Raw genomic sequence first — 51,535 nt, 5'->3', positions numbered from 1 at the left:
CGCAAGTTGGCGCTATAGTGAATGAGTACGGCATAATCGCGTTTCTAGTTGTTGAGTACAATACTTCGCGGCTCTACGCCTTCCATAACGTTAAGGTTGGCAGAAATCCCAAGGGGTGTCGTTAGCTGTCCTTTTGGTCGTTAACTTCACAGCGACGTCAACGGAGCGTTAAACATTGTGAAACTTGGAGTTAAGAAGATTGTCAACGCTTTGGCTCTTTCCTTTCTCTTCACATCACGGGGTATCTCCCTTAAAGGGGAGTAACGCTCAAGACCTATGCAGAACCCTCGCAGGGAGGGGAGTAGGTCAGACTGTTAGATAGTTTCATAATATTTTAAAAACTATATATATTCTGAAAGTTTAATAAATGCAGGCCGGCATAGCTCCAATGTCTGCTAAAAACGTTCCTTGGTAGAACTCTTGCTCTCCCCTTAGAGAGTTCTCCTCGTCAGTTTAGGTTTTTATATCTCGTTTTAGGGGCAGTCGAGAGGGTCTGAGAACCCCCTCCCACAGAAATTCGTGATTGTCATTACGCCTCTGCCGCACTCATAAACACATCTTGGGCAAGATAAGTGCGAATCCCTGTGTGTTATCGTCGCGTCTCTATAACAGTTGAAACAAAACGGTAAATGGCGAGCTAAAGGAAACTTTACGTAGGCCCCTTAATTGACGTCGTTAAGACGAACGTTAAATTGAAAAATAGCAGTGGGGGGGTCTTAGGGTGTATCCCCCTAACCCCACATGGGCCCGCTGGGATTTGAACCCAGGACCTCTGCCTTGTAAGGGCAGCGTCCTAACCAGGCTAGACGACGGGCCCTCCTTTTATCAACTTCTTCACTGACTACTTTTATTTTTTTCCATCAAGTTCTTTGACACTACGCAGTACATTAAAGCCCCTAACGACGCTACTGGACCAGGGTCTGCCTCTAACCCTGGCAGTTTGACCACCTTCCCTAGGCTCTGCTCTATTTTCGTGAAACCGCTTTCGATCCCAGGGAAAACTATTAGCACGTTCTTGTCAGCGTCGATTCCCTCTACACTAAGCTCCTCGCCAGCGGAACTGCTAACCAAATACACGTAGTCTGGCTTCAAGAGATCTATGGCGTCCTTTAGGTCTGGGAGAACTATGAAGGACTTTCCTGATTTAAACGCAATCTTACTTAGATCCGGTACGCCAGACTGTGCAGCAGTTCCCCCGACCTTTGTTAAAACGAGGTATTTTACGTTGAAAGTGAAGGCTGCCCTTGAGAACTCCATCAGCCTTTGGTAACTAGTGGCGTTGTGGAGACCTATCATCAAGGCCAAAGACGTTCACCCTTATAAAAGAGGCTATAGCAGTAGATAAGGCTACTGGAACTGCTTCCCCTACTTGGTTGTACTGCTCGTCCCTACTCCCTATAAACACGTGGTCGTCAGGGTAGCTCATTAGCCTAGCCTGTTCCCTTACGGTCAGATACCTATCGTGGAAGGGGTGGATGAACCTTGAGTTGCCCAAAACTGTGGGCGCCAAGTCGTAGGGATCAAGCCTTATGCCCACCGGTATTTCGCCTTTATGGCCCCTGAACATGGTTAAGTAGTCCCCGTAGCCTAATTTCGATATCTCTAGCATCTTCCTTTCCGGTATCTCGTGGATCTCGTGGTTTGGCACGTCAAAGTTGCCGTCGAGCCCCTCTAGAGCCTCGGCTACCGTAACCCTTTTACTTGAACGCCTTGGAGTGATCTTAACGTTTGATATGAAGACCCTCAGCCTCCTTGATGGATTCTCGTAATCCTCTGCGTGGAGGAAATTAAAGACCGGCTCGTAGCCGACTCTCCTGAACTCGTGAATTATGGCCTCCCTTAACTCTGCCGTCTCTACTATTGAGGGCACGTTTTCCATTACAAATACCTTTGGCCTAAGTTCTCCCACAAGCCTTATGAACTCTAAAGTGAGGTTTCCCCTTTCGTCTACGTATAACCTATCAATGGGGTTGTTAAGCCTTAAGGAGTTTGCAGCTGTGAAGGGCTCACAAGGCGGACTGCCTATAACAACTTCAGGAGGCTTCCCTACTACGTCTAGGATATCCCTTCCTGAAATTTCCCTTACGTCTCCTTCTATAACAACAGTGTCAGGAAAGTTGAGGGAATACGTCCTTGCCGCTGAGTGGTCTATATCTATAGCGAACGATATCTCGAATCCCTGGTTTCTGAAACCAAGCGAAAAGCCCCCTGCACCGCTAAAGAGGTCAACCACTCTTATTGGCTCCAAGTTTAGTCTCCTTGTTTATTTGCTCCTCAAGTTCTTTTATCTTCCTCTCTAGGACTTCCCTTACCTTCTTACTATCGTAGTACTCAAGCTGGGAACCGCAGCGTGGACACCTAAACTCGTTCTCGAAGGCTTCCTCAAACGTGTACTTAGTCTTATCCTCAGGGCAAATGTAGAAGTCGTTGTTCTGCTCGTACTCCAGCCTCGTCTTGAGCTTAGTTAATATCTCCCTCTTCCTGCTTAGTAAGATGTCGTTTATTTGATCCCTGTTCACCTTCCAGTAATATACGTACCAACCAGTTTCCTTGTCCCTAGAACGCCTGTAGCTAACTAAGCCTTGGTCAGCAAGCGCATATAGTTTCTTTCTAACCTCGTTTACTTTTACTCCGAGCTCGTTGGCGATCTCGTCGTCCGTTATCTCGATTTTCTTATTAAGGAGAAACTGTAAGACGTCCAGTACCTCCTCTCCTAAAAGCTCTTTAGCGAGGTTTACAATTAAGCCGTCAACGTCTGTCAACCCTTATCACCTTCTTTCCGGCCTCCTGAGGGATAATCAGTAATTTTGAGTCCTCAAATAATACATTTAGCTCTTCCCCCTTATATACCCTGTCTAGAAAAATTGCTAATGCAGCCACTTCCGAGTGCGGTTGGTTGCCTATGGCTATGTTGTAGTCAGCTTCCTTGTAGTACCAACCTTCGACCTTTTCTGCTCCTACAATAATTAATAGGTTATCTAAGCCTTCTATTAATTCTCTAGGTATAGAAGATATATTAATACCGTACATAGTTAAGTGAACAACCTTCCCACCCTTTTCCTTCCAAGAGCGCACAAGTTCCTTCGACGACGTAGTGAATTCAACCTTGAAGTCCCTGCCTCCCCAAAGTTCTTTGACCTTGTTTACTGAATCCAGAAGCTTTGGGTCTTCCCCTTCAATAAACACACCCCTGGCTCCGAACGCCCTCGCAACGAGGACAACGTGTGTGGTGACCCTCTTATCCCTTGAAGGTCTGTGCCCGAGCCTTAATACGTATATGTTTTTTACCTCACTAGCCTTAATATCTCCTCCCTCAGTTTATCTATGTTATAGAACTTGGTGGCCGAGGTAACTATAACGTTAACTATGGGGTTATAGAGTTCCTCGCTCAGCTTTGAGATCAGCTCCAGCTTTTCCTCGACCTCCTTAGAAGAGGTAACCTTGTCCACCTTGTTGGCTACGATCACTATGGGCTTACCGGAAACCCCAATCTCCCTTAGTATGGCAAAGGAGGACCTTATCATGTCCACGAGCAATGTGTCTGATAGGGATACGTCAATGACTAGGAGTATCCCGTTGGCGTACTTGATCTCCGAGAGCGTCACGAAAAACGCCTCGATGATTTGCGGAGGGATTCCCCTGATAAAGCCCACCGTGTCCACTAGAAGTACCTTTTTGCCGTCAACCTTTATCGAGTACCTCTTAGGAGACGTGGTAGTGAACATCGAGTTGTCGACTTTCTGCCTCAACCCAGTTAGGGCGTTGAAAATTGAGGTCTTTCCAGCGTTAGTGTAACCTGCAATTGCCACTGTTGGTAGACCGATTCTCTTGGCGTCCTGCAATTGCGTCTCCCTCATCTTCTTTAAGTGTTCCAGCTCCCTTGTTATCCTCGCTATTTTCCTGCGGTAGAGCCTCAGTTCAGCCTCGACTCCGTATACTCCGGCTCCTAGAGGTCCCTGTTGCTCAGTTATCTTTGTCTTCTTGTATAGGTCCTTTACTATAGGTAGTTCATATCTTAACTTGGCCAGCTCTATTTGCAGTTTTGCCTCCTTTGAGCCCGCGTGAAGGGCGAAGATCTCCAACAGCAGTAGGAGCTTGTCTATTACCTTTTTATTTGGCAACTTCTTGCCGAGATTTATGAAGTGCCTTGGCTTAAGCAAGGTAAAAACTATTATGGTTTCTACGTCCTCAGACTCTGCCAGCTTTTCTACTTTATCCTGAGGGATGTAAAACAGGGAGTTGGGGTCCTTAGGAAGTTTGAACACTTCTACTACGTCGTAACCCGCGTTCTCGGCTAGGGTTAAAGCTTCCTCTTTGTACTCATCTGATACAAACAGTACTGCTCTCACTCATTTCCCTCTCTAATGTTTACTACGTCTCCTAAGGTAAGTTCGTACTTGGCCTTGTTAGCGCCTCCCTCTTCACCCTTCTCTTCGACCTTAACCAGCAACTTGATGGATAGAACTCTTTCCAGCTCTCTAGCTTGCTGAATAGTGGGCTTAAGTCTACCCAGTTCAAACCTCTTTATGACGTTCTCCTGGACTTTCAGTTTTTGGGCCAAATCCTTAGTGGTCATGCCTAGGCTCTCCCTTGCCTGTCTAATCAGCTTAGGATAGTCGTCTACTATTTCCCAGACGTCCTCCTTGCTTTCTAGCTTAGGCTGCGCCTTCTGTTGCTTAGGGAGTTGTTGTTTTGGGGAGGTGTAGATAACCTTCTTTGGATCGACGATCTTAGAGTGGCCCTTGATCTTCGCGTAACAGGAGTTGCACACAGTAATGACGCTACCCTCATAACTTACGGTTATCCCCTTGCCCTTTATGGGAGAACCGCACAGCTCGCAGTAATTCTGTACCTCCTTCTGCATCTTCTCACTATATAATAGATAGCAACAAACATTTTTAGCCTATCTCATAAACTGAATATATTGGGTAAGTTTGTCTGGGAACCTTGACTTCTCAAGAGATAATTCTGAATCTGACGAGCAAGTGATAAGGTTACTTGAGGAAAAAATTAAGGCATTGCAAGTAGAGACCGAGAGCCTCAGGAAGGAGCTAAATTATTATAAGTCAGAGCTGGAGAAATTGCTTAGCCCTCCCCTGATAGAGGCAATAGTGCTAGACGTTTTAGAAGATAAGAGAGTGATAGTGAGGAGCACTTCTGGACCCAACTTAGTCGTAAACGTTAGCGATAACGTTAACTTATCCAAGTTAAGGCCTGGGGTCCAAGTTGCCCTAAACCAAAGGGGTTCTACTATAGTGGAGATCTTGCCCAATAGGGAAGATCCTCTAGTCAAGACAATGGAAGTTGAGGAGAGGCCCAACGTGAGGTATAGTGATATAGGAGGGCTATCTAGACAGATCCAGGAACTGAGGGAGGTAATCGAGTTACCTCTCAAGAACCCAGAGTTGTTTAAGGAGCTTGGAATACAGCCACCTAAGGGCGTGTTGCTCTACGGACCACCAGGCACAGGGAAGACGATGCTAGCTAAAGCTGTAGCTGCCGAGAGTAACGCCACATTTATCCACGTAGTAGCGTCAGAGTTTGCCCAGAAGTTCGTCGGAGAGGGTGCAAGGATAGTTAGGGAAGTGTTCGAGTTAGCTAGAAAGAAAGCTCCATCCATAATATTCATAGACGAAATCGACGCCATAGGTGCCAAGAGAGTAGATCTAGGTACGAGCGGGGAGAGGGAGATTCAGAGAACCCTCATGCAACTACTGGCTGAGCTAGACGGTTTTCATCCACTAGATAACGTAAAGATAATTGCAGCTACTAACAGGGTGGACATACTGGATCCAGCATTGTTGAGGCCAGGGAGGTTTGACAGACTTATTGAAATACCATTGCCTGACGTCGGTGCTAGGAAGGAAATATTCAACATATACATAAAGAAAATGAAAGTAAGGCTAGAGGACTTCGACCTAGAGAGAATAGCCAGGATGACTGAAGGGTTTAGCGGAGCTGACATAAGGAACGTGTGCACTGAGGCAGGCTACATAACTATAAGGGAAGGAAGAAGGGAAATAACGTTCTCAGACTTCGTGAGGGCCATAGAGAGACTTCAAGATAAGAATAAGAGGGATTTCCACAAATCGAGAGAAGAGAAGTATGCGTGAGAAGGCGGAGAAGTTTGTTACAAAGCCAGAGAGCTTGATGGACTTTGACTTCATTTACTTAAAGACAATAGCCGAATACCAGTTTGACCCAAATGTTGCAGACTGCCTTTTTCCGGAAAAGTCCCCTTTTTCTGTCCAAAGGTCGCTCAACACTTGGAGGATTAGGAACGTACTAAAAGATAATAGACTTTACCTTGTCCTTAAGGCCCAGGATAACTTGTTTTCCTTAACTGACTTGTCGTCTTCAACTATTAAGGAATGTACAAAGACTCCCGAGTACAGAGTTATCGTCCCTAACGACATAGCAGAGGTAATAAGAAAGGGCGGCAACGTTTTCTCTAAACACGTGATCCAGGCTGATAAGTCCTTGAGGGCTGGGGACTACGTACTGGTGGTGAATGAGGAAGACCGGCTAATAGCCTACGGAAAAATGAAGGTTTCTGGAGAGGAGGCAATAGAATATAAGAAAGGAGTAGCCGTAAATGTTAAGGGGAGAATTAAAAATGAAGATAATACTTAAGGACGTGGACGAGAGCCAGCTTAAGCACGCGTATTACATTACTGGATTTAGAACGCTTGGAGAAGTTGGTTACTTGGCTACCAGACATATTGTACTGCAGAGGAAAATGAAGAGGATAGGCTACATAACGACCAAATACCTTACTGCCGTTACCTTCCTTGACGAGTACGGAATAGTTACTCCTTACGAGCTATTTTACGACGAAGAAAGCCATATAATAGTCCAACTGAATCACGTGTTACCGATTGAGAGGGAATGGAATGCGTACTCGAAGAGGGTAATAGACTGGATCAAGAAGCTAGAGGTAAAGAACGCGATATTTATCGGTGGGTTAGACAAGAACTACAGAACTAGCAACGAGAAGCTCAAGTGGATTAAGACGTCCAAAAGCAACGTGGAACTAGACTATCCAATCTTGGACAAACAGTTAATCATGGTAGGCCCCTTAGCCCTCTATACCGTCTATTCCGAGATATATGACATACCGGCCACCGTAATTTTGCCCTATGCCGATAGGGACAGGATAGATCCGGCAGCCGCTGCAGCCGCAATAGAAGCTGTAAATAAGATCCTTGGCCTTAACATAGACGTAAGCGAGCTTTACGAGGACGCCAAAAGAATAGAAGAGGAAATAAAGAAACAGCTTGAGTACCTTCAAAAGGAATACAGTAAATCGTCGCTAGATAGACATTACATGTGAGAGCCTTGAGCTTTCGCATTCAATGAATTCCACTTTATCGTATTTTTTACTCGCCAGGAACTTCTTGATGATGTTCAACGTCTCTGTGATAACACTCTCGGATACCTCGGAAGGCAACTCGAATTGGGCCAGAGGATAGGACTCCGATATAAGGGCTGGAATTAGACCGTAGAAAGGAATTGTTATGTACACGTCGCTGTCTTGGTAGTGCCTCTGGAGAACGCTTCTTACCTTAGGGTCGTTGATAAAGGGAACCGAAAGGTTGTCTCCACATATTATTATAGCCTTACTGTGCTTCCTAGTCGTCGACTCTAAGAACCTCCTGTGCCTTAACATTTCAGGCCTATACAAGGAGTTCTCGTCGTAAAGGAACATTCCCCTTACTTCACCCTTAACTCTCGGATCGTACTTCTCCAAGTACTCCGCGTACTTTAGCACCCTTCTGAAAGCGGAATAGACGCTTGGGTGAGCGTATGATTTCTCCTGGAGGTATTCAAACAGTCTGTTCTCTCTTATGGCTAGCTTAGTTTCGTTTATTTCCTCAACGATCTTGTACAAGTTATGGATGGCCAAAAGCCTTGTTCTTTCTTTTTTGTCCATTTCCATGAGTTCCTTAGGCGTGTACCTAGAGCAAACTGGACAGCTACATGGGAAGTAATCCATTTCTTCTAGCCTATAGGTTCTACTCCTTGTGATGTATCTGTTGTCTCTAGCGTAAATTATGTAGGAGGCTGAATCAAACGAGTCAACCCCTAAGGCTACGACAAAAGGTATTATCTGGGGGAGACCTCCCCCAAACAAGTGCAGAGGTTTTCCTCTTGAGATAGAAGACCTCACGGCAAATATCATGTCAATAAGCGTCACATAGTCATATTCCTGCATTACCACTGTAGGGCTTCCCAAGGCCAGAAACTTATAAGGGGTTTTGTCGGCAAACTTTGCTGAGTAGGACAATAAGTCTAGAAACCTTCCCCCTTGTATTGGATGAACCCAAACGATATCGCTAGAGGAAGAAATCAACTCTAGAGCCTCTTTTCCCCTCTTTATGGTCTCCTCTACCGTGATCTTGGCATCTTCGTAACTTTCTGTGTTGCCGGTTGGTAAATCTAGGAACACAGCTATATCTGGCTTTATCTTTAACTGATACTCCACGACTTCCCTGTTGGTGATCTCAACACTTCCGTACTGGAGTATCTGATATGCTCCAGAATCCGTCATTATGCTTCCGTCGAAGTTTAGCTCCTTGTGTATGTCGTCGTTGACGAGCTTATTCTTATGCAAGATGTACGAATTTGTTATGAACTGTTTTAGTCCCAGTTTCTTTAAATCTTCTACGCTCAACTCAGGCTTCAGCGGATTCACTACAGGAAAGAAAATTGGGGACTCCAGCCTTTGACTCCTGGTCTCTAAGTTACCTATCCTACCAGCTAGATCCTCGTCCTTTACCTCAAAGTCCCCTATCATTTGTTCTCTTTCCTCTTCTTTGAAACGTAATCGTTATAAATGTCGAAGACCCTTTGGGCTAACGGTCCACTTCCTTCTACTCCAGCCTCCGTTACTTTGATTTTCTCCAGCACAGTCACTACCCCCGCTTCTTCGTATACCTTGACGTCTCCTGGCCTGAGGTTGAGCGATTTTTCCACTAGATCGGCGAACTCTTTAACGTCAAATAATGGAGCGGTCTTAACAAGGATTTCTGTTATATTGTTTCCGTTAAGTATAACCTTAAAGTAACTGTTATTGTCGTTGTCTTTGGCGTTCGCTAAACTAATTATAAATGGATTAAGCTCATACGCTGATAACTGTCCCACATACGTTCTGTTATTATTTAGCCTCACCACAACTGTCTTGTCCAATAACGAATTCATATCCGAGACTATTCTTCTCGTAGCGCTCATAGCTCTGCCCCACTAAATTAATATATATCAACTTAAATAAGGAAATGAAAAAGCTTGCTCGCGGGAAATAACTATAAACTCGAAAAGACCTGTAACATCGCTTCCGTGGAACCAGGAGCACTCAGAGGTATTGACTTAATTAATCTTGAATGCGAGGATTTGAAGGTAAACGTTGACATGATATCGTCGATTAACGTTTTCTCACCAGGGGAGAAAGTAAAACTTGTTATAGCGAAATCAAGACCAGAGTTCACTGAAAGGGACTTCTGCGGTCATGGATACGTGGTGACTGAGAAGAAGCAGTCTAACAAGTACGTTACATTAATATCGATTTTCGGACCTCTGATTAGGATAGAGTCTGAGAACAGCTTCCTCTCAAGCAATAACTTAAGCGTAATGGATCACGTATACGTATGCTTATTAAAAAGCTAAAGTTAAGCTGATATAAATTCTGAGTCTATCTTGTCCCTTGTTATCGTTAATACGTCAATACCGTCTCCTGATGTCACGTCTCTCTCTATCGATGCCCTTAGAGCCCTTATTACAAGTTCCTTACCCTCGCTTACGCTTAAGGTATCTTTGTATTCCGATTCTAGGACTCCTATGGCCACTCTCGCGCCAGAACCTACCGCAGCGTAGACGTCGTCAAGGAGGGAGCCAAGTGGGTCTAGTACGAAGAATTGCGGTGTTCCGTCGTCGATTCCGCCAAACAGTATTTCAGATATGAACGGCATGTACTTATACTGGTACAGTAAAACTGAAAGTAGTTTCGCTGCTGCCTTAGTAGTTATAGGTCTATTATTTGCCAACTCATAATACTTGATCTCTACGTTCATTATCCTCACTATACTTTGGAAGTCCCCAAACAGCCCAGCGCCTGCTATGCCAAATCTTCCCAAGGAGAAGACCTTCTTCGCTGATTTGCTCAGTACATATCCACCATAACTTAGCCTCCTTACAGCACCGAGTATGACTCCATCTTTTAGCTTAATTCCAACTGCAGTTGAGGGAAGCTCCTCCATACTATATCAACACTATAGAAGAGGAGCAGAAGTTATAATATTTGTCTCAAACGGTCTAAAATCTCGCCTATCCCTACAACCTCCTGCTTTCTAGATGATAGGTCTCTAATTGTGACCTTTTGAGAAGATTTTTCGTTAGTGCCAATAATTAACGCAACCTTAACGTTCTGCTCATAATACGCCATAAGCAATTTCCCTAATTGCTGTTCCTTCACGTTGAATAAGGTAGATATCCCCTTCTCCCTCAACAAATTGGTGATAACTAGCGCGTAGTCTATAACTGAATCGTCTAAGGCTATCACTACGACTTGGGGCTGTGACTTTCTCTCGTAATCGAGTACTGCTGAGGTTCTCTCAATACCTAATGCAAAGCCTATTGCGGGAGTCCTTGGACCCCCATAGACTTCAACTAAGCCGTCGTATCTTCCTCCGCCCGCTATGCTGAAGTTCACCTTCGGATGGATAACTTCGAATATCACGCCAGTGTAGTACGCCAATCCCCTCACGAAGCTCAAATCTACGCTGAGTCTCACCCCTAGACTTCCTAGAACTTGGACTATCTTCCTTATCCTTTCTACCTCCTCAGCTAGTCCCTTTATACTAACTGAGCTAATTAGCCCATCTACGTTCTCCATCTTGACCTCTGACCGAATTAGCTTAGTCGCAAAGTCGATTCCGGCACTGTCCTTGACGTGATCCTGCAATATTTGAAGAGCCTCGTCCTTCTTCCCTTTGTCTATCAAGTGTAATAGGTGCTCTTGAAGGTTGTCTTCAATTCCATATTTTCTAAATAACAATCTATATATTCCTATATTGTTAATTTTTATCGAAATCTCGTCGGCTATTCCCAGCTTCTTGTAAAAATTATACAAAAGATCTAGAACCTCCACGTCACTGTATAGGCTGTCAGAGCCGAGGAGTTCTATTCCCGCTTGCCTGAACTCCCTATATCTGCCCTGCTGTGGTTCGTCGTATCTATAGACCCTACCTATGTAATAAAGCCTTACTGGTTTCGGAATGTGTTGCATGCTATTAAGGTATAGCCTGACAATGCTTGGAGTTATTTCAGGCCTTAAGGCCAGTTCCCTGCCAGCCTTGTCCAAGAACACGTACATTGTGTTCCTTATCTCCTCACCGCCCTTTAACGAGAATAGCTCGAATTCCTCTACTATTGGAGTTATTGCTTCGTTGTAACCAGCTAACTCCACGTGAGTCCTAAAAAGCTGTTCTATGTATCTGATCTTCTGTGCTTCCTCGAATACTAGATCCCTCATTCCGCGGGGTGGTTCGGTAGATACCATTAACTAACCCTTAGCTAACTTTGTTTCGTCGATGCTATAATAAGTTATATCTCCGTATTTATCGACAATCGATATGTATACCTCTACGTGTAACGACTTAGCCATAGCTAATATTCTTTCTAGATCTGTCACGTTTATAGGCTGATTCTCAGTTAATACGTAAATCAGAGCCCTATACCCATTTGAGCCTTTATCTTTGAGCCAAATGAAGTTCCCAGAAATTACTGGATTCTTTCCCCTAGACCTAAGGTCCAAATAGACCACAATTTTATCCCAGAGTAACGCGTCATTTCCGTAGTTGCTGGAGATGTAATTACCGATTTCAGAGGCGTCCTTTGGGCTCCCCACGTTCCTTATTATCCCTTCCAATACGTCCTCCATTGTCACTTGCATCACCGGAAACTTTTGGTTAACTCAGCGACTCTTTACACTTCACTATAAACTAGTATATAATATATAAGGAGACTAAAAACTTATGAGATGCCCCTCTTGCGGATCGGCTAACATAGTCTGGACTGAAAGTTCCGTTGTATGTGGGAACTGCGGTCTGGTAATTGACGAGCAAAAATACGACTACTCTCCCCTATCTTTTTCCGAAGAAGTAGTGGACTTAACTGGTACAATGAGGCTATCGGAAAGGGCAAAATACGTGACCACCTATATACGCGACCACATATCAAGCAATGAGTTTAATAGGCGTAAATTCTTGCTGAGGGTCGACGAAGAAGGAAAGCTGGGAGTAATTAGCAGAGAGGGCGTTCTAGCACTAGAGCTCTTAAAAAAGGACCCTACTGCGCACAAAATATACTTAATAATAAATGAAGAAGGTTACCTTTCTGGAGCTAAGATAAAGACTAGAGTGGCAGTGAGTTTCTACTTAAGTGGATATAAGGGCAAAAAGATGAAGGACATCCTACGGAAACTTAACGTAAACGAGAAGCACTTTAGAAGAGTTTTAAGAAAAATACCTCTAGGGGCGAAGATCAGAATAATCGAAAAAGCGGTTGGTGAGAGTTAACAAAAAATTTTTATATAAGCTCTTTCTAAGAGAAAGTGGAAAAGGTGAGTCGAATATGGCCTCAACTTCCACTGCTACAGTTGCAACTACACCTGAAGGAATTCCGGTCATAATTTTAAAAGAGGGTTCAAGTAGGACTTACGGCAAGGAAGCAGTAAGAGTTAACATAGCTGCAGTAAAGGCCGTTGAAGAGGCCTTGAAGAGCACTTATGGACCTAGAGGAATGGACAAGATGTTAGTTGACAGCCTAGGAGACATAACCATAACCAACGACGGTGCAACGATCCTCGACAAGATGGACCTACAACACCCAGCAGCAAAGCTCTTGGTCCAGATAGCTAAGGGTCAGGACGAGGAGACTGCTGATGGAACTAAGACTGCAGTGATTTTCGCAGGAGAGCTGGTTAGAAGGGCAGAGGAACTCCTTTACAAAGAGATTCATCCCACCATTATCATTAGTGGTTACAAGAAAGCAGAGGAAGTAGCCCTTCAGACTATACAGGAAATAGCTCAGCCTGTGTCGATAAACGACACTGATGTTCTAAGGAAAGTCGCAATGACGTCTTTGAGCAGCAAGGCCGTTGCAGGGGCTAGGGAGTACATAGCTGACGTAGTTGTTAAAGCAGTAACTCAAGTGGCTGAGCTGAGGGGCAACAAGTGGTACGTTGACTTAGACAACGTACAAATAGTCAAGAAGGCTGGCGGGAGCATAAACGACACCCAGCTGGTTTACGGCATAATAGTAGACAAGGAAGTAGTTCATCCTGGAATGCCCAAGAGAGTAGAGAACGCGAAGATAGCCCTAATAGACGCTTCCCTAGAAGTGGAGAAGCCTGAGCTGGACGCGGAGATCAGAATTAACGACCCAACTCAGATGCAGAAGTTCCTTGAAGAAGAGGAGAACTTAATCAAGGAGAAGGTAGACAAGATACTTGCAACTGGCGCAAACGTGATAATCTGCCAGAAGGGTATTGACGAGGTAGCCCAGTCCTACCTAGCTAAGAAAGGAGTTCTAGCTGTAAGGAGGGCTAAGAAGAGCGACCTAGAGAAGCTAGCTAGGGCCACAGGAGGAAGGGTAGTATCTAACATTGACGAGATCACCTCACAAGACTTGGGATATGCCTCACTGGTAGAGGAAAGGAAAGTAGGAGAAGATAAAATGGTGTTCGTTGAAGGTGCTAAGAACCCCAAGTCGATTAGCATACTGATCAGGGGAGGCCTTGAGAGGCTAGTAGACGAGACTGAGAGATCTATCAAGGACGCCCTAGGAACTGTTGCCGATGTAGTAAGGGACGGAAGAGTTGTGGCTGGAGGAGGGGCAGTAGAGATAGAAGTGGCTAAGAGGTTAAGGAAGTACGCTCCACAAGTAGGAGGGAAGGAGCAGCTTGCAATAGAAGCTTACACAAACGCACTAGAGGGTCTAGTAACTATCTTAATCGAAAACGCTGGATTTGATCCAATAGACTTACTGATGAAACTGAGGAGCACTCACGAAAACGAGACGCAGAAGTGGTACGGAATTGATCTCTACACTGGGCAGCCAGTTGATATGTGGCAGAAGGGAGTCATAGAACCTGCACTGGTAAAGATGAACGCAATAAAGGCAGCCACAGAAGCTGCTACGCTAATACTCAGAATAGACGACATTGTGAGCGCAGGCAAGAAGAGCGGCGGAGAGACCAAGGGAGAAAAGGGCGGAGAGAAGAAGTCCTCTGAAGAGGACTAAGATTTAAATCTTTTTAATTTTTATCAATATTGGTATTTTTATATTAGGGGCCGAAAGTATAGCCTCACCTACGTCTAGTTTGTCCATTACCGAGTACATGTTAGATGGAAGGGACATAGACTCGCCCAGAATTCTCTTGTCTATGTCGGACTTTATTGCGTGAACTATCTTTACGTTGGTGTTTTTCATGACATTTGGAGATATCGAAGAAGGAGACTGAGACACTATGCAAAGTCCTATGCCAAATTTCCTTACCTCAGAGATTAGCTTATCTATAAACTCGTTCTCCGCCTGGAAGTAATTTTGCGCCTCTTCAACCAGAATAAGGAGTTTCCTGTTTGCTCTTCCAGCCATATAATAGTCGGACACTAACTTCATGACGAAAAGGCCGTATAACCTCCTCAGCCTCAAGTTATTTATAAAGCTCAAGTCGAATATTACACCGTTTAGCGACAAGAGAGAATTAAGATCTGGGTTCTGGTCGGCGTTAAACAACGTCTTACCCTTAGCAGTAAATAATGGGTATAATTTCCTCGCTAACGCATATTTGACTTCCTTTATCCAATTTGATTGGTCGTTTACGTTCTTCAAGAGGTTGAAGAGGTCAGACAGGCTGCCTTCAGATTTCTTAACCTTTGATACTAGGACAAACAAAAGGAACCTCTGTGGATCTGTAAGCTGTAATACATCGCTTAAGATCTCTATCGTATCGTCTATGTCGTTAAACTTGAGTGGATTCAGTTTAAATACATTGCCTTGGTCGAAAACAGTGAATTCCGGTAGCTTTTGCCTATATTCCCCGTGCCAGTCAAGGATTAGAACGTTGAAACCTTTGTTTATTAACTCCTTCGCTAATAAGCTGGCTGTATTGGACTTACCGCTCCCCGTACTCCCAAATATTCCTATGTGTCTGAGAACATCTGATGCCATTATTCCCACTGGCACTGCTTGATTTCTCACGACCATTTCTCCTATCTCTACGTCGTAGTTAACCACCAGTCTGTCCATTGCAACCGGAGAGTCCACCTTCAAGTCTGTGATTCTGGCAAAAGTAACGTTTCCAAAGGACCTTGGTAATGGTATAGACTCAGTTGTAACGGAAACGGGCTCCAGCGAAACGTGAGGGGCAACTACACTGGCTATTTCAGCGACGTATTGAAACTCTTTAGCTACTTCCTCTACGCAATTCTCGCATTCCTTAAATACAATAATAGACGAAGACGCTTGTTTTCCGCTTACGGAGGTGACAATAACGTATTTGACGCCGTTAGCCTTGCTCCTCGACAGAAGCGCTCCCAATAGGTTATTAAGCTCCCTTTGTACGTCCACTTGCGCTTTGTCGGCCTCCTGTTTACCCACCAGCCTTGCCGCCACGCCAGTTATAGTTTTATTCTCAGCATTTACAGTAAAAACGTTATTTTTTACCATGATTTCCCTTATTTTGGTTTTAACTTTTTTACTAAGCGCACTGGTTGATACAATAATTACTACTATAATAATCGAGACAATATAATAAATCTCATTTAATGCAATAATATTGAAGGAAAATAGTATAATCACTATCGATATTGCTATTAAGACTAGCGGATAGAGCCTAGATAACATGTAAACCTTTAGAGTTTATTTTGAGTGACGCTTGGGTGAATTTATAGCGTTAAAGGTCAGCATTAGTCTCTCGTCGAGGCTTTCAATGGCTACTGGGCTATACTTTTCTGGGTCGCCTCCGCAACACCTTATTAGATACCCATATTCCCCCTCTTTCAACTTATTGGCCTCTATAGCCTCTTTTATCTGGTCTGTGGAGCTCAGCAGAAGCAGGAAAAGGATCGTCTTATCCTTGATATTTTGACTGGGTGAGTTAAAGAAAATATAGCAAGCTTGTCTCACCACTGAAACTGGAGGAAGCCTTCTAACTACTTGAGTAACGCATTCCCCCGTGTAACTTATCTTCCCTTTAAGGCTCTCGCTCCATGACACCTTCTCTATCTCTATCAAACTTATCCACCGTGGTTTATCGGAATTACCTTAACTACGTCGTCTCGAGATAGTTCGCCACTGCTAACAACCCTTATGTCCTTGTCGTTTACCAAGACTATATACCCTGGTTTAATCCTGCCTTTATCGTCAACAATACCTAACTCGTTTAATTTCTTAAAAACAACGTGAATGGAATTGCCCTCTATTTCAACGCTCTTTCCATGTTGTCTAGAGAGGGGGCCTTCAAAAACTAACCTCACCAAAACATCATTCCTCTCCCATTTCCTCTTCTACTTCTCTACTTGTAACCGCCCTTTTCGACTTCTTAGCATACCTTGTCAGATACCCTGCTATCCTGTTCCTTACCTTCTTCGAGTACACTTCAAGGTACTTGGATACAAGCTCCTTGTTCTTTCCAAAATCTTCAGTGACCTCGTCCTTGTACTTTTCGTAAAGTTCCTCGGCCACCCTCTTAATATCACGCGTATATATATTACCCATGGTAATCTCACTCAATTTTAGATTGTCTATTTAAAAATTTAGTCCATGCCTTGGCTCTTGTCGTATATGCTTGGTTTTGCCTTTGTGACGTCTGCTTCTTTCTTAAACCTGGGCTTCAACTTTTCTAGAATTACCGGCAAGGTGGTGTACTCCATCTCCTCTGGCTCTAGCCTGTGAGGCATGAAAGGACCGTGTCTCCTCATGTACTCCGCTATAGTCGAAGCCAATCTCCTAGCCTCGTCGAACGCTGGGTCGTCAAATAGGTCGCTGGGACCTACAAGTCTTCCTTCCTTTACGTTAAATCCTAGGCCTATTAGCCTGGGCGGACCGTCAAACCTTGTGGCCCTTGCGTCTCTCTGGGAAACAGGCATCAGAGGGCCGTAATGACTTCCCCTCATCCACCCTGGCACAAGGTACGGGAAGGAGAAGGCCTCCAGTGCCTCTCCAAGTGCTGGAAATCCGTGTTGTAACCTCACTATCATTACAGGATCGTCCTTGCCCACGTATTTGCCTGCTATTAAGTTAAGCCTCTCAATGGACGTGACTGCAGCTATGTTGTTATCTGCCTTCCTGTAAACCCTCCTTATTACGTACCTTGACGGAGTACCTATGAGGGCTAAGAGGTCATATGTTTCCTCAGGAGCGTTGAGAGTAACGCTTTGTCCTTCAAAAACGTCCAGCACCTCGAACTTATATCCCTCATGCATAGTTGGGTCAATTACCAATCCTGCTGTGTTGAAGGGATCAGCAAACATCTTGTACTGGGGGAAGTTGAAAGCGCCTGGTTCAGTCTTGTCTGCCATGAAGATCGCTATAGGCTCTGACGGCCTCTCTTCAACTTCCATCTCGGCCATGCCCGGACCCATTCCCTTGAGGTTGCCAGAGAACGTGTCTGATAGGAGGTCTTGTCCAGCTGCGTACAACCCTAGATCCTTAGCTACCTTAGAGGCCTCTTTAAAAGCGTTCCACGCGGTCTCGTGAACCTTAGTGTCCAATGGTCCCCTTGTGTGCGTCATTATGAGCTCCATATCGTCTCCGACGTTCGTAATGTAATAATCGATAATTACGTTCTGTCTCTTGGCCTCCGCCAGTACCTTATTGGCGGCTGCCATCGTATCTGGGTGGACTACGTGATGGCCTGCCAAGCTACCTATATCCGCCTTTATAACGCTTATTGTAGTCTTCATAAAAACACTTCTATTCGAAGAGGTATTAAATTTTAGTCTACTCCTTTACTATCTCGATGGAATAGTACTCTCCCCTGTCCTTCTGTAACCTATCTAAGTAACTCCCTGGTTTGTTGACCCTAGGTCTGCCTGAGTCGGCGTCTCTCCTAAACGTCAAGCCAACCTCCTTTAAGAACGTGTTCATCCCTTTCCTCAACGAGGTAGGAGAATACCCGTGCCCTTCTGAACCCGGCTTGCCTAAGAATACCATCAGCCTGTCGGATATGTAGTCGTGGAGGGCTATGTCGTGATCTACCATAAATGCGACTGCCTTCCTTTCCCTCGTTATCCTCTTTATAGCCTTCGCTACTACGTAACGCTCCTCCACGTCAAGGTAGGAGGATGGCTCGTCAAAGACGTACAAGTCCGCAGTCTTAGCGAGGGTGCTGGCGACGTAGAGCTTCTGGAGCTCACCTCCGCTCAAGTCCTTAACTTGAGACTCCAGAATCCTATGTAAGTTCAACCTCTTTACGACTTCCACAAAGAACCACGAGGAAGTTGATAGGACGTCCTTGCTAGAGGCCTCTAAGAATTGTTGCACGGTGCCGTCGTAGTCTGGGACCAGCTTCTGTGGCTTATATGCAAGCGTTATCCCTTGTGGACACACTTCCCCGCTATCAGGAGCTAACTCGTTAACCAATATTCTCACGAAAGTGGTCTTACCAATACCGTTTTGTCCCACTATGCCTATAACTTCTCCTTCTCTCGCCTCCCCTTCGTCAACTGTCAAGCTGAAGCCCTCTAGCTTCTTCGATATTCTAGACCACTTCATCTTTACCCTTACGTCCTTCGAGAAGTCGAGATCCGTTAGCTCCTTAAGCAGGAACTTGATCTCGTCGTCCCTGAACTTCACGTTCTCTGCCGGAAGATATCCGCTTAGGAAGTTATTTATCCCCATCCTAGTGGAGTAGAGCTTCGACACCTTTCCGTATACACTGCTCTCGCCGAAGATTATGGAGACGAAGTCAGCAAGGTAGTCCAATACTATTAGGTCGTGGTCTACTACCACCACGTACTTGTTCTTTGTTAGCTCCCTTATTCCCTTAGCTACGTTTATCCTCTCCTTAACGTCTAGGTAAGAAGAGGGCTCGTCGAATTCATACACGTCAGCCTCCCTGAGCAGGGCTGCCGCAACGAGGAGCTTCTGCAGTTCCCCTCCGCTTAAGTACTGCACCTGCTTGTTCCAGAAGTTCTCCATATAGAGCAAAGATTTAACTTCGTCTACCTTCCCCCTCTCGTCTACCTTTGACAGTATTTCCCTTACTGTGCCCTTTAAGTACCTTGCCGCGTATTCCACGTACTGGATCTTGTGTACAACCTTTAGTCTTTTTGAGTAGAGATTATTGAAGTAGTCGTAGATCTCCTTGCCCTTAAACCTCTCCAGGACCTGGGCTGGTGCAAACTTAATCGATGGGTCTCCGAAATTCGGTATGAGCTCTCCAGCTAGGATCTTCAAGATCGTGGTCTTTCCCGAACCGTTCTTTCCTAGTATTCCTATGACATATCCTTGTTTTAGGATAGGCAAACCGAAGAGCTCAAACCCGTTCACTGTGTACCTGTGTATGACGTCTGAACCGAATTGGTCGGGCAAGTTAACGATGCTTATTGCCTCAAAGGGGCACTTCTTGACGCATATGCCACATCCTATACATGTTTCCTCGTAAATCACCGGCTTTCCTTTTACTATTTCTGATAACTCTATGGCCTTACTCCCGGATCTATTTATTGGACAGAACCTAACGCACTCTATGCTACACTTGTCTGGCTTGCAAAAGTCGTAATTAATGACGGCAACTCTCAATGTCTACACCATTCCGTGTTAATAAAAAGCCTTTTTTAAATTAACTTAGTTTTACCACTCTTCCTCTTCCCAGTCTTCGTCGAGTTCGTCTTCCCATTCTTCCTCTTCTAGGTCCTCTTCCCATTCTTCCTCCATTGCAAGCACCACTGGAAACCTCGGACGGATAGTACTTATTTTTTTCTGACCTTAAACCTTTTCCATGCATAATCGGGAATGGTGACTATCTTAAAAAATATCGCTATGAATTAGCTTAAGTTATGTAAAAGTAGTAATGATAAAAAAGTACTTTATCAGATATTTTTTAACAGACGACCTTGGATAACAATACTTGGATAACAATAGATAGTATAAGTCAATGCTGCTCAACACGGAAAGCAATGACCAGGGGCTTTAATTCAAGTGTGGACAGCCTTTACGGCTTCTGAGAGACGAGAAGCTCGAATTTAACGACTGAAAGAATTGCGGGGCCATTAGAAAATTAAGCGTGATAAATAAGAAGACAAACCTCGCTTGGCGGGGTTAAGGTTTTAACATGGGTTTTAACATGAAAACGATTTCCTTTTATGACGCTTTCTTTGGCGAACTAAAGATGAGGAGCCCGATTACTCCCGCAATGCCGGAAGCGTCAGAACAATCGTCATAAGGCTCTTCCCTAGTGGGTAAACAGAGAAAATTGAGGAAGTTGGCAGACGCAACAGCAAAGCTGTGGAACGAGATTAACTACGAGAGACAACAATCAAGAAAAGAAAGTGAACCTCAATGACGCGTGGAGGAAGTACGAGACAAGGAGGTTCTAGGAGTTAACGCTCAAGCTGTTTTCAGAAGAACAACTTGGTCGTCCTTCTTCTCCTTACTAAAGAAAGACCTGTCATTTATCAACCACGTTTCACCACCAGGCTATTGGAAGGCGGTAAGAGAAAATTAATCCTAGTAGTTAGACAAGATCGCTACGAGGTTAACGAAGAAGGGCACGTCATCTCTCTGAAGGATTGGGAAATGGAGATGCCCTTTGAAGGTAGGTTAAGGTGGTTTGGAGTACAAGGTAGACTGGAGATTCGCGTTGAAGGTAACAACTTTTACGCCCACATTTCGTTGACGTTGGTAGGACTGTAGCAAAGAAAAGCGGTAAGCCAATGAAGAACTCTCTCGTTATTCACGGCGAAAGAGAGAAGTTGAGAAGCCTAAAGGTGAGTTGCGTCAATTGACCTTGGCGTAAACGCGTTGGCTACTGTCGTTGTTGAGAACTTACTGTTCTATTTTACCGCGGTTCAGCAGTTAAGAGCGATTACTTTTACTTTTCAGAAAAAGATAGCTGAGCTTGACAAGTTGAAGAGCGAGACAGAAAAGGTTCAAGAAGTGATAGGGAAGAGGTGTTGAGGGAAAGATTATTCACTAGGCTTTACCGTGGGCTTCATCATTTACAGAACTTTAGCATCTCACCTCACCAAGACTTTGTGGTCTCTTGGCGTCTCCACAGTTTACTTGGGCTATCCTAACTTCATCTCTCGGAATAAGGGTAACAAGCTCACTTCAAATTTGGTCTTATCGCAAGTTGGCGCTATAGTGAATGAGTACGGCATAATCGCGTTTCTAGTTGTTGAGTACAATACTTCGCGGCTCTACGCCTTCCATAACGTTCAGGAGAGGATCGCGAACTCGACGAGCTGAAGAGCGAGACAGAAAAGGTCCAAGAAGTGATAGGGAAGAAGTGCTGAGGGAAAGGAAAAGAGTCACTAAGCTTTACCGTGGGCTTCATCATTTACAGAACTTTAGCATCTCACTTGGCTAACTCTTTGTGGTCTTTGGCGTCTCCACGGTTTACTTGGGCTATCCTAACTTCATTCCTAGGATAAGGGTAACAAGCTCACTGTGAACATTTGGTCTTATCGCAAGTTGGCGCTATAGTGAATGAGTACGGCATAATCACGTACCTAGTTGCTAAGTACAATACTTCACGGCTCTGTGCTTATCGCGGCGTTAAGGTTGACAGAAATCCCAAGGGGTGTCGATAGCTGTCCTTTTGGTCGTAATTGTCCTTTTGGTCGTTAACTTCACAGCGACGTCAACGGAGCGTTAAACATTGTGAAACTTGGAGTGAAGAAGATTGTCAACGCTTTGGCTCTTTCCTTTCTCTTCACATCACGGAGTAACTCCCATAAAGGGGAGTAACGCCTTAGACCTATGCAGAACCCTCTCTCCCTTTAGGGCTAGGAGGGGGGTCAGTAGGTCTGCTTCTGTTGTATAGATTCAATGTTATATTTGCGACCTATTAGAGTATCTTTGTGAAAGTTCTAGTAGTCACCGGTAAACTTGCGTACCCGATAGTCAAGGAAGTTGTGAGCGGGATAAAGGACGTAGAGGTCAAGGCCTTGGACTACCCTGTGGCGGCTTTGATGAGCGTTAGGTATATCTTGGAGAGGATTAGGGACTTGAAGGAAAAGTACGACGTAATTCTCATCCCTGGATTAGCGAGCGGGGACGCCAGGGAAATCCAGGAGAGGTTAGGCGTGAGGGCCTATAAGGGGACCGAGAGCGCGTGGGATATACCTCTAGTATTGGAGGCGTTGAGGAACGGCGTAGAGTTGTCAACTGTCGAACCAGCAGACGGCATAATCAAGGAGTTGAAGGAAAGAGAGCTCAAAAGGATAGAGGAGCATCTCGAGGTGAACTCCAAAGTAGCTTTTGAAGCTGGGATCAAGGTACCCCTCTATCCTCCACCCTTTAGGATTTTCTTGGAGTTGGACCCCAACTGGAACGTAGAAAGGGTTAAGGAGGAAGTGGAGAGGACCAAGGATTACGTTGATGTCTACGTTGTTGGGTTCCCAGTAGGACACCACGATCTGGAGGACGTTAGGAGGAAAGTAAAACTGGTCTTGGACGAGGGAAAGGTGGCTGGGGTAGACTCGGAGTCCCCTAGGGAGCTGGTAGAGGGAGTTAAGGCGGGGGCGGTTTTTGCTTTCAACCTCAACGAGTTGAACGTGGAGGAATTGCAGGAGGTGAGGAGAGAGTCCGCATTCGTTGTTGCGCCGTTTACGACAGAGGATAGGGGTGACGTTACCATATCGTTGGTGAGGAAGGCCAGGGAAATGGGGTTCGAAAGGCTCTTGGCTGACCCAGTCCTGTCACCTCCTCTACAGGGGCTAGTGGACAGCCTCTGCGAGTTTAAGAAGGTGAGGAAAGCTCTAGTGGACGTCCCCATGTTGATGGGCGTCCTCAACGTTACTGAACTAATAGACGCCGACAGCCACGGCGTAAACGCCGTAATGACTGCCATTGCTGGAGAGCTCGGAGTAGCGAACCTGCTGGTAATGGAGAAGGGAAAGACCAAGTGGAGTTCCCTTGAGACGAGGATAGCCAGCAGGATGGTTAGTATGGCAATGGTCCAGAAGAAGACGCCAAAGGACGTGGGGGTGGACTTGTTGATCCTAAAGGACAAGAGGAAGGTCAAGGAAGAGGAAGTAAGGGGCGAGGAAGTGGGCTACGTCCCGCCTAGCATGGATCCCTCCGGGTTCGTGAAAGTCTCCAAGGCTAAGGAGAAGTTAGCTGTGGAGTTCTACGGAAAGAAGAGGATCGCGTTGACTGGGACCGACGCCCTATCCCTGGGCAGAAGGCTGGTAAGCGAAGTTAACGTCACCTCCCAGCACGCCCTCTACATAGGATATGAGCTTGCCAAGGCAGAGATAGCCTTAGCGCTTGACAAGAATTATATACAGGACGAGCCACTATTCAAGAGAGTATATGCTAGTAGCAGTGCCAAGGGTAATAAGGGAGACGGTTGACGACTTAGAGGTTTACATTTCCGTAATGCCCTGCATGACAGAGGGGGAAGTGGTAGAGAAGTTAAAGAAAGCGATGACCTTGACATCACTTGACGAGGTCAAGTATTATCCATACTTGTTTGGAGGAATAATTGTCCTTAGGGGCAACTCAGTCCTAGTCAGATACGAGTTTGACGGATTTGTTAAGGTGGAGAGCGTAAGGAACAAGTACCATAAATTCAAGGTGGCTCCAGAGATCCAAGGTTGTTACCAGTTCGACAATGAGGCTGTTTGTTTTTTCAAGGACAGATGCGACGGCTGTCTCCCTGTCGACAATATAGGTCTAAGGTTTATCGTGTGAAATTGTTGGCCAGTAAATCCGCCTAGGGGTACTCTATTTCAGCGTAGGAATCTTTTCCCTCGTATATTCTGATGTTTACCTTGTACTTATTGCCCAGCCTTTGGTACACCTCTTTAGCAATCTCCGTGCCTATGTACTCGGCAGTGGCGAAGGGAGCGTTGATCTTCTTTATTTCCATTTGAAAAGGCGCCTCTACCCTTATTTTGTCGATGTCGTTAGCGGGGACGATTAGCTTGTGGTCCCACTCTTTGACGACCTCCGATACTGTCTTCCTTAAGATCTCAAAGTCCATCACGAACCCAGAAGATGGGTCAACTTGGCCCTCAATTTCCACTGAAATAATGTAAGTATGACCGTGGAGTTGCGCGTTGCTTGGGGAAGACAGAGTGTAGTGGGCTGAGTCGATGACGAAGCCCTCTATTCCAATTCTCATTTTCATACATTTAACGACTTAGCAATGTTTTTATTAAAATGTTCCCACAACGCTTCCCCTAGGTATCTTATCTCGTCACAAAGGGATACTATGTCCGAATCCCTCCTGCTGTACTCTATTTTCCTGTAGGCTCTCATCAGTTGATTAAAGTCACCGGAGACAAGAGTTCTCTCCTCGAACTTTATCTCGCTCCCTATGACTACGTCCCCTCCGTACTCCACTAGCCTATATATCGCGTAAAGCAAGTTGTCCACATTTGCGTTAAACTCGGAAAAGATATCCTCCAGTTTAGATCTCAGCGTTGCCACTTGAACGTTGATAAGGTCTGTCAAGCTGTCCACCACCTCCAACTGTGACTTGAACGCCTCGTTGTTTAGTAGTTCTCTAAACTTGCTGTTCATAACGCACTCAGTCCCACAGGGAACGTCAATCTCGACGCCCTTGATCTTCGTTGAGGGTCTCTCAGTTAGGTATGCCCTCTCCATAATGTTATTTTCTTTACCTTAACTAATAAACTTGCGGAAAAAGGAGAATTTTTGGGGCGAGATGCGGATGGAGAGGGTTATCGACCTAGACTCGTTAACTTGTAGTTCAGAACCTTTGGAGGCCTTGGGCTTCCTCCTTGGAAAAAGGGGAGTTGTGTTTTCCATATCTCTGGATAACCCGTACTACCAAGAAATAAAAAGAAGGTACGAAATTGAAATCGTGAAAAAAGAGGGTGACAGAGTATACTTTTTGATACTTTCTGGTGGTTGAACTTCTACTCGAGGATAAGGTCAGTGCTAGGTTTCAGCGAGGAAGACGACTACAAGTCAGCCTCCATCCTAAACCAGATGCTGAGGGATAACCCCCTGGACCTCCTCGAGGAGATGAGGGGAAGAAAAGTCGCAGTGGTAGGGGCTGGCCCAAGCCTTGAAGAGGTAAGGGAAATTGACGCAGACGTCGTTGTAAGCGCGGACGGAGCCACCAACTTCCTCGTAAAGAGGGGCGTAATACCGGAGTTTGTGGTCACCGACCTCGACGGGATAGAGGTCTTCCCCAAGGAGAGCGTTTACGTAGTCCTTGCCCACGGCGATAACGTACACTTGTTGGGGAAGGTCTACAACATGGAAAACGTAATAGGCACTTGTCAAGTGATGCCTTTTGGTAGGCTTAACCTCTTTGGCGGATTTACGGACGGTGACAGAGCAGTAGTGTTAGCAAAAAGATTTGGAGCAAGGGAAATAGTCCTATATGGCATGGACTTGGAATCAAATTTCATAGGAAAATTTTCAAAGCCGTACCTCAAGGATAACGTACCAGTTTCATGGATGAAGAGGGAGAAACTTAAAATTGCGAAGGCAATTATCGATATGGTTCTAAAGTAAAGTTTTTAAAAATAATATACTCTTTAACAGTAGTGCTGAGGTATGAGTATTCTCCAAGCCTAAAGTCAGGATATTAGATACAACCCTGAGGGACGGGGAACAAGCCCCAGGGATAGACTTAACTGTGGAACAGAAGGTGAGGATAGCAAAACAACTAGCCAGATTAGGCGTCGACGTAATTGAGGCCGGGTTCCCCGCTGCCTCCGAGGGGGAGTTCATTGCCACAAAGAAGATCCTTGAGGAAGTGGGAGACTACACCGAGGTAATAGGTCTAGCGAGGGCAAACAAGTACGACATAGACAAGGCAATAAGCGCGGGGCTGTCGAGCGTCCACGTGTTCATAGCCACCTCCGATATTCACTTGAAGTATAAACTCAAGATGACGAGAGAAGAGGTTCTGGAGAGAATATACGACAACGTGAAGTACGCTAAGGACCACGGACTAGTCGTGGAGTACAGCCCAGAGGACGCCACAAGGACTGACAGGGAGTTCCTTTTAAAGGCAGTCAGAACGGCAGTAGAGGCCGGGGCAGACAGGATAAATATACCAGACACAGTGGGCGTCATGGAGCCGTTTACTTTCCACGACTTAATAAAGGACGTAGTTAAGGCTGCAGGAGACAGGATAGTGAGCGTCCACTGCCACAACGACTTTGGCCTTGCTACCGCAAACTCGTTGGCTGGGGTGAGGGCTGGGGCAAGGCAAGTCCACGTGACAATAAACGGAATAGGGGAGAGGGCAGGCAACGCCTCACTGGAGGAGGTAGTTATGGGGTTGAAGAAGTTAATGGGCTACGACATGAACGTAAAGACGTGGTTGTTGTACGAGACAAGTAGGCTGGTCTCGGAGCTAACCGGCGTGCCAGTACCGTTCTTTAAGGCAATAGTAGGCGAAAACGCGTTTGGTCACGAGGCTGGGATCCACGTACACGGGGTCGTGGAGAACCCGTTAACTTACGAGCCAATAAGCCCAGAGGAAGTGGGCAACTTCAGGAGGATAGCCCTAGGAAAGCACAGCGGAGTCCACGGCTTAAAGAAGGTCCTAGAAGATCAAGGGATACATTTGGACGACGAGAAGCTGAGGCTAGTGTTACAAGAGGTAAAGAAGATGGCAGACAACGGGCAAAAGGTTACTCCAGAGGACGCTAAGAGGATAGCAACTAAGCTTTTGAACTCCTAATTCCCCAAATTTTTTGATGATAAAGTACTTCGGCCACTCTATGTTTTCAATAGACGACAAGATCGTCATAGACCCCCATGACGGAGGGAGCATAGGCTTAAAGAGGCCCGAGATCTCTTGCTCAGATCTGGTCTTGGTCACCCACGACCATTATGACCACAACGCCTACGAGATATTGAGGTATAAAGACCTTAAGGTCCTGTTCACTGGTACAATGACGTACGGGGACTACAAGATTACTGGGTATAAGTGGTACCACGACAAAGAAAGGGGAAAAAAGAGAGGCGAGACTGCGATATATAAGGTAGAGACAAAGGACCTCACGGTGGTTCATCTAGGGGATATTGGGGAAATCCCCAGGGAGGATATACTAAAGGAAATATCCTCCCCAGACGTTCTGATGATACCCGTGGGAGGACTTATTACGATAGACTACAAGGAGGCAATTTCCCTAGTTAACGCGTTGAAGCCCAGGATAGTCATCCCCATGCACTATTGGGTTAAGGGTCACTTGATGCCTTTGGATCCTCTGGAATACTTTCTAAAGGAGTATAAGGGAGAAATAGCGGAAGTAGACAAAAAATATATTGAAGGGAGCGAAAAAGGAGTAATAGTCTTCAGAGCTTAACCTTCTCTACCTTAGCCACCGGGACAGTCTCCTTCTTTATGTCTTCTCCCACAAGCTTCTCAATTGCCTTTCTTATGGCTTCGCTTCTGTTTAGACCGTACCTTATCGCATACCTATCCAATAGTTCTAACAAGTCTTCTTCCGCTTTGAATGTAACTACTCTCATGATTCTCAAACTATATCTTCCTCTTGTAAGGTTTAAGTATTTTCTAGAGCGATATTACACTATTCCTATTCCAAGAGGAATACTTCATATGCAAGATTAATATATGCGGATTACATAGATATTTTTAGAGAGGGAAATACAGGGATGCCCACTATACACTTATCGTTGCCGGAGCAACTTTACGAGGAACTTAGGAGCAAGGCCGAGGAAATGGGGGTGCAGATAACAGACCTCGTAAAGTTCTTCATAAAGCTAGGTATCGAGGGCAAGTTGGAAAAGCAGGACGACAAGAGGATAGAGCAGTACGAAGAGAACGTCGCTTTCCTTGAGGCTAAGGTGGCCCAGCTGGACGCAATGGTGTCAGAGCTTATGAAGAAGCTCAAGTCCCTTGAAGAAGAGGAAGAAGAGGAGGAAATCGAAATAACTGGCGGGAACTCCTAAAAGACTCTTAAAAGCTAATAACTCCTTCTGCCACATAAAAATCTGGGCCTATGTGAAATGTTCCCGTGTCCCGGGAGCAAATGAGCATAGGTGGGTCCCACTTCTATGACGTTAACCCTCCTTAAGAAATGATGTGGTAGGGACGTACTGAAAAAATGAGGAGAACTCCAAAGGGTTCTGATTACATGGAAATTAACGTGACCGTCCTTATGATGTTAGGGTTCCTCCTTATCTGGGAAATTACCTTGTTCAGCTCCTCCAAGGACTGAGCCTCTATTACCACCACAACGTCATACTCGCCGTATACGGGGGTAGCCTCCCTTACCCCTTGAATTTTCTTCAATTCGTTTGAAATATCTGTTTCTTTTCCAATTGAAGTTATAATTAAAACATATCCTTTTACAGAGCTCATATTCTATTATAGTCTTTCAAAAAATAAAAGCTTTATTTGAGCAAAAGCCTTTCGCTGTCCAGGAACCTAGACGAGATTAAAATTAACAGTACACAAGCTATTATTGTTCCTGATATATAGAATATGGATTCCTGTACGAGCCCGAATACATATAGCAGTAGGGACGCCACTATCTGGACATAGGGTATAAGCAAAATAGTGGAGAGCGGGAAAGATAAGTTGCCGAAGTTTATCAACAGGGATGAAAAGGATGCGACTAGACCAAAGCTGGTTATGAGGAAATTGACTACTTGGACGTTCTTGCTCGATCCCCCAATTAAGACCAATATGAAGACGCTTATTGATGCAGTCAAGAATACCATCAAGAGGTAGAGGACCACAGTAAGGGCAACGAAGCTTAGGGAGAAGGAAACAGAGGCCCCCACTATGAAGGGCGCAAACAAGGAGAAGACCACTAGGCCCGCTACGTCCCCTATGGAGGATATTATCCCAAGAAGTATGGATATGGCGACTTTAGACGCTATGAACGACTTTGCTGAGATGGGAGAGGCCAAGAGGGACTCCAACGTCTTCCTCTCCTTTTCGCCCAATATACCGTCCGTTACAAAGAAGATCACTGGAGTAGACGCCGGAAAGAGGATAACTGCTACTATCCTCGCTAGCTGTGCCAGGTTGTTCTCCGAGCTACTCACTGCCTTACCAGTAGGCTGGACGTAAGCTATGTAGACGGCCAATGGATCCCTTATCTTTTGCGGAGGAACTGAGACGTTGGAGATCTTCTCTATTTGCTCAATTCTGCTCAATGACGAGTTGTAAAGGATGTTGTAGAGTCCGTTATCCACAAGGTCAAAAGCTTGGCTATTTGCAGATATCAAATAGGTGATTTCCACAGAGGCAGTCCTGTTGATGTTTGTTATGTTGGAGTAAAACTGAGGAGGGAAGACCACTTTCACGTCGGGCAACACGGGAGACGAGTTAACGTAAACTACGCCCCCATGTGAGGTTATGTAGTCAGCTAGGTAGTCCACGTACTTTACGTTGCTCACGTTCTCGTTAATGATCTCCACTACTGGGGGTTGACTAACGGCAGCTGCGAACAGGATTCCGCCTATCAAGGGGAGTAACACGAGGGGAAGGAGGACCGAGCCGAGGAGTAGCTTCCTGTCCCTCTTTACGTCAGTCCATTCCTTAAGCAATAAGTCCCTTATCGTTCTCCTTCACCGTGAGTTTTATGAACGCTTCCTCTAAGTTATTTGTTTTCGTTAGCTCCACTATCTCCTTTGGTCTCCCCACAGCCACTACCCTTCCGTGGTCAATCAGCACTATAGAGTCGCAAAGGTACTCTACCTCGAGCATGTTGTGGGAGGATATGACTATTGTGGACTCTCCCCTCATGCCCCTTATGGTCTCCCTCACCTTTATGGCAGACTCAACGTCGAGGGCGGTAGTTGGCTCATCGAGGATGGCCACCTTTGGCTTCACCATCAACGTCCGAGCTATCAACAACCTCCTCTTCATACCCCTACTGTAAGCTGATGCCCTGTCGTATATCTTGTCGCCCAGGTTCGCGATCGCGACACCCCTCTCCACGTACTCCTTGGCCTTTACCTTGTCTCCCTTAGAATATATCTTAGCGTAGAACTCCAAGTTTTCGTACCCTGTCAGGTTATCGTAGGGGAAGGCGTCCTCTGGCATATAGGAGATATAGCCCGCCTTCCTAGCGTCTACCGGCTTTAGTCCGTAAACTCTCACTTCCCCCTCGTACTTCCTTATAATCCCAGCGATGATCCTCAGCGTGGTCGTCTTCCCCGCTCCGTTTGGTCCTATGATCCCAAACACCTCCCCTTCTTTAACTTCAAACGTGATGTCGTCGAGGACGACCTTGTCGCCGAACTTCTTTGTCAGCTTAGTAACACTGACGGCCAAGCTGTCGTTGGTCATATTCCGTTTATTGTAGTTTTAGTATAATATAATCCTTTGGCAAGATTACACTTAGTGTTAGGCGGAGTTAGGGACAGGACAATAGAGGCGTTAACGAAGTACGGCGAGAAGTCAAAGGCCGTGTTGAGGGTAGCCTTGAGCATCTACGACCATAACGGGGAGAGCGAGCTAGGGCACTTCGACTACAAGACGTTGTACTCAGAGCTCCAGTCCCTTGGTTACTCCTGGGATCCAAAGATGATACTGAGGGCTTTGGAGAGGGACTTCGGCATAATCGAGACGTCGTATAAGTCGTCTAACCAGCACTGGTGGAAGTTCATAGACGCCGAGGAAGTGAGGAGCGCGTTAGAGGAGGGGGAAGAAGATCCAGAAGTGAAGCTGGTAAAGATACAAGCGAACAGCTTGGACATAGAGGGCATGGAAAAGAGGCTGGAGTTCATGCTGAAAAAGCCTAGGATTACAGACGTTGACAGGGCGTTGTTCAGGAGGTTAGCCTTTGAGGACTTGAGGTTAGCCATAGAGGTCTACAGGAAGGCTGAGATGTACGAGGAGACGCAGTACATTGCTAACAGGATAAGGAGAGTTTTAAGCTTGGCCGACAAAGTCTCATTGAGGTTAAATGGCAAAGGTCACGATAAGGGACTTCTTAAAGAGAAAGGGGAAGGGCAAGCTGACTATGCTGACGGCCTACGACTACTCGACAGCGAGGATATTGGCAAAAAGCAAGCTTGACGGCATCCTAGTGGGAGACTCCCTCGGCATGACCATGTTGGGCTACCCCTCTACGCTACCTGTAACAATGAGGGACGTCGTCCATCACCTTAAAGCAGTCGTAAACGCCAGGCCAGAGCAACTGATAGTTGCAGATATGCCCTTCCTCTCATACGAGCACTCCGTAAAGGAGGCAGTAAAGAACGCCGGTACGTTAGCTAGGAACGGAGCCGACGCTGTTAAGTTAGAGGGAGGGAAGGAGATCTTAAAGACCGTGAGGAGGATAGTTGAGGCTGGAATACCGGTCATGGGGCACATAGGCCTCACTCCGCAGAGGTACCTAAGGATCGGAGGCTACAGGGTGATAAAGGATAGAGAAAGACTTCTAGAAGACGCTAAGGCGTTGGAGGAAGCTGGCGTCTTCTCCATTGTACTGGAGAACGTTTACTCCGACATAGCAGAGGAAGTCACAAAGGCAGTTAGTGTTCCTATCATATGCATAGGCGCTGGGCCTCACTGCGACGGACAAGTGCTCGTAATACATGACTTGTTGGGGCTAAGCGAGTTTACGCCGTACTTCGCCAGGAGATACCTTAACCTGAGCGAGGAGATCTTGAAAGCTGTTAACGCTTACGTGGATGACGTAAACTTAGGCAGGTTCCCCGGAAAGGAGAACTACAAGTCCTCCGAGAGCTGAATCAACCTCGAGGAAATGAACTTCAGCGACTCGGATAGGTTTTTCCTGTTGTCGAACTGGTCGATCAACTTCTTAATCTCTTCCCTGCTTACCTCCTTCATTTCCCTTGCAAACCTTATCATGTTGGGGAACGCTCTTATCACGTTGTCTACTATGGTTACGGTAGCTGAAAGCGAAGTCCTAGAGAGGGGGTTCAGGTCTATTGCTATTACCTTCTTCCCCATGTTAACTAGAGCTTGTGTCCTGTCCCCGTCCTCCATCGCCAAGAGGACTACGTCTGCAGAGTATATCCCATCCTTGCTAACTTTCCTCCTTTCGCTGAAGAGCTCCGGTATCGTTGCGTCTCCCTCGGTGAGCACCTTTTCCGCTCCGTTTTCCTCTAATTCCTTGGCGATGGCTTTGACCCTCTCCACGCTCCTGTAGAACAAGTTCACCTCCACCTTTGCGTTAACTTCCCCAGCTAGTTCCACTATCTCCTTCGGCACTAGGGCTGCCATGTTTCCGTTTACCGATATTACTGGGTTCTTGGCCAAAAGCAACATAGCTACGGCAACTTTCTCTGCGACCTCTGCGAAGGGCTGGGTCTTCTCCCCTACTAGGTAGTCGAAGCACTCGCCCCTACCGTGGGCGATTAGGCCTTGAGGTACCAAGATTTCCTTCTCTAAGGCTTCAACTAGCTTCTCCCTGACTATCAAGGACTCCCTCCTTGGGTGGTTTTCTGGGATTAGCCCACGTAGGCTCCACGCATCGCTGGAACGTGGCTTATCCATCCGCTCTCACTTGGATTTCCGAGTTTGACTATTAATCCTTTTTTCCTGAAGGAATCGCTGTACTCAGAGTGGAAGCCGAGCTCCTCGTTAAACCTCCTGGACATCTCAAAGAACTTCCTGAGAGTCCTGTCCTCAAGGAACTCTTGGATCAAGGCCTTTGCGATTTCAAGTGGCCTAATTATCCCCTTGGTTGGCATCCTTTCAAGGGGTTTTGAGTACACTTCCTGCCACTCAACTTCCACCAGCTCTACCTCTCCATGGCCCGGTGCGCCGGGCTTTTTCCTGAACACTAGTCCTCCACCGTAGTACTGTGATATGACGTCCCCCAAGCCGTTATTAAAAAGTACTTCGCTCTCGTGCGCGGTCTCTAAAGCGACCCTTTCGCTGACGTTGTATACCTCGCTTGCCCCCAGCGCATAGGCCAGGCTAATGGATCCACTTAGCCCATATCCGTAACCTAGGGGGACTTTAGCTTCTCCTTCTACCCTTAAGTCTCCCAGTCTCTTAAGGACAGCAACGTTGGGGAAATCTATCTTAATCCCATTAAATACAATCACGGGAGTGTCGGACTTCTTAACCTCAAAGACGCTATATGGCTTCAGCACAAGGGTTAGTCCTATTGACCCGGTCTTGCTTACAATTTCCGACTTTATTGGATACCAAATTCCTGAAATACTTACTGGAATATGAAGAAGTACCATTTATTCGATTTTTGGCAAAACCTTTTATTATTTTTATCCCCTAATGCATGGTGAGGACAGTTGTTACTAGACGCGTCGATCTTTAGCAGGGCTATTACGTCCTTTGATGTGTCGTCCCTGAAGAAGTTCATGGTCGAAGGGGGGGAGGTGATAGTCGGCAGAGGTACGTCTTTGGACGGTAGCTTACTGAGATATTTGAACCCCAAGTACGTGAGCGCTAGGAATAGGCTGGAGGACGGATCAGTTTTCTCAATCCTCGAGAGGGGGAACATATACGCAAAGGCTAGGGTAGCTCCCGGTGCCACCTTTGAGGAGCTCTTTAACTCGTTGATCAAGGAGGGCTATTACCCTGCCCTCTTCCCCCTCTACCCTAAGGGCACTGTCGGGGGGTTCATTGCCACAAACGGTTCAGGGTTCGGGAGCTACAAGTTCGGGTTCGTGAGGTACAAGAAGGCAGTCCACGAAAACGGAGAGAAGGGGTCTATCGTCACTTTAGTCAAGTACGATGAGGTAATAGAGGTATCCCAAGAGGAGAAGCTCTCGTGGTCTAGCCTCATAATTGACGGTACCAAGAGATACTTCGTCCCCTCAATTTACTCCTCCCTTGTTAGCGGGAAATCTGTCGACGTAAAGGAGCTCGTCAAGGAGATGTTTGTGGCTTCCTATAGGTTAGTGAAGAAGGACTACGCGCCCATCTGCTTGAGGGCGACAGACCCATCCCTTTTTAACGGCTTCCCCGGGGAGCTCGTCATCGGGTATGAGGTCAACTTCAACAGCCCAGACAAGTACACGGTGATGTGTGGTTCAGTTAAGGCGGACGAGTTAGAGGAGGTCTTCAACTTCCTCAGGAAGAACCCCGGCGTCTTTCCATTCCCCAACTTGAGGGACTATGACGACCTTCAAAAGCACATACTAAGCAAGTACAAGAGAGGAGTCAAGGTACCTAAGCACGCAGAGTTCATTAGGGACGAGTACATAGACGCTACGCGTTGCGTGAACTGCTCACTGTGCCTCGACTCTTGCCTGGCGTATAAGACCGCCAAGAACGTCTTTTACTCCGCCATGGGTAGGCTAAACAGGCTCGTCACCGGAGAAACTGTATTTGAGGCGTGTTTCGGCTGTAAGCAATGCGAGGACGTGTGCCCAGAGGGCATAAAGATCTCCAGGATCACTGAGGTTCTTCCGAGGCTCGGGTCGAGCTTCACTGTGTCCATCTCGTTGGAGGGCTCTTCTTTGAGGGCGAAGGAAGTGGAGAAACAGCTAGAAGACAAGTTCAGAAGCTATCCGAGGTTCCTCCTCTTCGTAGGCTGTTCGGCGAAGTACGATCCCGTGGGTCTGGAGGGATTCTTGAAATTCTTAATGGAAAACGGCAACAAGATACCCACCTCTCCCAGAGTGAAGCTGGTCGACGGCATATGTTGCGGCTTTGACAAATACATTAGCGGCGACGTGGAGGGGGCTAGGAGGGATGTTCAGAGAATCTTGGAGCTAAAGAAGACGAACGGGGCTGAAGGAGTATACTTCCTTTGCCCAGAGGGGCTTTACGTATACAACACGTTAAGCGGAGAAAAGGGATATTTTGCCTTCGAGGTAATAAAGCCCTTCATAAATGATCCAATACACGCTGGCTGTTGGGCTAGGAAACTGGGAATTGAGGGTCAAGACAAGGAGTGCGCAGGGCTCTTCCTCACGTCCTATAAAGGGGAGCAAGTCCACACTAGGCAAAAGAACGTACTAACAATATGTCCCTTCTCCACTTGGAAGTTCGGGACGAGGTCGGTTTACAGCAAGTTCTACTCAGCAGAGGCTAGCAAGGTTAGGGCAATTGCAGGGGAAACCGTCACAGTGTCTGACACCGTCATGGTGGAGATAATTGTTAACGCTATAAGGGAAGCCTCCTTGAGAAGCGTTGACGAAATAGCGAGTAAGGTAGACCTCTGGAAGGTAGGAGGAAGGAACTACTTCGTTCTTGTCGTAATACCCATCGTGAGGAAGGAGTTCATGGGCCTCTTGAGGGCAAAATTAGCAGATGACGCCAACGTGGTAAAATTCTTGAAGGTCGTGGTAGGCGATCAGATTCTACTCAACGAGAAGGTGTCAAAGTACGTTGACGCGGTGAGGTCTTACGACGTAGAGCCAATAGTGAGGGAAATAGTTCAAAGGGTGAGCACTTCGAGGAATTTGGCTTTTGAGAACAAGGACGTTGTGGAAGGTCAGAGCTTTTCGGAGGCCATAAGGGACGTGCTAAAGAACGTTGTGACCACGTCTACGTTACAGACTATACTCGTAGAGGTAGCTACTGCCTCCTAGACAAGCTTGTACTCCTTGCTTTCAGCGTCGTAGTACACTAGCCCGTTATTTTTTAGGAAGGTGAAGAGGAGCCTTAACCTCTTAGGCATCTCGTCCTCTACCCTCTCCCCCATCTTCATATAAAGCTTTAAGAGGTCCATGGTGTCCTTAAACGTCACGAGGTAGTTGGATGAGTCCAACTTCATGACGAAGAGGTTGGGGTGAGTGTTCTGGTTTACCCTTCTATTTGTCACTATGTAGGTCTTTTCCAGTATTACCTCGCAGAGGCTCTCCTCCTTTTCCCTCTTCTCCTTCATCAGAGTCCTCAGCAGGAACTCTATCTCGTCGAGCTTCCTCATTAGAGAGTTCCTTGGAGGCTCCTCTGCCTCTATGAAATCAAATATTTTATCGTCTTCTTCCATGTATAATAAGGGCTTTATCGGAAGGGAGTGTGCAGGATGAAAGTTAAGTTAAAGTACTTCGCCTTTATGTCGGATCTCACAGGGAAAAAGGAGGAGGAGTGGGAGACTAGCTGTACTGACGTTAACTGCCTCGTGGCTGAGCTCTCGGGGAAGTACGGTAGCGCTTTCCTCAATTACGTGAAGAACGGCATAGGAGGCATAAAGGTCGCCGTCTTAGTCAATGGTGTCGCCAATGTGTCCATTTTGAAAAACGGCGACGAAGTGGCCTTCCTGCCCCCACCGTCTGGAGGAGAGCTCGTCAAGGGGAAGTTCAACTTCCTTGAAGAGATCAGGAAGTTCAGGGAGGAGGCCCCTCCAGAGGCTGGCTCGTTGGTGGTATACTTGGGCTTCGTTAAGGGGGTTGTAGAGTCCCACAAGGTCTACGAGCTCGACTACGAGGCCTACGAGGATTACACGGTCAATAGGATAAGGGAAATAGAGGAGGCAATAAAGGAGAAGTACAAGGACGTAGCAAAGGTAAAGATAATCCACGCAATCGACAAGATGAAGCCCGGGGACGACGTGATCCTAATAATGGTAATGGGGAAGGGGAGGAAGGACGCCATAAGCGCCGTAGGCGAGGCCATAGAGTTGGTGAAGCATACTACTGGTATATGGAAGCTGGAGGTTAGGGACGACGGTCAGTTCTGGGTTGTAGCTGGAAATACGAGGGTGAAGAGGGACGAAAAAGCCGGTAGCCCTTAGCGTAGCTGGGCTGGACACTGGCGGAGGGGCTGGGGTGGAGACTGACGTAAAGGTCTTCGAGCTCCTCCAAGTCCACGGCATAATGGCTGTCACAGCCATAACTGTCCAGAGTACAAGGGGGATAAAGGAAGTGTACCCGGTGTCCCCTGAACAGCTGGCCTCCCAAATAGGCTGGCTCAAGGAGGACTTTGACTTCAGATACGCCAAGCTAGGCATGGTGTACAACTCGGGACAGTTCAAGGTGGTGAGCGAGGAGCTCTCAGATAAGAGGCTCGTTGTGGATACAGTAATATACGCAAAGGACGGCACACAGCTGATAAAGGACTTGGAGGACTACAAGAGGTTCATTCTGAGAAAGGCTTTCATCGTTACTCCAAATGCCTTGGAGGCTTCAATGCTCACGGGCATTAAGGTGGAGAGCTTGAGGGACCAAGAGGTAGTAGCGAGGGCACTCCACGAGATGTTCAGCGTACCGTATGTTGTGGTTAAGGGAGGCCACGTAAAGGGTGAGCACAGCTTTGACGTGGTCTTCGACGGAAAGGAGTTCTACGAGGTCGGATACCCAAGGATCGAGCAGAAGAACACCCACGGCACTGGCTCAGTCTTCGCCTCTGCCATCACTGCCGAGCTAACCAAGGGAAATGACGTGCGTTCTGCCGTAGAAGTAGCAAGGAGGCTACTGCAAGGATCCATACTCTACGGTCTAGAGGTAGGCAAAGGGATAGGGCCCGTTGACCCCTATTTCCTCCTGAAGGACTCCATGAAATACAAGGTTCTGGAGGAGATGAGGGAGTTTGGGGACTTCGTTGAGGGCCTCGAGTGCTTCTGGAAGCTCATCCCTGAAGTGCAGTCGAACTTCTCTCATTCCGTACCGCCCGAGTACGTAAGAGGGCTCGAAGACATTGCGACATTCAGGGGGAGGATAGTCAGGACGTGGGATAGAAAGGTAAAGGTAGGTTACCCAGCGGTCTTTGGTTACCCGACGCACACCGCAAGGCTTCTCTTCTCCCTTACTTCCATGGGAGTTAAGGCTGAGTCACTGATAAACATTAGGTACGACGAGAGGGCAATCCAGTTGTTGAGGAATTTGGGATACGAGGCCGTGGAGGTAAACAGAGAGTTAGAGCCTCAACACGGTGAGGGGAAGACTATGCAATGGATAGTGGAACACGTCGTTGAGAACTACGGCAAGGTACCTAACGTCATATACGACAGGGGAATGAAGGGCAAGGAGGCCATGATAAGGTTCTGGACAAGTGGAGTAGAGGAGATGAAAAACTCTTTAGAGTACCTCTGCAGAGAGTTGTAACCATGCAACTGGAGAGGCTGTTAACGGCGTGTAAGAACTTGGCTAGGACTGGCTGGATGCAAAGGGGCGTACCCCCCTCGATGGCTGAGACCGTGTCTTCCCACAGCTTCGAGGCGTCCGTACTTGCCTACGCAATTTCCCTTAAGTTGTGGGAAAGGGGAGTCGAGGTAAATCCGGACCACGCTGCCGTACTTGCCCTCTTCCATGACGTAGGAGAGAGCGTACTTGGCGACCTCCCAAAGTGGGCTAGCAGGAGGGTTGACAAGAGCCAAGCCGAGCTTGAGGCCTACAGGGAGCTGGGCATAGGGGAGGAGCTTTTCAAGGAGTACAAGGAGAGGAATACCCTGGAGGCAAAGGTAGCCAGACTATCTGACAGGCTGTCAACGGTGGTGCAAGCTAATAGGTACGCGAAGTTGGGCTTCGACGTTAGGGAGATAGCTGAGAGCTATCTCAAAGAGATCGACGAGATGCTGTCCAGCCATCCCTTTGATCTAGTGAAGGACTTCGTCCAGAGCCTCATACGTATCCAGTGAATAAAACATAAAAGTCTCGTTGTAGAGTCAATTATGACCCTTTATGAAAGTTGGTCCAGGGAAAAACGCACCAGACGTGGTAAACGTATTTATAGAGATACCAATGGGCTCCAACATAAAGTACGAATTTGACGACGAGGAAGAAGTGGTAAAGGTTGACAGGGTACTCTACACCTCCATGGTCTACCCCTTCAACTACGGATTTATACCGGGTACGTTGAGCGAGGACGGCGACCCCATAGATGTGCTAGTTTTGAGTAACTACCCGTTCTACCCGGGCACGGTGATAGAGGCAAGACCCATAGGCATGCTCTACATGAGGGACGAGGAAGGAGAGGACGAGAAGGTTATTGCAGTGCCAAAGGACAAGGTAGACCCTACCTTTTCCAACATAAGGGACATCATGGACTTGCCCCAAGCCATTAAAGACAAGATAAACCACTTCTTTGACCACTACAAGGAGCTAGAGCCAGGCAAGTGGGTAAAGACGTCAGGATGGGGGACGGCCTCGGTAGCAAAGGAAAAAATTAAGGCAGCGATTGAGAGGAAAAACAAAGGATGAATTTCTTTTTAACGCTCTTGTTGCTCGTTTCGTCGGTTTTCTCTTCTACTTGGCTTATCCTTCAAGGGATCTACTACACTGACGAGGAAAAGGTAAGTAAAGGAGAGGAAAGGAAGGAGAAGATAAGCGTCATAGTGGCAATAAAGGACGAGGAGGTCGAGACGGTCAAGGGCCTTGTGGACAACTTGTCCAAGTTGGACTACGAGGACTACGAAGTAATAATAGTCTCTGACGACAGCGAGGAGAGGTTTAGGGAACTCCTTTCCATTCCCATGCCAGAAAACTTCAGGCTGGTCAGGAGGGAGAGGCCAAAGGGAAGGAAGGCAGGGGCCCTCAACTACGGAGTCCAGCTAAGCAAGGGCGAGTATTTGGTGTTCCTAGATGCAGAGGCGAGGGTCGAGAGAGACTTCCTGAGGGAAGTAGCAAGATTGGCAAACTACGACGCTATTGCCCTTAGGCTAGTCGTGAGGAATAGAGAAGGGTTGGGCAAAATCTACTCTAGGATGACTGACTTCTCAATGGCGTCGTTGTTCAGGGGGAGGGAAAGGAGGGGGCTGTTCGTTTTTCCCAATGGCTCGGCCTTCGGCATAAGGAAGTCCGTCCTCCTAGCCTTGGGAGGTTGGAAAGAGGGAGCGGTCACGGAGGACCTTGAAATGGGGATAAGGCTAGCGTTAAACGGGGTTCAAGTGAAGTACTTTGATAGGCCCACGGTGTCGGTGCTCTCGCCCTTTACCTACTACGACCTTTACGCGCAAGTTAAGAGGTGGGCCTATGGTTCAGGGGAGCTGTTCCTAGAGGGACTTAAGCTCTTAAGGAGGGGGATCAGGGGTCTAGAGGGCTTCCTATACGTAGTCCAGTGGGGCATCTATTCGTTCTTCCCCCTCTCGCTAGTCTTAGTCTCCCTGTTCCCCGAGAGCGTTTCACTACCCTGGTACTTGCTATCACTAGCTATCTACGGGGTCTCGCTGGCGTTTTACTATGGGAGGTCTATGGAGGGCTCTGGGGAGATAGACTTGAGCAGTGTGTTGGTGGTCTTTGCCTCGATGGTGGGTTTTGCACAAGGGACAAGTAGGCTAAAGTTTGACTGGAGGGTGACGCCAAAGGTGGCCGTAAAGGAGAAGGTACCTACGTCGCTGCAAGTGTTGAAGTACTTAGTGTTCCTCTTGGCCTTATACGACTCGTTTGAGGGGGATTACCTAAGCTTTCTCATAATGCTGGGCCTCTCTCTAGCCCTCTTTGAACTTACCTCCAAGAAGACCTCGTGAGAAGTTTGTCTCCAGTCTTTTAGGAGTCTGGGCTTTTAACCTCCATGAGATCGCTCCTTTTTAAGTCAATTTGCGAAAGAGAGGATACATGCTAGAAGGAGGGAAAACAGTAGGCATCGTCCTACAGAAGGGGGAGTCCAACTCCGTCAGCGCCATCATAGACCCCTCGGTGGAGGTGTCCAGCGGTAGGCTCTTTGTGGTGAAGGACGGAGGAAAGGTCTCGCTCTGTAGGCTCGACAGCTTCGAGTACATAAACGAGTTTTACGACGAGAAAATACCCATACTTAGGTCGATGATAACGGAGGAGGAGTCTTTTGAACTGCTGAACATGAACACCGTTATAAAGGCCTCGCTCAGCATAATCAAGAGGTACAATCACTCCTCTTCACCGATGCCAGGCTCGTTAGTTAAGCTCCTCCCGGAGATAAGAGACGAGAAGGGGCTAATGGAGTTTTACGGCGTAAACGACTTGACGGGACACGTAAAGTACGGGCTCCTTGCAGGTTCCGACATTCCCTTGTTACTGGACCTCAATTCAATAACCATGCACGTAGGCATCTTTGGCGAGACCGGGAGCGGGAAGAGCTATAACATGAGGTACTTAATTTCGACCCTCTCGAACTTGGAGATAAGGGGAAAGAAGACTGCTATACCCTTGATAGTCATAGACGCCAACGGGGACTACGCCGACTTTGCAGACCAGAACTACTCTCTGGTCAGGGGAGGAAGGAACTTCGTTAGGAAGTTCGTGATCAGAGACCCCTTGACGAGGAACGAGGCAAGGCTTACCATAGACCTGTCCCTTTTCACGCCTAAGGACTTAGCCGACTTCATAATTTCCCTCAAGTTCAGCGGAGAAACCACAAACTCGCTCCAGAGCAACCTCTTGGAATTCGTCCTCTCAAGGCATGATGTAAAGGAATACAACCTCATCTTGGGGACTGAGCAGGGCGTTGAAATGCTCGAAAAGGAGCTGTCAGACCCATCGCTGAAGGACTCGGGGTTCAACTACAGCACTGTTAGGGCAGTGATTAGCGCCCTCGAGATATTCAAGAACAGGCTAGTGCAGAAGTATAAGTTAATAGATAACTCTTCCAGCTTCAACGAGTCCACACTCGAGTTGCTCTGGAAAAACAAGGGCCTACTCATCGTAGACTTCTCGGCAGATGGGTCCCCAGGAGTTGACATAGCTACGAAGCAACTAATTGTGAGCTATATCGCGAGGTCCCTCTTGAACTACTTGACCAAGGCAAAGTACTCAGGGAACCAGAAGCTCATAGGCTTCGTTATAGAGGAGGCACAGAATTATATACCCTCAAATGATTACCCCGTGAACGCTAGCATTACAAAGGACATCCTAGTCACCTTAGCGACGCAGGGAAGGAAGTTCGGCCTTTCCCTCTTCCTCGTCAGTCAGAGGCCGGCCTTCGTGGACAAGTACGTGCTCTCCATGCTGAACACCTTCTTCTTCCACAGGATATACCACGAGGATCTACGCTACGTGATGTCTGCCAGCGGTGGTCTGCCTGAATCCTTGGCCAAGGCTATACCCTCCCAGGATACAGGGTACGTGATCGTCAACGGCCTCATGTCGGCGTTGAAGGTACCCGCACTGGTGAGAATACCTTGGGATCCTAAGTTGGGGTCATACGCTGGTTCCTTGGAAAGAGTTGATAGAGTACTACTAGAAGACTAATGAGTAAAATGTGCCAGTTTAGGCTTAGTGAGACTTCAGCTGACCCCGAAAGCATATTCAAGCTCTACAAGTGCGTGGTCTCCAAGACCAAGCACATTGATAGGCTCAGGTTCTTTAGGCAGATAGGTGAGGAGATAGCGAGGGTTAAATCGCCGAGGGAGAGTCCCGAAATTATAGCTCTGGTCGCGGACTGGGGGCAGGGTAAGACGACCTTCCTGAGCATAGTAAGCGAGGCCCTAAATGAGGCGGGAAAGAGGTTTGCTAAGCTCAACTTCGTGGACGTCTTGAACAACTTGAAGAGTCTCGAGGAGGTTAAGCTCAACGATGTAGTGCTAATAGACGAGGTAGAGACTGCTATAGACTTTGCCACCACAAAGTACTCCGATCAGATTAAGGACTTCTGGCTTTTCGTCAAGGGGCTGGCCAACTCCAAGGGGAACAAGGTGGTCTACTTGTCCATGACCCCCAGCGCCTACTCAAAGCTCTTCTCCAGCGTTCTACCATCAATGTTCCCAGAGACGTACTACTCCCTCCTCCAAAGGGTGAAGCGGGTGGTTATAGGTACACCGACTAAGCTGGAGTTCTTGGCAATGATGAGTTGCCTTCTGGACTTCAACAATGCCAACAACGACGTCTTGAAGTGGATGGACTTGCCCTTCTGGACCATAACCCCCGAGAGGAGGAGGTACGCAAAGTTCTTCAACGATGTGGTCTGTAACTCCTACGCCTTCGAGGACCAAGCTGAGTTCATCTTTAAGGGTGTGCTTGAGTCAAAGTGGCTTAACGAAGAAGAGGAGACCATAAGGGTTCAGAACCTCTTGAAGGTGGAAGAGGGGCTGGACACAGAGGAGGTGTCCAAGTTCCACAAGAGCTTGATGGCGAGGATCTTCGACGGCAGCCTCTTGGTGGGAAGGCTATCCCCACACGTGATAAAGGGCTTCACTGTGAGCTACGACTCTTGGAGGGAGGTAATGGGGGACAGTAACCTCGACGACTTCCTCCTCCTATATAACCCTGGGAAGGACTTCGACTCAAGCCTATTGGTCTTCGTGTCAGAGGACCTGGACAAGGTAGTACAGGAGGGCGTTAAAAGGGAGGAGATGAAGAAGGCGGTGGAGAGGCTCTTGATCAGGAAGAGGGGAGAGGCATTTGCCTACGGCTGGAACTTCTTCGAGAGCCTTGTAAACACAAACGTCGGCAACTACGTCGTGGAGTTTAAGTCCAGGGAGGTCAAGGAGAGGGCGATCAAGTTCGTCAACGAGAACTTATTGAGCGTAGAAAAGGAGCTAGACGGAGTGATCTCCTTGGTCAAGTTACTGAGCGGCGACGTCGAGGAGACGAGGGTCAGCGACAGGTTGAGGGTGCTTAAGTGGGGCAACCAAGAGAGGAAGTTCACAGTTGCCCTGGCTAAAGTCCTAAACCAGTCAGACTTCGAGTCTCTCATGTCGTTTCTTGATCACAGGGAAGATGTTTTCTTGGACGGGCTTATACTGGTTTCAAGCGACTACATAAACGCAAAGGACGTCTCTAAGGCAATAATTGAGAAATGCGATAGGCTCTCGATCACTTTGACAGTTCTGGACTTGCCGACCCCCGTTAAGAGGCAGTTGCTATACTTACTTTACTACTTCCTTAACAGAGGTTCAGCGGAACTAAAGGAGGACAGAGTGGACTTGAGGCTAGGGGACGTGAAGAGGCAGATTCAAGAGCTGAGTGAAGAAGTGAGGAAAAAGGTGGAAGTGAGGCTACTGCCCGTAGCTAAGGGCAACAAGAGGCCTATCCAGTCCTTGAACTGGGTTATCTTTAACTACGAGGTCTATCCAGAGAAGGTGTCCTCAACGTTCTCCAAGGTAAACGAGCTAGTCAACGAGAAGTTCAGGATCTTTGGCTCTAAGCAGTTCAAGCTTGAGGACATAGAGACGGAGGAGTCATTAAGGGAGATCGTTGACTACTTGGCGGAGAACGGGATTGTCAACTCCTCTAACGGGGTAATAAACTACGAGGAGTTGGCTGGGAGCTACCTAAAGGAGTTCGCCAAGACCCTCTCTGGGTACTTGAGGCAGAGGTACGGAGAAAAGGTAGAGGAAGTGGTAGTGGACTACATCCTCTCCCTCGCTAAGCTGAAGGAGAGGGGACAGCTGAATTTAAGCAAGGTCTTTGACCCAAGGAGGTCTTCCTCGGTCGAGTTCCTGCTCTACGCGTCCCTGGCCACAGGGGAGATAGCTAGGCACTTGGACACGGGGAAGCTCAGGGAACTACTTGAGGGGAAGGCAAAGGAGGTATTGGAAAAGTTGAACTACGACGTGAGCTATGGTTACTTCATAACGGCAAAGGCTAGGGGTGCAGGGATAAGGAGCTTGAGCGAAATGAAAGAGTCCATGCTGAAGTTCAAGGAAAACGCGGAGAACGTCGTTAAGGGAGGAGACGTAAGGAACTACTTTAGGCTTTACTTTGCTTTCTTCAACCTCTACTCCTTGTACAAGGACTTCCTAGAGGAGACAGAGAGGGCAAGAAACAAGGTGTCCAAGATAAAGGAGGAAGTGGAGAAAAAGCTAGAGGTCATTAAGGAGGCGAAGAGGTTGGCGGGCGTCAGGGGAGAGGTAGAGGAAGAGGCGGAGTTCAGAGAATTGTTAAGGAGGTTAGACGAGAATCTCGATGCGCTCGTAAAGGAACTGAGCTCAGCCATACAGAAGGCCAACAACAAGGAGTTCGACGCCATCAGGAACTTGATAGAAATGGTCCAGAAGAACTTTCAGGACGAGAGCAACAACTTGTACCTCATAGTGTGGGAAATAGCAAAGATGAGCCTAGACAATTACCCTCTTATCTTTTCACAGTCCCTTAAGGAGACGTCCTTGTACGAACTCTACGTTAAGGCCTTAAGTCTTGGGGAAGGGCTAAGGAGACTAGAGGAATTGGTCAAGGAGGTAAATAGGCAGGATCCGAGCTTGAGGAAGTTAAAGGAGAACGTTAACAAGGAGAGAGAAGAGATACGCGAGGTATACTCAAGGCTTAAGGTGAAGTTGGATGAGATTGCAGGAGCTAATAAGTGAGCTAGAAAGGGTAAAGAACAGCTCCGACGTCAGGGCCCTCCAGGACGAGAAGGAGAGGTTGGACAAGGTTCTGACAAAGTTGAGGAAGGCTGAAGAGTTTGTGGGGAGGCTAAAGGCTAACTTGGAGGCTTGCAGGAGTTACAACTTTGAGGAAGTGAGCAGGGAAAGCGTGGGTATAATTGAGGCCCTAATTAACGTCCCAGACGACCCAGAGGCTTTAGGAGAGCTTGTGGAAGAGCTATTTGAGAGGAGCCAGAAATGCGTGGACACATTGAACCAGCTGAAGGAAAGGGTCCTAGCGGAGTACAAGAAAAGGGTGGAGGAGCTCAACAGGAAAATAATGGTATACGCCAGGATATTCAGGAATGTATTGAGGGAGGAAGTGGAGGTCGAAGCATTTGAGGTCAAAGACGATATCGAGGAGGCCAGGAAAGAGGTGGAAAGGGCTGAGGACATGGTCACACAGCTCAACAAGAGGCTGAAGGAGAAACTAGAGTCCTCTAACTTACCTCCTGAGTACGTGGACGTTCTAGTGGACATGGTAGACAAAGGGGAGGTAACCTTAACCAAGAGGAACAAGGAGAGGTTCATAAAGGTAGTAGAGTTCCTAGTAGAGATGGGAGTGCCAGTGAAGGTGAGGGTTTGAGGACAAAAGACGTCTTGGGAAGGATAGAGGCCCTAGCTAAGGAGGAGTCTGAGAAGCTTAGGAAGCTGAGCGCATCAGTTGAGATGCTGGCAGAGGATGTATACTACGGCAACGTGGAGCTTGAGTTCTTCAAAGTGGAGAAGGAGGAGAGGCCCCACTCGGCCTCCGCAGTTGACGGTAGTATGTACCAAGTGTACGTTGGCGACGTGTTCCTCATCATGGTCAGGGCGGTAAAGGTCTACGGTCATTTCGCCAACAAGAGGGAAGTACCACCTAAGGTAGTAGACGACTTCAGGGTTGTTGGAGACTACTACGGCTTAGACGCCGTGAAGAAGATGGCTATCACTCTGATGTTGAGCGTGGAGACTGGTCTAATGGAGGAAGAGGACACTGACGTCCTCTTCGTCGATGGGCCTCTAGTGGATCCACCGGTGTACAGCGACCAGATCTTTGGAAAGGAGGCCTTAGACCAGCTTATATCCAAGAGGAGCTCCATCTTCGATAGGAACCCCGACAAGTTCATAGGGGTGGTAAAGAGGTTCAGCCAGAGGTTCCTAGTGAACCTCGTAGGGAGCTATCCAAGGCTTGAAGACGCTACCGAGAGGTTCGTGGTAACTAGGCTCTTTGACAGTTTAAGGAAAAAGTACTCGATTCACCCTAAGGAGCCGGTGGCGCTGGGATGGATAGACTGGGACGAGGTTGTGTCAAGGGGAGTGACAGGGGACCTGGAGGGGACAAAAATGGCCTACCTAAAGTACAAGGAGATACTAGGTTACCCTATCCTCTCCGCCTACTATCAGCAAGATCAGATATCTCCCGTGAGCAGGATAGACGTCCTAGGGAAAGAGGGAAAGCGAAACCTAAGGTTCGTGCCCACGTGGGGAGCCAGCGGTTACCCTGAGGTAGTAATTCTGAACAAGATAGCTGACGACCTTTCCGAGATCAAGAAGATCGAGGCTGACGCTTACGCTAAGCTTTTGTTCTCGAAAATAAAGAGGAATTTTAGCCCTTCAGATATCGTGATGATGAGGAGATCACCAAATGATCAGTGAGTAGTCCTAGTCCAACTGAGTAAGTTTTTTATTTCCACTTAGAAGAAAACTGTTGGTTTGAGCGAAGTAAGGCTCTACGAACTTGCAATAAGGAACATACTGTTCCAGAAGATGAACCCAGAGAGGGCATTCGACGTTGCCTTCAAGAAGGCGAGGGCTGAGGGGAACAGGATGGAGCTTTACGTAAGGTTCCTAGACGTCTTAAAGTGCTTCCAGTACGTGAGCTACTTGTACCCTGAGCTCTCATTAAGAGAGGCGGTGGAGAAGTCCTTTGACTGCGAGCCAGACCCCCTTTTCTCATTCCCGGAGTGGGTGAAGGAGAGGCTTATTGCCCTCCTAGGGGAGGAGAGCCTGAGGGGTATATACAAGAGGTACCATTGGATAAGGGTGAACACACTAAAGGTGGACGTCGAGAAGGTGAGGAGGTCCCTGGAGAGGAAGGGGTTCTACCTAGAGGAGGACAACGAGTTTCCCTTCCTGTTCAAGGTGGAACCGTGGTATAAGGTGTCCAAGACCGAGGAGTTCTCCCAGGGATTAGTAATCCCCCAAGACAAGGCCTCCGTCATCTCAGTCAAGGTCCTGGACCCAAAGCCCTACGAGACCATAGTGGAGATTGGAGGGGCACCGGGAGTGAAGACTTCCTTGATCCAGCAGTTGACGGATAATAGGGCAAACGTGGTTTCAATAGATGTCTCCACTTCCAGGGTAGAGGTACAGAGGAAGCTGTTGGAGAGGTGGGGTGTCAGGAACGTGGAGTTATTAGTGGGCGACGGGGCTCACTTGCCCTTGAACAGGAGGGTGAAGGTGTTCATTGACGCCCCCTGTACCAACAGCGGTACCGTAAACGTAGACCCCTCCGTCTTCATGAGGCTTACCAAGGACGAGTTGATGTCCTTGGTCAGAGTACAGAGGATGATCCTGAGGGAGGCAATGAGATTTGGGTCTGATGTGGTTTACACAACATGTTCCCTTTTCCCGGAGGAGGGGGAAAAGGCTGTGGAGGAGTACCAAGATAAGTTGGTCAAGGTAAACGACGATCCTACCAAGTTCGGGTACAGGAAAAGCAAGGTTTGGCTTAGGGTGATCAGAACGTACCCTCACGTGCACGGGACGGAGGGCTTTTTCATAGCTAAGCTCTCTCCCTAGTCAAGGGTTTCCCCTCTTAGTCACGTGTGCCATCACCATTAAGTACTCCCTCATGTGCCTAGTTATCACGAAGTTGTTCCTGACGTGTTCCCTCGCGTTCTTCCCTATTTCCTCTGCTACCTTTGGGTTCCTTATGGTGTGTACAATGTAATGGGCAGCCCCTTCTACGCTGTCCACTAAGTAGCCAGTCATGTTGTGGATTATCTGCAAAGGTATCCCACCGGTCCTCCCACCTATTACTACCTTCCTCTTCCACATGGCCTCGCTCACCGTAAGGCCAAATCCCTCCTTTATGGACTTCTGCAAGACAACGCTTGCCCCGGTCTGGAAGGCGTTGATCTCGAGGTCGCTGTAGGGAGGTAACATGAGCAACTTCACGTCTTTCTCTCCTTCCGCTTCCTTTACTACCTTCTTGTATACCTCTTCCCCCTCAGGGTCGTCGGTGGCTGGGCTTCCCACGTAGGCAAACTGCATGTCGACGTGTCTCTTGGCTATCTTAAATGCCCTAATAGCGCCTATGGGGTCCTTTGCGTAGTCGAACCTAGATATTTGGACGATCAGGGGCTTGTCAAGATCTATGCCGTACTTGTAGAGAACCCTCCTCACAGTAACGGGAGGGATTGGCTTGTTTTTGACGCTTAACGGGTCTATTGAGGGAGGTATGACAAACTGCGGAGTCTCTACGTCGTCCCTGGCAAACACTGGGGCGGAGACTATCATGGCGTCGTATTTGGACACCTTTTCCTTGAGGAAGTTCCACACTGGAAGATAAGGGTTCGAGATGTCTATGTGGCACCTCCATATCCAGTTTCCCTTCTTCTTGAAGTCTATTAGCCCAAGGGGCTGTGGGTCGTGTATCATGACGATGTCGTAGTCCAGCGGTATTTCCCCAGCGTTTACCTCCTGCCACTTCTCGTATGTCTTAAAGGCATTCTCTGGGAGACTCCCCACGCCATTCTGCAGTGAGTTGTGGAAGGACTTTGTGACCTTAAAGAACTCGTTATCTCCCCTTATAACCTTCCAGTCTACGTTTAGCCCAAGCTCCTTCATCAACGGTACCATCCTGTTCAGGATCTCCGCGACTCCCCCTCCAGCTTTGGTGGAATTTACGTGGAGTATGGAGAGATCCTTTAGCTTCTCCGCTATCCTGAACAAGGCGTCTATTTCGGCCTCTCCAACGATTTCGGAGTACTTCTCTATCAACTCAACAGCCACCTCTCTAGAACCTTCAGGAGATCTCCCCTGAATTTCTCTTCGTCTGTATAGGTCTGTGGGTCGAGCTTCGATAGCTCGTTTGCCAGTTCGGTTAGCCCAAAGTTACTCTCCAACCAGTTGCTGAAATCGTTCCTGGTTTTCTCACCTATAACCCTCTTGTAAACGAAGTGGTAAAAGATCGACCTGACAGGAACTGTAGCTACAGCATCCAAAAACTCCGCTAACGTCTTTACCTCAACTCCGGTGTAGTAGACCACTGGAACGCAACTCATGAAAATGAATGGGTATTCCCCAACCCTGTTTGTTACTCCATAGGTCTTGAGCACCTCCAATATTTCCCTCCTAATGTCCTCCACGTTTAGCGGTTCAGCCCCTGGCAGGTCTGCCAGTATCTCCGCTAGCTCCTCGTCGTGAAGGGAATCCCTAGCCCAGAAGGCAAAGTCGTTAGGTAGGTCCTCAGGTACTGCGTGCGACGAGAGCATAGGGTGAAAGACGTGGTAGAATATGGAGTGTCTGTCTGCAATTGGCACCTTGTCGTACAACTCTTCAAGGGAGTTGGCCTTTAGCTTGGCGTACTTGGGTGGGTAGTAAGCAGAATAGAACTTGAAAGAAATCCCTTTTCCTACAGTGTCTAGATCCATGAAAATCAAAAATTCTCTTATTATTTTTACGTTAAAAACCCTTATAGTTTTTTCAATCACACGTGTAGTAAGCTATGCCCAACTCCAAGCAGAAGGACTACAATGAAATCGACTATGATAAGCATTACGGCTGACAACACTGCTATTCCCAATGCTCCCAGCCACCCTACGTTGAACACAGTCTTGAATGCCCACAGTATACCTATGAAACCAATTATTTGTGGAATGATACCTTTAAGAAAAAACGACGAAATGCCGTAGAGTACGGCGTATACAACCAAAGCTGCTAGGGTAGCTAGGAAGGCCTTGGAAAGCGTAGAGTCCCTAGTAAAGAACTTGGAAGTGAAGTATACGACTATAGAAATCAGTATCCAAGATAGGACGAAGAGAAGAACATCCGCAATGGTAATACCAACTGGAGTATGGGGCATCTGCTTCCCGTACCATTTAAGGGTTCAGAGTAAAAAAATCATTCCTCTGGGTACGCCTCAGCGTACATCTCTTCTACTAGCTCGTCAACGGCGCCCTTCTTTAGCTCTTCTAAGTTCTCGAGGACTTCCTTTAGTGTGTTATACTCCGTGGGAATGTATTTGATCGCTCCCTGTGACATCATGTAGGAACCTGGACATAGGAACTGCCTCTTGACCACTATGGCCTCAGCTCCCAAGTCTAGTATCACGCTCATTGCTGCCTCCTTGCTGACTCCCTTTGCGGGGTTCTCGTACTGCTCCACTTCCCTCTTCTCGTCGTCTATCACGGCTATTATGTCTGCCTCGTCTAGGGGCTTTAGCACTTGGTTCTGGTCATATGTGGCTACGATTCTCATGTTCTCCCTTCACATAAGTAGTCTCCATTTAAATAATCTTTCTTCAATTGACTTCTTTCATTTTCATAAGAAACATTTAAATTATAATTCCAAAAACAGCCGTTATGAAGACCGTAAAGATAGTGTACTGTAGACCTTGTGGCTATTTGGATAGGGCACTGAGCCTCGCGAGGGACTTGTTGACTTACTTCGAGGACGTGAAGGTGGAACTGGAACAGGGCAAAAACGGTATCTTCGATGTCTACCTAAACGAATCCAAAATATTCTCCCGTTACGGGGAGAGGAGGTTTCCGGAAAACGAGGAAATACTCAAAAAAATTGCATCATCTTAACTTTTTTTATTTTCTAGTAAATACCTTCACCAAGTTTAGCCTTTCCCCTATTTTCCCTATGTCTGCCGTTATCTCCTTGGGGACCTCCAGTTGCATTGCCACAGTGCTTATTACTTCGCCAACAGAGAGCCCTTCAAGCCTTGTAGTCCTTCCCTTAAGTAAGGTTATCACTAGGTTTCCTAGCCAGAGCAGGGTAGCCACGTCAGCTATTACTGCCCCTGCAGAGGCCACAAGTTCTCCTATTACGTATACAGGAGTTAGGGGGAATATCTCAGCCCTCCTGACTAGTCCAGATATTCCAAGGTAGTCGAAGCCCACCACTACCATTGCTGTGCCCACCATGTAGCCCACTAGGTGTATCCAACCTAGCTTGTTGGAGTACCACATCCTTTCCGTGAGCATTGGGACCATGTAGTAGAGCGTTGCGAAGCCAGC

General features: G+C 47.3%; 63 protein-coding genes and 1 tRNA gene. 32 read left to right on the top strand and 32 right to left on the bottom strand.

Annotated elements, in window-relative coordinates; translation table 11 throughout:
• The first annotated feature begins 665 nt into the window (after positions 1-665).
• Positions 666-761: a hypothetical protein gene (locus MPF33_10240; GenBank protein ID MCI2415599.1), complete on the top strand. Its 96-nt coding sequence runs from the start codon at positions 666-668 to the stop codon at positions 759-761.
• On the opposite strand, the gene MPF33_10235 is transcribed toward MPF33_10240, so the two are convergent.
• The 7 genes from MPF33_10235 to MPF33_10205 form a co-directional block, all read right to left on the bottom strand.
• A tRNA-Val gene (locus MPF33_10235) sits at positions 743-817 on the bottom strand. The genes MPF33_10240 and MPF33_10235 overlap by 19 nt on opposite strands.
• Before the next feature lie 17 nt (positions 818-834).
• On the bottom strand, positions 835-1,296 hold the full coding sequence (locus tag MPF33_10230) for a RecB-family nuclease (GenBank protein ID MCI2415598.1): 462 nt from the start codon (positions 1,294-1,296) through the stop codon (positions 835-837).
• Positions 1,271-2,248 carry a DNA cytosine methyltransferase gene (locus tag MPF33_10225; protein MCI2415597.1) on the bottom strand — a complete coding sequence of 326 codons (978 nt, stop codon included), beginning with the start codon at positions 2,246-2,248 and terminating at the stop codon, positions 1,271-1,273. The genes MPF33_10230 and MPF33_10225 overlap by 26 nt, the downstream gene beginning before the upstream one ends.
• The gene (gene tfe, locus MPF33_10220; protein MCI2415596.1) at positions 2,226-2,762 is read right to left on the bottom strand and encodes a transcription factor E; all 537 of its coding nucleotides are present in this window, start codon (positions 2,760-2,762) and stop codon (positions 2,226-2,228) included. Before tfe ends, MPF33_10225 begins: the two co-directional genes overlap by 23 nt.
• Positions 2,749-3,279, bottom strand: a complete 531-nt coding sequence (locus tag MPF33_10215) for a tRNA methyltransferase (protein MCI2415595.1) — start codon at positions 3,277-3,279, stop codon at positions 2,749-2,751. Before MPF33_10215 ends, tfe begins: the two co-directional genes overlap by 14 nt.
• Positions 3,280-3,284: 5 nt before the next feature.
• Complete coding sequence (gene hflX, locus MPF33_10210; GenBank protein MCI2415594.1) at positions 3,285-4,349, bottom strand: GTPase HflX; 1,065 nt, start codon at positions 4,347-4,349, stop codon at positions 3,285-3,287.
• Positions 4,346-4,864, bottom strand: coding sequence for a multiprotein bridging factor aMBF1 (locus tag MPF33_10205; GenBank protein ID MCI2415593.1), 519 nt, complete (start codon positions 4,862-4,864; stop codon positions 4,346-4,348). Before MPF33_10205 ends, hflX begins: the two co-directional genes overlap by 4 nt.
• A 70-nt stretch (positions 4,865-4,934) precedes the next feature.
• Here MPF33_10205 and MPF33_10200 point away from each other — a divergent pair, with 70 nt between their 5' ends.
• The 3 genes from MPF33_10200 to MPF33_10190 are packed head-to-tail and all read left to right on the top strand — an operon-like array spanning position 4,935 to position 7,333.
• The gene (locus MPF33_10200) at positions 4,935-6,113 is read left to right on the top strand and encodes a proteasome-activating nucleotidase (GenBank protein MCI2415592.1); all 1,179 of its coding nucleotides are present in this window, start codon (positions 4,935-4,937) and stop codon (positions 6,111-6,113) included.
• Positions 6,106-6,633: a pseudouridine synthase gene (locus MPF33_10195; GenBank protein MCI2415591.1), complete on the top strand. Its 528-nt coding sequence runs from the start codon at positions 6,106-6,108 to the stop codon at positions 6,631-6,633. Before MPF33_10200 ends, MPF33_10195 begins: the two co-directional genes overlap by 8 nt.
• Entirely contained in the window at positions 6,617-7,333 is a 717-nt protein-coding gene (locus MPF33_10190; GenBank protein MCI2415590.1) for a PAC2 family protein, read from the top strand. Before MPF33_10195 ends, MPF33_10190 begins: the two co-directional genes overlap by 17 nt.
• Here MPF33_10190 and tgtA read toward each other — a convergent pair.
• Together tgtA and MPF33_10180 are read right to left on the bottom strand one after the other, a co-directional pair.
• Positions 7,313-8,794: a tRNA guanosine(15) transglycosylase TgtA gene (gene tgtA / locus MPF33_10185; GenBank protein MCI2415589.1), complete on the bottom strand. Its 1,482-nt coding sequence runs from the start codon at positions 8,792-8,794 to the stop codon at positions 7,313-7,315. The genes MPF33_10190 and tgtA overlap by 21 nt on opposite strands.
• Positions 8,794-9,231, bottom strand: a complete 438-nt coding sequence (locus MPF33_10180) for an Lsm family RNA-binding protein (GenBank protein MCI2415588.1) — start codon at positions 9,229-9,231, stop codon at positions 8,794-8,796. The genes tgtA and MPF33_10180 overlap by 1 nt, the downstream gene beginning before the upstream one ends.
• Positions 9,232-9,336: 105 nt before the next feature.
• On the opposite strand from MPF33_10180, the gene MPF33_10175 reads away from it, so the two are divergent.
• Complete coding sequence (locus tag MPF33_10175; GenBank protein ID MCI2415587.1) at positions 9,337-9,663, top strand: DNA-directed RNA polymerase subunit G; 327 nt, start codon at positions 9,337-9,339, stop codon at positions 9,661-9,663.
• A 2-nt stretch (positions 9,664-9,665) separates the two neighbouring features.
• Here MPF33_10175 and psmB read toward each other — a convergent pair whose 3' ends face one another.
• The 3 genes from psmB to MPF33_10160 are packed head-to-tail and all read right to left on the bottom strand — an operon-like array spanning position 9,666 to position 11,935.
• Positions 9,666-10,253, bottom strand: a complete 588-nt coding sequence (gene psmB, locus MPF33_10170) for an archaeal proteasome endopeptidase complex subunit beta (GenBank protein MCI2415586.1) — start codon at positions 10,251-10,253, stop codon at positions 9,666-9,668.
• Between the two features lie 32 nt (positions 10,254-10,285).
• On the bottom strand, positions 10,286-11,554 hold the full coding sequence (hisS, locus tag MPF33_10165) for a histidine--tRNA ligase (GenBank protein ID MCI2415585.1): 1,269 nt from the start codon (positions 11,552-11,554) through the stop codon (positions 10,286-10,288).
• 3 nt (positions 11,555-11,557) lie between these two features.
• Entirely contained in the window at positions 11,558-11,935 is a 378-nt protein-coding gene (locus MPF33_10160) for a ribonuclease BN (protein MCI2415584.1), read from the bottom strand.
• Positions 11,936-12,029: 94 nt separating this feature from the next.
• Here MPF33_10160 and MPF33_10155 point away from each other — a divergent pair, with 94 nt between their 5' ends.
• A complete protein-coding gene (locus MPF33_10155; protein MCI2415583.1) occupies positions 12,030-12,572 on the top strand; it encodes a hypothetical protein in 543 nt (180 codons plus the stop codon).
• A 55-nt stretch (positions 12,573-12,627) separates the two neighbouring features.
• Complete coding sequence (locus MPF33_10150; GenBank protein ID MCI2415582.1) at positions 12,628-14,298, top strand: thermosome subunit; 1,671 nt, start codon at positions 12,628-12,630, stop codon at positions 14,296-14,298.
• A 3-nt stretch (positions 14,299-14,301) separates the two neighbouring features.
• Here MPF33_10150 and MPF33_10145 read toward each other — a convergent pair whose 3' ends face one another.
• From MPF33_10145 to MPF33_10120, 6 genes are all read right to left on the bottom strand, one after another.
• Entirely contained in the window at positions 14,302-15,672 is a 1,371-nt protein-coding gene (locus tag MPF33_10145) for an ATP-binding protein (protein ID MCI2415581.1), read from the bottom strand.
• Positions 15,673-15,918: 246 nt separating this feature from the next.
• Complete coding sequence (locus MPF33_10140; protein MCI2415580.1) at positions 15,919-16,293, bottom strand: hypothetical protein; 375 nt, start codon at positions 16,291-16,293, stop codon at positions 15,919-15,921.
• A 2-nt stretch (positions 16,294-16,295) separates the two neighbouring features.
• Positions 16,296-16,535, bottom strand: coding sequence for a ubiquitin (locus tag MPF33_10135; protein ID MCI2415579.1), 240 nt, complete (start codon positions 16,533-16,535; stop codon positions 16,296-16,298).
• A gap of 7 nt (positions 16,536-16,542) precedes the next feature.
• On the bottom strand, positions 16,543-16,776 hold the full coding sequence (locus MPF33_10130; GenBank protein MCI2415578.1) for a 30S ribosomal protein S17e: 234 nt from the start codon (positions 16,774-16,776) through the stop codon (positions 16,543-16,545).
• A 38-nt stretch (positions 16,777-16,814) separates the two neighbouring features.
• A complete protein-coding gene (gene fbp, locus MPF33_10125) occupies positions 16,815-17,963 on the bottom strand; it encodes a bifunctional fructose-1,6-bisphosphate aldolase/phosphatase (GenBank protein ID MCI2415577.1) in 1,149 nt (382 codons plus the stop codon).
• Positions 17,964-18,000: 37 nt separating this feature from the next.
• On the bottom strand, positions 18,001-19,803 hold the full coding sequence (locus MPF33_10120; GenBank protein ID MCI2415576.1) for a ribosome biogenesis/translation initiation ATPase RLI: 1,803 nt from the start codon (positions 19,801-19,803) through the stop codon (positions 18,001-18,003).
• A gap of 900 nt (positions 19,804-20,703) precedes the next feature.
• Between MPF33_10120 and MPF33_10115 the strand changes: the two genes are divergently transcribed.
• The 6 genes from MPF33_10115 to MPF33_10090 all read left to right on the top strand — a co-directional run bounded on the left by MPF33_10115 (position 20,704) and on the right by MPF33_10090 (position 23,922).
• Positions 20,704-20,916 carry a hypothetical protein gene (locus MPF33_10115; protein ID MCI2415575.1) on the top strand — a complete coding sequence of 71 codons (213 nt, stop codon included), beginning with the start codon at positions 20,704-20,706 and terminating at the stop codon, positions 20,914-20,916.
• Between the two features lie 108 nt (positions 20,917-21,024).
• Entirely contained in the window at positions 21,025-21,180 is a 156-nt protein-coding gene (locus MPF33_10110) for a hypothetical protein (protein ID MCI2415574.1), read from the top strand.
• A 27-nt stretch (positions 21,181-21,207) separates the two neighbouring features.
• A complete protein-coding gene (locus MPF33_10105; GenBank protein MCI2415573.1) occupies positions 21,208-21,471 on the top strand; it encodes a hypothetical protein in 264 nt (87 codons plus the stop codon).
• Positions 21,472-21,907: 436 nt separating this feature from the next.
• A complete protein-coding gene (locus MPF33_10100) occupies positions 21,908-22,048 on the top strand; it encodes a hypothetical protein (GenBank protein MCI2415572.1) in 141 nt (46 codons plus the stop codon).
• Positions 22,049-22,085: 37 nt separating this feature from the next.
• Entirely contained in the window at positions 22,086-23,582 is a 1,497-nt protein-coding gene (locus tag MPF33_10095; protein MCI2415571.1) for a dihydropteroate synthase-like protein, read from the top strand.
• The gene (locus MPF33_10090) at positions 23,542-23,922 is read left to right on the top strand and encodes a hypothetical protein (protein ID MCI2415570.1); all 381 of its coding nucleotides are present in this window, start codon (positions 23,542-23,544) and stop codon (positions 23,920-23,922) included. The genes MPF33_10095 and MPF33_10090 overlap by 41 nt, the downstream gene beginning before the upstream one ends.
• Positions 23,923-23,944: 22 nt before the next feature.
• Here the strand turns inward: MPF33_10090 and MPF33_10085 are convergent, their stop codons facing one another.
• Positions 23,945-24,361, bottom strand: a complete 417-nt coding sequence (locus MPF33_10085; protein MCI2415569.1) for a 6-pyruvoyl tetrahydropterin synthase family protein — start codon at positions 24,359-24,361, stop codon at positions 23,945-23,947.
• Entirely contained in the window at positions 24,358-24,840 is a 483-nt protein-coding gene (locus tag MPF33_10080; protein ID MCI2415568.1) for a hypothetical protein, read from the bottom strand. The genes MPF33_10085 and MPF33_10080 overlap by 4 nt, the downstream gene beginning before the upstream one ends.
• A gap of 67 nt (positions 24,841-24,907) precedes the next feature.
• Between MPF33_10080 and MPF33_10075 the strand changes: the two genes are divergently transcribed.
• From MPF33_10075 to MPF33_10060, 4 genes are all read left to right on the top strand, one after another.
• Positions 24,908-25,111 (top strand): hypothetical protein, encoded by a 204-nt coding sequence (locus tag MPF33_10075; protein MCI2415567.1) that lies wholly within the window; start codon positions 24,908-24,910, stop codon positions 25,109-25,111.
• Positions 25,108-25,722, top strand: a complete 615-nt coding sequence (locus MPF33_10070) for a DUF115 domain-containing protein (GenBank protein MCI2415566.1) — start codon at positions 25,108-25,110, stop codon at positions 25,720-25,722. The genes MPF33_10075 and MPF33_10070 overlap by 4 nt, the downstream gene beginning before the upstream one ends.
• 85 nt (positions 25,723-25,807) lie before the next feature.
• Complete coding sequence (locus MPF33_10065) at positions 25,808-26,902, top strand: homocitrate synthase family protein (protein ID MCI2415565.1); 1,095 nt, start codon at positions 25,808-25,810, stop codon at positions 26,900-26,902.
• A 16-nt stretch (positions 26,903-26,918) separates the two neighbouring features.
• A complete protein-coding gene (locus MPF33_10060; GenBank protein MCI2415564.1) occupies positions 26,919-27,530 on the top strand; it encodes an MBL fold metallo-hydrolase in 612 nt (203 codons plus the stop codon).
• On the opposite strand, the gene MPF33_10055 is transcribed toward MPF33_10060, so the two are convergent.
• The gene (locus tag MPF33_10055) at positions 27,520-27,696 is read right to left on the bottom strand and encodes a ribbon-helix-helix protein, CopG family (GenBank protein MCI2415563.1); all 177 of its coding nucleotides are present in this window, start codon (positions 27,694-27,696) and stop codon (positions 27,520-27,522) included. The genes MPF33_10060 and MPF33_10055 overlap by 11 nt on opposite strands.
• 144 nt (positions 27,697-27,840) lie before the next feature.
• On the opposite strand from MPF33_10055, the gene MPF33_10050 reads away from it, so the two are divergent.
• Positions 27,841-28,137 carry a hypothetical protein gene (locus tag MPF33_10050; GenBank protein MCI2415562.1) on the top strand — a complete coding sequence of 99 codons (297 nt, stop codon included), beginning with the start codon at positions 27,841-27,843 and terminating at the stop codon, positions 28,135-28,137.
• Between the two features lie 181 nt (positions 28,138-28,318).
• Here the strand turns inward: MPF33_10050 and MPF33_10045 are convergent, their stop codons facing one another.
• The 3 genes from MPF33_10045 to MPF33_10035 are packed head-to-tail and all read right to left on the bottom strand — an operon-like array spanning position 28,319 to position 30,490.
• Positions 28,319-28,549, bottom strand: coding sequence for an Lrp/AsnC ligand binding domain-containing protein (locus tag MPF33_10045; GenBank protein ID MCI2415561.1), 231 nt, complete (start codon positions 28,547-28,549; stop codon positions 28,319-28,321).
• Positions 28,550-28,581: 32 nt separating this feature from the next.
• Positions 28,582-29,745, bottom strand: a complete 1,164-nt coding sequence (locus tag MPF33_10040; protein ID MCI2415560.1) for an ABC transporter permease — start codon at positions 29,743-29,745, stop codon at positions 28,582-28,584.
• Positions 29,738-30,490, bottom strand: a complete 753-nt coding sequence (locus MPF33_10035; protein ID MCI2415559.1) for an ABC transporter ATP-binding protein — start codon at positions 30,488-30,490, stop codon at positions 29,738-29,740. Before MPF33_10035 ends, MPF33_10040 begins: the two co-directional genes overlap by 8 nt.
• Positions 30,491-30,526: 36 nt before the next feature.
• Between MPF33_10035 and MPF33_10030 the strand changes: the two genes are divergently transcribed.
• Both MPF33_10030 and panB read left to right on the top strand, forming a co-directional pair.
• Positions 30,527-31,222: a hypothetical protein gene (locus tag MPF33_10030; GenBank protein ID MCI2415558.1), complete on the top strand. Its 696-nt coding sequence runs from the start codon at positions 30,527-30,529 to the stop codon at positions 31,220-31,222.
• Complete coding sequence (panB, locus tag MPF33_10025; GenBank protein MCI2415557.1) at positions 31,110-31,898, top strand: 3-methyl-2-oxobutanoate hydroxymethyltransferase; 789 nt, start codon at positions 31,110-31,112, stop codon at positions 31,896-31,898. The genes MPF33_10030 and panB overlap by 113 nt, the downstream gene beginning before the upstream one ends.
• Here the strand turns inward: panB and MPF33_10020 are convergent.
• On the bottom strand, positions 31,877-32,668 hold the full coding sequence (locus tag MPF33_10020; GenBank protein MCI2415556.1) for a phosphopantothenate/pantothenate synthetase: 792 nt from the start codon (positions 32,666-32,668) through the stop codon (positions 31,877-31,879). The two genes, panB and MPF33_10020, sit on opposite strands and share 22 nt — an antisense overlap.
• Complete coding sequence (locus MPF33_10015; protein MCI2415555.1) at positions 32,623-33,369, bottom strand: GHMP kinase; 747 nt, start codon at positions 33,367-33,369, stop codon at positions 32,623-32,625. Before MPF33_10015 ends, MPF33_10020 begins: the two co-directional genes overlap by 46 nt.
• A gap of 60 nt (positions 33,370-33,429) precedes the next feature.
• Here MPF33_10015 and MPF33_10010 point away from each other — a divergent pair, with 60 nt between their 5' ends.
• Positions 33,430-35,679 (top strand): FAD-binding protein, encoded by a 2,250-nt coding sequence (locus MPF33_10010; protein ID MCI2415554.1) that lies wholly within the window; start codon positions 33,430-33,432, stop codon positions 35,677-35,679.
• Here the strand turns inward: MPF33_10010 and MPF33_10005 are convergent.
• A complete protein-coding gene (locus tag MPF33_10005; protein MCI2415553.1) occupies positions 35,676-36,080 on the bottom strand; it encodes a hypothetical protein in 405 nt (134 codons plus the stop codon). The genes MPF33_10010 and MPF33_10005 overlap by 4 nt on opposite strands.
• Positions 36,081-36,116: 36 nt before the next feature.
• Here MPF33_10005 and MPF33_10000 point away from each other — a divergent pair, with 36 nt between their 5' ends.
• The 10 genes from MPF33_10000 (at position 36,117) to MPF33_09955 (ending at position 48,086) form a co-directional block, all read left to right on the top strand.
• Positions 36,117-36,824 (top strand): MoaD family protein, encoded by a 708-nt coding sequence (locus tag MPF33_10000; GenBank protein MCI2415552.1) that lies wholly within the window; start codon positions 36,117-36,119, stop codon positions 36,822-36,824.
• 34 nt (positions 36,825-36,858) lie between these two features.
• The gene (locus MPF33_09995) at positions 36,859-38,133 is read left to right on the top strand and encodes a PfkB family carbohydrate kinase (protein MCI2415551.1); all 1,275 of its coding nucleotides are present in this window, start codon (positions 36,859-36,861) and stop codon (positions 38,131-38,133) included.
• A 2-nt stretch (positions 38,134-38,135) separates the two neighbouring features.
• Positions 38,136-38,666 (top strand): HD family hydrolase, encoded by a 531-nt coding sequence (locus tag MPF33_09990; protein MCI2415550.1) that lies wholly within the window; start codon positions 38,136-38,138, stop codon positions 38,664-38,666.
• Between the two features lie 43 nt (positions 38,667-38,709).
• Positions 38,710-39,228: an inorganic diphosphatase gene (gene ppa / locus MPF33_09985; GenBank protein MCI2415549.1), complete on the top strand. Its 519-nt coding sequence runs from the start codon at positions 38,710-38,712 to the stop codon at positions 39,226-39,228.
• Positions 39,225-40,493: a glycosyltransferase family 2 protein gene (locus MPF33_09980; GenBank protein MCI2415548.1), complete on the top strand. Its 1,269-nt coding sequence runs from the start codon at positions 39,225-39,227 to the stop codon at positions 40,491-40,493. The genes ppa and MPF33_09980 overlap by 4 nt, the downstream gene beginning before the upstream one ends.
• 88 nt (positions 40,494-40,581) lie before the next feature.
• The gene (locus MPF33_09975) at positions 40,582-42,189 is read left to right on the top strand and encodes a DUF87 domain-containing protein (protein MCI2415547.1); all 1,608 of its coding nucleotides are present in this window, start codon (positions 40,582-40,584) and stop codon (positions 42,187-42,189) included.
• Entirely contained in the window at positions 42,189-45,242 is a 3,054-nt protein-coding gene (locus MPF33_09970) for a hypothetical protein (protein ID MCI2415546.1), read from the top strand. Before MPF33_09975 ends, MPF33_09970 begins: the two co-directional genes overlap by 1 nt.
• Positions 45,217-45,888, top strand: coding sequence for a hypothetical protein (locus MPF33_09965; GenBank protein ID MCI2415545.1), 672 nt, complete (start codon positions 45,217-45,219; stop codon positions 45,886-45,888). Before MPF33_09970 ends, MPF33_09965 begins: the two co-directional genes overlap by 26 nt.
• Positions 45,885-46,940: a DNA double-strand break repair nuclease NurA gene (locus tag MPF33_09960; GenBank protein ID MCI2415544.1), complete on the top strand. Its 1,056-nt coding sequence runs from the start codon at positions 45,885-45,887 to the stop codon at positions 46,938-46,940. The genes MPF33_09965 and MPF33_09960 overlap by 4 nt, the downstream gene beginning before the upstream one ends.
• Positions 46,941-46,997: 57 nt before the next feature.
• Positions 46,998-48,086 carry an RsmB/NOP family class I SAM-dependent RNA methyltransferase gene (locus MPF33_09955; protein ID MCI2415543.1) on the top strand — a complete coding sequence of 363 codons (1,089 nt, stop codon included), beginning with the start codon at positions 46,998-47,000 and terminating at the stop codon, positions 48,084-48,086.
• Here the strand turns inward: MPF33_09955 and MPF33_09950 are convergent, their stop codons facing one another.
• From MPF33_09950 to MPF33_09935, 4 genes are read right to left on the bottom strand one after another with little or no spacing between them, the layout of a single operon-like run.
• Entirely contained in the window at positions 48,087-49,289 is a 1,203-nt protein-coding gene (locus MPF33_09950; protein ID MCI2415542.1) for a glycosyltransferase, read from the bottom strand. It lies immediately after the preceding gene.
• Positions 49,286-49,942, bottom strand: coding sequence for a DUF5752 family protein (locus MPF33_09945; GenBank protein ID MCI2415541.1), 657 nt, complete (start codon positions 49,940-49,942; stop codon positions 49,286-49,288). Before MPF33_09945 ends, MPF33_09950 begins: the two co-directional genes overlap by 4 nt.
• A gap of 56 nt (positions 49,943-49,998) precedes the next feature.
• Positions 49,999-50,373, bottom strand: a complete 375-nt coding sequence (locus MPF33_09940) for a hypothetical protein (GenBank protein MCI2415540.1) — start codon at positions 50,371-50,373, stop codon at positions 49,999-50,001.
• A 38-nt stretch (positions 50,374-50,411) separates the two neighbouring features.
• A complete protein-coding gene (locus tag MPF33_09935; GenBank protein ID MCI2415539.1) occupies positions 50,412-50,768 on the bottom strand; it encodes a hypothetical protein in 357 nt (118 codons plus the stop codon).
• A 104-nt stretch (positions 50,769-50,872) separates the two neighbouring features.
• Between MPF33_09935 and MPF33_09930 the strand changes: the two genes are divergently transcribed.
• On the top strand, positions 50,873-51,100 hold the full coding sequence (locus MPF33_09930) for an Rdx family protein (GenBank protein ID MCI2415538.1): 228 nt from the start codon (positions 50,873-50,875) through the stop codon (positions 51,098-51,100).
• Positions 51,101-51,106: 6 nt separating this feature from the next.
• On the opposite strand, the gene MPF33_09925 is transcribed toward MPF33_09930, so the two are convergent.
• A partial coding sequence (locus MPF33_09925; protein MCI2415537.1) for a cbb3-type cytochrome c oxidase subunit I occupies positions 51,107-51,535 on the bottom strand: 429 nt, incomplete at its 5' end.

It is taken from the genome of Candidatus Aramenus sp. CH1 (genome assembly GCA_022678445.1).
GTDB lineage: Archaea > Thermoproteota > Thermoprotei_A > Sulfolobales > Sulfolobaceae > Aramenus.
This window is presented reverse-complemented; position numbering and strand designations above follow the sequence as displayed.

Coding starts and splice junctions, on each gene's coding strand:
- MPF33_10230 (MCI2415598.1), bottom strand. CDS start 1,296: ATGATAGGTCTCCACAACGCCACTAGTTACCAAAGGCTGATGGAGTTC.
- MPF33_10205 (MCI2415593.1), bottom strand. CDS start 4,864: ATGCAGAAGGAGGTACAGAATTACTGCGAGCTGTGCGGTTCTCCCATA.
- MPF33_10195 (MCI2415591.1), top strand. CDS start 6,106: ATGCGTGAGAAGGCGGAGAAGTTTGTTACAAAGCCAGAGAGCTTGATG.
- MPF33_10190 (MCI2415590.1), top strand. CDS start 6,617: ATGAAGATAATACTTAAGGACGTGGACGAGAGCCAGCTTAAGCACGCG.
- MPF33_10180 (MCI2415588.1), bottom strand. CDS start 9,231: ATGAGCGCTACGAGAAGAATAGTCTCGGATATGAATTCGTTATTGGAC.
- psmB (MCI2415586.1), bottom strand. CDS start 10,253: ATGGAGGAGCTTCCCTCAACTGCAGTTGGAATTAAGCTAAAAGATGGA.
- hisS (MCI2415585.1), bottom strand. CDS start 11,554: ATGGTATCTACCGAACCACCCCGCGGAATGAGGGATCTAGTATTCGAG.
- MPF33_10160 (MCI2415584.1), bottom strand. CDS start 11,935: ATGGAGGACGTATTGGAAGGGATAATAAGGAACGTGGGGAGCCCAAAG.
- MPF33_10155 (MCI2415583.1), top strand. CDS start 12,030: ATGAGATGCCCCTCTTGCGGATCGGCTAACATAGTCTGGACTGAAAGT.
- MPF33_10150 (MCI2415582.1), top strand. CDS start 12,628: ATGGCCTCAACTTCCACTGCTACAGTTGCAACTACACCTGAAGGAATT.
- MPF33_10130 (MCI2415578.1), bottom strand. CDS start 16,776: ATGGGTAATATATATACGCGTGATATTAAGAGGGTGGCCGAGGAACTT.
- fbp (MCI2415577.1), bottom strand. CDS start 17,963: ATGAAGACTACAATAAGCGTTATAAAGGCGGATATAGGTAGCTTGGCA.
- MPF33_10090 (MCI2415570.1), top strand. CDS start 23,542: ATGCTAGTAGCAGTGCCAAGGGTAATAAGGGAGACGGTTGACGACTTA.
- MPF33_10085 (MCI2415569.1), bottom strand. CDS start 24,361: ATGAAAATGAGAATTGGAATAGAGGGCTTCGTCATCGACTCAGCCCAC.
- MPF33_10080 (MCI2415568.1), bottom strand. CDS start 24,840: ATGGAGAGGGCATACCTAACTGAGAGACCCTCAACGAAGATCAAGGGC.
- MPF33_10075 (MCI2415567.1), top strand. CDS start 24,908: ATGGAGAGGGTTATCGACCTAGACTCGTTAACTTGTAGTTCAGAACCT.
- MPF33_10060 (MCI2415564.1), top strand. CDS start 26,919: ATGATAAAGTACTTCGGCCACTCTATGTTTTCAATAGACGACAAGATC.
- MPF33_10055 (MCI2415563.1), bottom strand. CDS start 27,696: ATGAGAGTAGTTACATTCAAAGCGGAAGAAGACTTGTTAGAACTATTG.
- MPF33_10050 (MCI2415562.1), top strand. CDS start 27,841: ATGCCCACTATACACTTATCGTTGCCGGAGCAACTTTACGAGGAACTT.
- MPF33_10045 (MCI2415561.1), bottom strand. CDS start 28,549: ATGAGCTCTGTAAAAGGATATGTTTTAATTATAACTTCAATTGGAAAA.
- MPF33_10035 (MCI2415559.1), bottom strand. CDS start 30,490: ATGACCAACGACAGCTTGGCCGTCAGTGTTACTAAGCTGACAAAGAAG.
- panB (MCI2415557.1), top strand. CDS start 31,110: ATGGCAAAGGTCACGATAAGGGACTTCTTAAAGAGAAAGGGGAAGGGC.
- MPF33_10020 (MCI2415556.1), bottom strand. CDS start 32,668: ATGGATAAGCCACGTTCCAGCGATGCGTGGAGCCTACGTGGGCTAATC.
- MPF33_10015 (MCI2415555.1), bottom strand. CDS start 33,369: ATGGTACTTCTTCATATTCCAGTAAGTATTTCAGGAATTTGGTATCCA.
- MPF33_10005 (MCI2415553.1), bottom strand. CDS start 36,080: ATGGAAGAAGACGATAAAATATTTGATTTCATAGAGGCAGAGGAGCCT.
- MPF33_10000 (MCI2415552.1), top strand. CDS start 36,117: ATGAAAGTTAAGTTAAAGTACTTCGCCTTTATGTCGGATCTCACAGGG.
- MPF33_09990 (MCI2415550.1), top strand. CDS start 38,136: ATGCAACTGGAGAGGCTGTTAACGGCGTGTAAGAACTTGGCTAGGACT.
- ppa (MCI2415549.1), top strand. CDS start 38,710: ATGAAAGTTGGTCCAGGGAAAAACGCACCAGACGTGGTAAACGTATTT.
- MPF33_09980 (MCI2415548.1), top strand. CDS start 39,225: ATGAATTTCTTTTTAACGCTCTTGTTGCTCGTTTCGTCGGTTTTCTCT.
- MPF33_09975 (MCI2415547.1), top strand. CDS start 40,582: ATGCTAGAAGGAGGGAAAACAGTAGGCATCGTCCTACAGAAGGGGGAG.
- MPF33_09970 (MCI2415546.1), top strand. CDS start 42,189: ATGAGTAAAATGTGCCAGTTTAGGCTTAGTGAGACTTCAGCTGACCCC.
- MPF33_09965 (MCI2415545.1), top strand. CDS start 45,217: ATGAGATTGCAGGAGCTAATAAGTGAGCTAGAAAGGGTAAAGAACAGC.
- MPF33_09945 (MCI2415541.1), bottom strand. CDS start 49,942: ATGGATCTAGACACTGTAGGAAAAGGGATTTCTTTCAAGTTCTATTCT.
- MPF33_09940 (MCI2415540.1), bottom strand. CDS start 50,373: ATGCCCCATACTCCAGTTGGTATTACCATTGCGGATGTTCTTCTCTTC.
- MPF33_09935 (MCI2415539.1), bottom strand. CDS start 50,768: ATGAGAATCGTAGCCACATATGACCAGAACCAAGTGCTAAAGCCCCTA.
- MPF33_09930 (MCI2415538.1), top strand. CDS start 50,873: ATGAAGACCGTAAAGATAGTGTACTGTAGACCTTGTGGCTATTTGGAT.